The organism is Caballeronia sp. LZ008, from assembly GCF_031451435.1.
In the GTDB taxonomy this organism is placed as follows: Bacteria; Pseudomonadota; Gammaproteobacteria; order Burkholderiales; family Burkholderiaceae; genus Caballeronia; species Caballeronia zhejiangensis.
Genome location: NZ_JARUXK010000001.1, coordinates 2,919,081 through 2,975,863, shown reverse-complemented (window position 1 = coordinate 2,975,863; position 56,783 = coordinate 2,919,081). Strand labels below are relative to the sequence as shown.

54 protein-coding genes (2 of these 54 cut by a window edge) are annotated in these 56,783 nt (G+C 63.9%); 27 read left to right on the top strand and 27 right to left on the bottom strand.

Annotation, left to right across the window (positions count from 1 at the left end; genetic code table 11):
• The 8 genes from QCE49_RS13840 to mgrA form a co-directional block, all read right to left on the bottom strand.
• Positions 1-74, bottom strand: the 5' end (the start) of a protein-coding gene (locus QCE49_RS13840) for a xanthine dehydrogenase family protein subunit M (protein ID WP_008352333.1). 727 nt of this gene lie to the left of the window's left edge; 74 of the gene's 801 nt are visible here — the first part of the coding sequence; the start codon lies at positions 72-74; its stop codon lies off the left edge, out of view.
• Positions 75-86: 12 nt separating this feature from the next.
• Positions 87-2,468, bottom strand: coding sequence for a xanthine dehydrogenase family protein molybdopterin-binding subunit (locus QCE49_RS13835; RefSeq protein ID WP_250435380.1), 2,382 nt, complete (start codon positions 2,466-2,468; stop codon positions 87-89).
• A gap of 57 nt (positions 2,469-2,525) precedes the next feature.
• Complete coding sequence (locus QCE49_RS13830) at positions 2,526-3,002, bottom strand: (2Fe-2S)-binding protein (RefSeq protein WP_008352336.1); 477 nt, start codon at positions 3,000-3,002, stop codon at positions 2,526-2,528.
• Between the two features lie 226 nt (positions 3,003-3,228).
• On the bottom strand, positions 3,229-4,650 hold the full coding sequence (locus QCE49_RS13825; RefSeq protein ID WP_284508404.1) for an amino acid permease: 1,422 nt from the start codon (positions 4,648-4,650) through the stop codon (positions 3,229-3,231).
• 157 nt (positions 4,651-4,807) lie between these two features.
• Positions 4,808-5,461, bottom strand: a complete 654-nt coding sequence (gene rqpR, locus QCE49_RS13820) for a response regulator transcription factor RqpR (RefSeq protein WP_008352341.1) — start codon at positions 5,459-5,461, stop codon at positions 4,808-4,810.
• Positions 5,462-5,471: 10 nt separating this feature from the next.
• Positions 5,472-6,335, bottom strand: a complete 864-nt coding sequence (locus QCE49_RS13815; RefSeq protein ID WP_250457073.1) for a sensor histidine kinase — start codon at positions 6,333-6,335, stop codon at positions 5,472-5,474.
• 343 nt (positions 6,336-6,678) lie between these two features.
• Positions 6,679-7,449 carry a ferredoxin--NADP reductase gene (locus QCE49_RS13810; RefSeq protein WP_008352345.1) on the bottom strand — a complete coding sequence of 257 codons (771 nt, stop codon included), beginning with the start codon at positions 7,447-7,449 and terminating at the stop codon, positions 6,679-6,681.
• Between the two features lie 498 nt (positions 7,450-7,947).
• A complete protein-coding gene (mgrA, locus tag QCE49_RS13805) occupies positions 7,948-8,991 on the bottom strand; it encodes an L-glyceraldehyde 3-phosphate reductase (protein ID WP_008352347.1) in 1,044 nt (347 codons plus the stop codon).
• Between the two features lie 234 nt (positions 8,992-9,225).
• On the opposite strand from mgrA, the gene QCE49_RS13800 reads away from it, so the two are divergent.
• Together QCE49_RS13800 and QCE49_RS13795 are read left to right on the top strand one after the other, a co-directional pair.
• A complete protein-coding gene (locus QCE49_RS13800; protein WP_008352348.1) occupies positions 9,226-10,023 on the top strand; it encodes a mechanosensitive ion channel family protein in 798 nt (265 codons plus the stop codon).
• 60 nt (positions 10,024-10,083) lie between these two features.
• Complete coding sequence (locus QCE49_RS13795; protein WP_008352349.1) at positions 10,084-10,287, top strand: DUF3185 family protein; 204 nt, start codon at positions 10,084-10,086, stop codon at positions 10,285-10,287.
• Positions 10,288-10,307: 20 nt separating this feature from the next.
• Here the strand turns inward: QCE49_RS13795 and QCE49_RS13790 are convergent, their stop codons facing one another.
• Positions 10,308-11,084 (bottom strand): phytanoyl-CoA dioxygenase family protein, encoded by a 777-nt coding sequence (locus QCE49_RS13790; protein ID WP_008352350.1) that lies wholly within the window; start codon positions 11,082-11,084, stop codon positions 10,308-10,310.
• 386 nt (positions 11,085-11,470) lie between these two features.
• Between QCE49_RS13790 and QCE49_RS13785 the strand changes: the two genes are divergently transcribed.
• Positions 11,471-11,752, top strand: coding sequence for a hypothetical protein (locus QCE49_RS13785; RefSeq protein ID WP_008352351.1), 282 nt, complete (start codon positions 11,471-11,473; stop codon positions 11,750-11,752).
• Positions 11,753-11,773: 21 nt separating this feature from the next.
• Here QCE49_RS13785 and QCE49_RS13780 read toward each other — a convergent pair whose 3' ends face one another.
• Positions 11,774-12,889, bottom strand: a complete 1,116-nt coding sequence (locus QCE49_RS13780; RefSeq protein WP_250457074.1) for an alkene reductase — start codon at positions 12,887-12,889, stop codon at positions 11,774-11,776.
• Positions 12,890-13,013: 124 nt separating this feature from the next.
• The gene (gene metK / locus QCE49_RS13775) at positions 13,014-14,201 is read right to left on the bottom strand and encodes a methionine adenosyltransferase (protein WP_008352353.1); all 1,188 of its coding nucleotides are present in this window, start codon (positions 14,199-14,201) and stop codon (positions 13,014-13,016) included.
• A gap of 254 nt (positions 14,202-14,455) precedes the next feature.
• Here metK and QCE49_RS13770 point away from each other — a divergent pair, with 254 nt between their 5' ends.
• From QCE49_RS13770 to QCE49_RS13715, 12 genes are all read left to right on the top strand, one after another.
• A complete protein-coding gene (locus QCE49_RS13770) occupies positions 14,456-15,340 on the top strand; it encodes a lipid A biosynthesis lauroyl acyltransferase (RefSeq protein WP_309806025.1) in 885 nt (294 codons plus the stop codon).
• Positions 15,341-15,390: 50 nt separating this feature from the next.
• Entirely contained in the window at positions 15,391-16,272 is an 882-nt protein-coding gene (gene dapF / locus QCE49_RS13765; RefSeq protein WP_008352356.1) for a diaminopimelate epimerase, read from the top strand.
• A 15-nt stretch (positions 16,273-16,287) separates the two neighbouring features.
• On the top strand, positions 16,288-17,007 hold the full coding sequence (locus QCE49_RS13760; RefSeq protein ID WP_008352358.1) for a DUF484 family protein: 720 nt from the start codon (positions 16,288-16,290) through the stop codon (positions 17,005-17,007).
• A gap of 2 nt (positions 17,008-17,009) precedes the next feature.
• Positions 17,010-17,936 carry a tyrosine recombinase XerC gene (xerC, locus tag QCE49_RS13755; RefSeq protein ID WP_239294365.1) on the top strand — a complete coding sequence of 309 codons (927 nt, stop codon included), beginning with the start codon at positions 17,010-17,012 and terminating at the stop codon, positions 17,934-17,936.
• A 35-nt stretch (positions 17,937-17,971) separates the two neighbouring features.
• On the top strand, positions 17,972-19,171 hold the full coding sequence (locus QCE49_RS13750) for a class I SAM-dependent rRNA methyltransferase (protein WP_008352362.1): 1,200 nt from the start codon (positions 17,972-17,974) through the stop codon (positions 19,169-19,171).
• 110 nt (positions 19,172-19,281) lie between these two features.
• Positions 19,282-20,361, top strand: a complete 1,080-nt coding sequence (locus tag QCE49_RS13745; protein WP_250457075.1) for a GTP-binding protein — start codon at positions 19,282-19,284, stop codon at positions 20,359-20,361.
• A 568-nt stretch (positions 20,362-20,929) separates the two neighbouring features.
• The gene (gene dksA, locus QCE49_RS13740; RefSeq protein WP_008352366.1) at positions 20,930-21,346 is read left to right on the top strand and encodes an RNA polymerase-binding protein DksA; all 417 of its coding nucleotides are present in this window, start codon (positions 20,930-20,932) and stop codon (positions 21,344-21,346) included.
• Between the two features lie 357 nt (positions 21,347-21,703).
• Positions 21,704-22,240 carry an ATP-dependent protease subunit HslV gene (gene hslV, locus QCE49_RS13735; protein ID WP_250457076.1) on the top strand — a complete coding sequence of 179 codons (537 nt, stop codon included), beginning with the start codon at positions 21,704-21,706 and terminating at the stop codon, positions 22,238-22,240.
• Positions 22,241-22,252: 12 nt separating this feature from the next.
• Positions 22,253-23,605 carry an ATP-dependent protease ATPase subunit HslU gene (gene hslU / locus QCE49_RS13730; protein WP_008352370.1) on the top strand — a complete coding sequence of 451 codons (1,353 nt, stop codon included), beginning with the start codon at positions 22,253-22,255 and terminating at the stop codon, positions 23,603-23,605.
• Positions 23,606-23,940: 335 nt separating this feature from the next.
• Positions 23,941-25,023, top strand: coding sequence for a bifunctional DNA-binding transcriptional regulator/O6-methylguanine-DNA methyltransferase Ada (gene ada, locus QCE49_RS13725; RefSeq protein ID WP_250457077.1), 1,083 nt, complete (start codon positions 23,941-23,943; stop codon positions 25,021-25,023).
• Positions 25,024-25,274: 251 nt separating this feature from the next.
• Positions 25,275-26,894, top strand: a complete 1,620-nt coding sequence (gshA, locus tag QCE49_RS13720) for a glutamate--cysteine ligase (protein WP_175979677.1) — start codon at positions 25,275-25,277, stop codon at positions 26,892-26,894.
• A gap of 133 nt (positions 26,895-27,027) precedes the next feature.
• On the top strand, positions 27,028-27,579 hold the full coding sequence (locus QCE49_RS13715; RefSeq protein ID WP_008352375.1) for a hypothetical protein: 552 nt from the start codon (positions 27,028-27,030) through the stop codon (positions 27,577-27,579).
• Position 27,580: 1 nt separating this feature from the next.
• Here the strand turns inward: QCE49_RS13715 and QCE49_RS13710 are convergent, their stop codons facing one another.
• Positions 27,581-29,143, bottom strand: coding sequence for a DHA2 family efflux MFS transporter permease subunit (locus tag QCE49_RS13710; RefSeq protein ID WP_284508405.1), 1,563 nt, complete (start codon positions 29,141-29,143; stop codon positions 27,581-27,583).
• Positions 29,144-29,262: 119 nt separating this feature from the next.
• Positions 29,263-29,757, bottom strand: coding sequence for a MarR family winged helix-turn-helix transcriptional regulator (locus tag QCE49_RS13705; protein ID WP_008352379.1), 495 nt, complete (start codon positions 29,755-29,757; stop codon positions 29,263-29,265).
• Positions 29,758-29,963: 206 nt separating this feature from the next.
• Between QCE49_RS13705 and QCE49_RS13700 the strand changes: the two genes are divergently transcribed.
• Complete coding sequence (locus QCE49_RS13700) at positions 29,964-30,239, top strand: hypothetical protein (protein ID WP_008352380.1); 276 nt, start codon at positions 29,964-29,966, stop codon at positions 30,237-30,239.
• 186 nt (positions 30,240-30,425) lie between these two features.
• Positions 30,426-31,958, top strand: coding sequence for an efflux transporter outer membrane subunit (locus tag QCE49_RS13695; protein ID WP_034472334.1), 1,533 nt, complete (start codon positions 30,426-30,428; stop codon positions 31,956-31,958).
• Here QCE49_RS13695 and QCE49_RS13690 read toward each other — a convergent pair whose 3' ends face one another.
• The 12 genes from QCE49_RS13690 to gspD all read right to left on the bottom strand — a co-directional run bounded on the left by QCE49_RS13690 (position 31,959) and on the right by gspD (position 43,393).
• The gene (locus QCE49_RS13690; protein ID WP_008352383.1) at positions 31,959-32,738 is read right to left on the bottom strand and encodes a type II secretion system protein N; all 780 of its coding nucleotides are present in this window, start codon (positions 32,736-32,738) and stop codon (positions 31,959-31,961) included.
• Positions 32,735-33,238 (bottom strand): type II secretion system protein GspM, encoded by a 504-nt coding sequence (gspM, locus tag QCE49_RS13685; RefSeq protein WP_008352384.1) that lies wholly within the window; start codon positions 33,236-33,238, stop codon positions 32,735-32,737. Before gspM ends, QCE49_RS13690 begins: the two co-directional genes overlap by 4 nt.
• A complete protein-coding gene (gspL, locus tag QCE49_RS13680; protein ID WP_008352385.1) occupies positions 33,235-34,581 on the bottom strand; it encodes a type II secretion system protein GspL in 1,347 nt (448 codons plus the stop codon). Before gspL ends, gspM begins: the two co-directional genes overlap by 4 nt.
• A 36-nt stretch (positions 34,582-34,617) precedes the next feature.
• Positions 34,618-35,739: a type II secretion system minor pseudopilin GspK gene (gene gspK / locus QCE49_RS13675; protein ID WP_250457078.1), complete on the bottom strand. Its 1,122-nt coding sequence runs from the start codon at positions 35,737-35,739 to the stop codon at positions 34,618-34,620.
• On the bottom strand, positions 35,736-36,410 hold the full coding sequence (locus tag QCE49_RS13670) for a type II secretion system protein J (RefSeq protein ID WP_239294371.1): 675 nt from the start codon (positions 36,408-36,410) through the stop codon (positions 35,736-35,738). The genes gspK and QCE49_RS13670 overlap by 4 nt, the downstream gene beginning before the upstream one ends.
• On the bottom strand, positions 36,388-36,774 hold the full coding sequence (gene gspI, locus QCE49_RS13665) for a type II secretion system minor pseudopilin GspI (RefSeq protein ID WP_008352388.1): 387 nt from the start codon (positions 36,772-36,774) through the stop codon (positions 36,388-36,390). The genes QCE49_RS13670 and gspI overlap by 23 nt, the downstream gene beginning before the upstream one ends.
• Positions 36,774-37,247: a GspH/FimT family pseudopilin gene (locus QCE49_RS13660; RefSeq protein WP_309806018.1), complete on the bottom strand. Its 474-nt coding sequence runs from the start codon at positions 37,245-37,247 to the stop codon at positions 36,774-36,776. Before QCE49_RS13660 ends, gspI begins: the two co-directional genes overlap by 1 nt.
• 16 nt (positions 37,248-37,263) lie before the next feature.
• On the bottom strand, positions 37,264-37,734 hold the full coding sequence (gene gspG / locus QCE49_RS13655; RefSeq protein ID WP_008352390.1) for a type II secretion system major pseudopilin GspG: 471 nt from the start codon (positions 37,732-37,734) through the stop codon (positions 37,264-37,266).
• Positions 37,735-37,886: 152 nt separating this feature from the next.
• The gene (locus QCE49_RS13650) at positions 37,887-38,300 is read right to left on the bottom strand and encodes a general secretion pathway protein GspC (protein ID WP_175979674.1); all 414 of its coding nucleotides are present in this window, start codon (positions 38,298-38,300) and stop codon (positions 37,887-37,889) included.
• Complete coding sequence (gspF, locus tag QCE49_RS13645; protein WP_008352392.1) at positions 38,300-39,517, bottom strand: type II secretion system inner membrane protein GspF; 1,218 nt, start codon at positions 39,515-39,517, stop codon at positions 38,300-38,302. Before gspF ends, QCE49_RS13650 begins: the two co-directional genes overlap by 1 nt.
• 4 nt (positions 39,518-39,521) lie before the next feature.
• Positions 39,522-41,009, bottom strand: a complete 1,488-nt coding sequence (gene gspE, locus QCE49_RS13640; RefSeq protein ID WP_008352395.1) for a type II secretion system ATPase GspE — start codon at positions 41,007-41,009, stop codon at positions 39,522-39,524.
• Positions 41,006-43,393, bottom strand: a complete 2,388-nt coding sequence (gene gspD, locus QCE49_RS13635) for a type II secretion system secretin GspD (RefSeq protein WP_008352397.1) — start codon at positions 43,391-43,393, stop codon at positions 41,006-41,008. Before gspD ends, gspE begins: the two co-directional genes overlap by 4 nt.
• A 605-nt stretch (positions 43,394-43,998) precedes the next feature.
• Here gspD and QCE49_RS13630 point away from each other — a divergent pair.
• The gene (locus QCE49_RS13630) at positions 43,999-44,442 is read left to right on the top strand and encodes a lytic transglycosylase domain-containing protein (protein WP_033536472.1); all 444 of its coding nucleotides are present in this window, start codon (positions 43,999-44,001) and stop codon (positions 44,440-44,442) included.
• 140 nt (positions 44,443-44,582) lie between these two features.
• Positions 44,583-45,845 (top strand): GTP-binding protein, encoded by a 1,263-nt coding sequence (locus tag QCE49_RS13625; protein WP_250457080.1) that lies wholly within the window; start codon positions 44,583-44,585, stop codon positions 45,843-45,845.
• A gap of 80 nt (positions 45,846-45,925) precedes the next feature.
• On the opposite strand, the gene QCE49_RS13620 is transcribed toward QCE49_RS13625, so the two are convergent.
• Positions 45,926-46,204 carry an HU family DNA-binding protein gene (locus QCE49_RS13620; protein ID WP_008352404.1) on the bottom strand — a complete coding sequence of 93 codons (279 nt, stop codon included), beginning with the start codon at positions 46,202-46,204 and terminating at the stop codon, positions 45,926-45,928.
• A gap of 298 nt (positions 46,205-46,502) precedes the next feature.
• Between QCE49_RS13620 and QCE49_RS13615 the strand changes: the two genes are divergently transcribed.
• The 8 genes from QCE49_RS13615 (at position 46,503) to QCE49_RS13580 (ending at position 56,636) form a co-directional block, all read left to right on the top strand.
• Positions 46,503-47,537: a VTT domain-containing protein gene (locus tag QCE49_RS13615; RefSeq protein WP_250457081.1), complete on the top strand. Its 1,035-nt coding sequence runs from the start codon at positions 46,503-46,505 to the stop codon at positions 47,535-47,537.
• 18 nt (positions 47,538-47,555) lie between these two features.
• Complete coding sequence (mnmC, locus tag QCE49_RS13610; protein ID WP_250457082.1) at positions 47,556-49,367, top strand: bifunctional tRNA (5-methylaminomethyl-2-thiouridine)(34)-methyltransferase MnmD/FAD-dependent 5-carboxymethylaminomethyl-2-thiouridine(34) oxidoreductase MnmC; 1,812 nt, start codon at positions 47,556-47,558, stop codon at positions 49,365-49,367.
• 803 nt (positions 49,368-50,170) lie between these two features.
• Positions 50,171-51,373 carry a cation:proton antiporter gene (locus tag QCE49_RS13605; protein ID WP_008352411.1) on the top strand — a complete coding sequence of 401 codons (1,203 nt, stop codon included), beginning with the start codon at positions 50,171-50,173 and terminating at the stop codon, positions 51,371-51,373.
• A gap of 40 nt (positions 51,374-51,413) precedes the next feature.
• Positions 51,414-52,526 carry a YbdK family carboxylate-amine ligase gene (locus tag QCE49_RS13600; protein ID WP_008352412.1) on the top strand — a complete coding sequence of 371 codons (1,113 nt, stop codon included), beginning with the start codon at positions 51,414-51,416 and terminating at the stop codon, positions 52,524-52,526.
• A 735-nt stretch (positions 52,527-53,261) separates the two neighbouring features.
• Positions 53,262-53,906 carry a MarR family winged helix-turn-helix transcriptional regulator gene (locus tag QCE49_RS13595; RefSeq protein ID WP_008352413.1) on the top strand — a complete coding sequence of 215 codons (645 nt, stop codon included), beginning with the start codon at positions 53,262-53,264 and terminating at the stop codon, positions 53,904-53,906.
• A 153-nt stretch (positions 53,907-54,059) separates the two neighbouring features.
• Entirely contained in the window at positions 54,060-54,782 is a 723-nt protein-coding gene (locus tag QCE49_RS13590; protein WP_175979670.1) for a glutamine amidotransferase, read from the top strand.
• A 91-nt stretch (positions 54,783-54,873) separates the two neighbouring features.
• Positions 54,874-55,986: an NADH:flavin oxidoreductase/NADH oxidase gene (locus tag QCE49_RS13585; RefSeq protein ID WP_175979669.1), complete on the top strand. Its 1,113-nt coding sequence runs from the start codon at positions 54,874-54,876 to the stop codon at positions 55,984-55,986.
• A 128-nt stretch (positions 55,987-56,114) separates the two neighbouring features.
• Entirely contained in the window at positions 56,115-56,636 is a 522-nt protein-coding gene (locus tag QCE49_RS13580) for an SET domain-containing protein (RefSeq protein WP_075583516.1), read from the top strand.
• A gap of 50 nt (positions 56,637-56,686) precedes the next feature.
• Here the strand turns inward: QCE49_RS13580 and QCE49_RS13575 are convergent, their stop codons facing one another.
• A protein-coding gene (locus QCE49_RS13575; RefSeq protein WP_175979872.1) for a sensor histidine kinase crosses the window boundary here: on the bottom strand, positions 56,687-56,783 show its 3' portion. The gene runs 1,358 nt beyond the window's last position; only the last 97 of its 1,455 coding nucleotides appear in the window; its start codon lies off the right edge, out of view — the gene reads right to left on this strand; the stop codon is at positions 56,687-56,689.

Below are 56,783 nucleotides of genomic sequence, written 5' to 3'. Positions count from 1 at the left end.
GCGTCGCCGTTGGCGGAAAGCACCGCGACCGCCGCCTTCGCTTCGTCCGCTTTCTGATAGTCGAATGAGTACATTTGCCGGTCTCCTCAGGCGCGTTGAGCGTTATGCATCGCGGTCCACACGCGATGCGGCGTCGCGGGCATCTGCAAGTCCTTCACGCCGAGCGGCGCGAGCGCATCGAGAATCGCGTTGATGACCGCCGGCGGCGAACCGATTGCGCCCGCTTCGCCGCAGCCCTTCACGCCGAGCGGATTGTGCGTGCACGGCGTGCCCTTCGCGGTCTCGACGGTGAAGTTCGGCAGATCGCTAGCGTGCGGCATCGCGTAATCCATGAACGAGCCGGAGAGCAACTGGCCGGTGCTGTCATCGTAGACGCAGCGTTCGAGCATCGCCTGGCCGATGCCCTGCCCCAGCCCGCCATGCACTTGCCCTTCGACGATCATCGGATTGATGACGTTGCCGAAGTCATCGACGGCCGTGAACTTTTCGATGCGCGTTTCGCCGGTGTCCTGATCGACCTCGACTTCGCACACATACGCGCCCGACGGATACGTGAAGTTGGTCGGATCGTAGAACGCGTTTTCGTTGAGGCCCGGCTCCATGGTTTCGAGCGGGAAGTTGTGCGGCACGTACGCGGCGAGCGAGACGTCGACGAACGATTTCGTGCGATCGGTGCCCTTCACGCGGAACACGCCGTTGGTGAACTCGATATCTTCCGCCGACGCTTCCAGCAGATGCGCCGCGATCTTCTTCGCCTTCGCTTCGACTTTATCGAGCGCTTTCATGATCGCGGAGCCGCCCACCGAAATCGAACGCGAGCCGTACGTGCCCATGCCGAACGGGATGCGCCCCGTATCGCCGTGAATGATCTCGACGTTCTCGATCGCGATGCCGAGCCGGTCCGCGACCACTTGCGCGAACGTCGTTTCGTGGCCCTGTCCGTGACTGTGCGAACCGGTGAAGACGGTGACGGAGCCGGTCGGATGCACGCGCACTTCGCCCGCTTCGAAGAGACCCGCACGCGCACCGAGCGCGCCCGCCACGTTCGACGGCGCGAGCCCGCACGCTTCGATGTAGCACGAATAGCCGATGCCGCGCAGCTTGCCCTTCTGCTTCGATTCGTCGCGCCGTTTTGCGAAACCCGCGACATCCGCGAGTTCCAGCGCGCGATTCAGGCACGCGTCGTAATCGCCGATGTCGTACGTGAGACCGACCGGCGTCGCGTACGGAAACTCGCGGATGAAATTGCGCCGCCTCAATTCGACGGGATCGATGTTCAGCTCGCGCGCCGCCGTCTCGACGAGCCGCTCGACGACATACGTCGCTTCCGGCCGGCCCGCGCCGCGATAGGCATCGACGGGCACCGTGTTCGTGAAGACCGCTTTCACTTCGGCGTAGATCGCGGGCGTCGTGTACTGGCCCGCGAGCAGCGTCGCGTAGAGCACGGTCGGAATCGACGATGCGAACGTCGACAGATACGCGCCCATGTTCGCCGTCGTATGCACGCGCATGCCGATGAACTTGTTGTCCTTGTCGAGCGCGAGTTCGGCCTTGGTCACATGATCGCGGCCGTGCGCGTCGGAGAGGAAGGCTTCGGAGCGCTCGGCCACCCACTTGATCGGACGCCCGACTTTCTTCGATGCCCACGTCAGCGCGACATCTTCCGGATACAGGAAAATCTTCGAGCCGAAGCCGCCGCCGACATCCGGCGCGATCACGCGCAGCTTCGATTCCGGCAGCGACAGCACGAACGCCGCCATCAGCAAGCGCTCGACGTGCGGGTTCTGATTCGCGACGTAGACCGTGTAGCTGTCGTCGTGCTTCGAATAGCTCGCGTTGACCGCGCGCGGCTCGATCGCGTTCGGCACGAGCCGCTGATTCACGATATCGAGCGTCGTGACGTGCGCGGCTTTCGCGAACGCGGCGTCGGTCGCGGCCTTGTCGCCGTGGCCCCAGTTGTAGCAGACGTTGTTCGGCACGCTGTCGTGCACGAGCGGCTGGCCCGCGTCCGATGCGCTCGCCGTATCGACCGTCGCGGGCAGTTCGTCGTAATCGACCTCGATGAGTTCGAGCGCGTCCTTCGCCTCCTTCACCGATTCGGCGACGACGAGCGCGACCTGATCGCCGACGTGCAACACCTTGTCGTGCGCGATGACGGGATGCGGCGGCTCGTGCATCGGCGAGCCGTCGGTGCTGTGGATGAGCCAGCCGCACGGCAGTCCGCCGACGTTCTCGCCCGCCATGTCCTTGCCGGTGAAGATGCCGATCACGCCCGGCGACTTCAGCGCCGCTTCCATATCGATGCGCGCGATCTTCGCGTGCGCGTGCGGCGAACGCAGGAACACGCCGTAGCTTTGCTGCGGCATGACGACGTCGTCGGTGTACTGGCCCGCGCCCGTCAGGAATCGATAGTCTTCCTTGCGCTTCACGCCAGCGCCGATCAGTTTCTGTTGCTCAGGGGCATTCATCGCGATCTCCTTGGTCAAAGGCGCGATACATCGTGTGGAATGTGGATTGACGCGGAATCAGGCGCCCGCTTTCATGTTTTGCGCGCCCTGCAAGACCGCCTTGACGATGTTGTGATAGCCCGTGCAGCGACACAGATTGCCGTCGAGCTGCTCGCGCACTTCTTCTTCGGAGAGATTCGGCGATTGCGCAGCCAGCGCGCTCGCGCTCATCACCATGCCCGGCGTGCAGAAGCCGCACTGAAGGCCGTGACATTCCCTGAACGCCGCCTGCATCGGATGAAGCTGGCCGTCTTTCGCCATGCCTTCGATGGTCGTGACTTCCATGCCGTCCGCCTGCGCGGCGAGGATGTTGCACGACTTGATCGCGCGGCCATCGAGATGGACGGTGCACGCGCCGCACTGCGCCGTGTCGCAGCCGATATGCGTGCCGGTGAGCCTGAGTTGATCGCGGAGAAACTGGACGAGCAGAACGTGCGGTTCGACGGTGGCGGTCACCGGTTTCCCATTGACCGTCAGGCTGATGCTGAGCGCCATTTTCACTGTCTCCTAAGTGAGGACGATCCAGCTTCACGCCACGCACCTGCCATCTGCCGCCGTGAGCGTTCAGCCGGAATTGGTGTTATGTGTTTGTGACAATGAGTAAAACACAAATCGGCGGGCGTCGCTATCGGCGCGAACGTCCGTCCCAAACTCAAGGTTTTGCCGCTGCAAATGCAAAGCGCCGCCTCGAGGGCGGCGCTCTTGTGTCGAGCAAAGACGCTCAGTGCGTCACGGTCTCTCGCTGCTCGTGCGTTCGACGTCCGAGCACCGAATGGCGTCGCGAGTACACGAAATAGATCGCGAGGCCGATCACGAGCCACAGCACGAACGCGATCCACGTCATCGCCTGAAGATTGACCATCAGGAACAGACACGACGCCACCGCCAGAATCGGCACGACCGGCACGCCGGGGCAGCGGAACGCGCGCGGCAAGTCAGGATGCGTGCGGCGCAGGATCAGCACGGCGATGGAGACCATCGAGAACGCGGCGAGCGTGCCGATGTTGATGAGCTCGGCGAGCACGTTGAGCGGCACGAGCGCGCCGATCAGACCGAAGAAAATGCCGACGATCCACGTCGTGAGGAACGGCGTCGCGTAGCGCGGATGCACCTTCGAAAGCCGCGCGGGCAAGAGGCCGTCGCGCGACATCGCGTAGATGATGCGCGTCTGGCCGTAGCTCATCACGAGAATCACGGTGAGCATGCCGAGCACCGCGCCGAGATCGATGAAGCCCGCGACCCAGTTCTGACCCGCGACTTGCAGCGCGAACGACACCGGATGCGGATTGTTCGCGAACTGCGGCGCGGGCACGATGCCGGTCACGACGGCCGCGACCGCCACGTACAGCACGGCGCACACCGCGAGCGACGAGATGATGCCGATCGGCAGATCGCGCTTCGGATTCTTCACTTCCTCGGCCGCCGACGACACCGAATCGAAGCCGATGAACGCGAAGAACATGACGGCCGCCGCGCCGAACACGCCGGACCAGCCGTTCGGCATGAACGGCTGCCAGTTTGCCGGCTTCACATGGAACACGCCGACCGCGATCACGAGCAGCACGATGGTCACTTTGATCGCGACCATGATGTTGTTCAGGCGCGTCGATTCCTTCACGCCGACCGAAAGCAGCCAGGTGATCGCCATCATCACGAGGAACGCGGGCAGGTTGAAGAACGTGACCTCGCCGGGCAACGCGCCGGGCGCGGCGGTGAGGGCGGTCGGCAGCGAGATGCCGAAGCCGGCGAGCAGCGACTGCAAGTAGCCCGACCAGCCGACCGAAACGGCGGACGTCGCGAGCCCGTATTCGAGCATCAGATCCCAGCCGATGATCCACGCGGCGAGTTCGCCGAGCGTCGCATACGAATACGTGTAGATGGAACCGGCGACCGGAATCGTCGACGAAAATTCCGCGTAGGCGAGGGCGGCGAAGCAGCACGCGATCGCCGCGATGATGAACGAAATCATGAGCGCCGGGCCGGCCTGGACGGCGCCGGTGCCGGTCAGCACGAAAATGCCCGTGCCGATGATCGCGCCGATTCCGAGGAACGTCAGATCCAGGGCGCCGAGCGTCTTTTTGAGCGATGTGCTGTGCGCGCCGGCCAGCATGTGCTCGATGTTTTTCTTGCGGAACAACGACATTGCGATGAGTCTCCTTCTGGCGCGCGCGAGCGGCCGTTACCTCGGGAAAACCCGATATTTTATCGGAGACTCAGAGATTGCCTATCCATTGAGCATGCAACGCAGAATTGCGGCAATTTGTTACGATCCACCCGTTTTATCTAGCACGAGATAAAACCTACCCGGCGATGGCGGGATTCATGTCGACGAGACGGTTGCTCATCACATAGAACGTAAGCTCTGCGTTGTTGGCGAGCTTCATTTTCTCCAGCAACCGCGCGCGATAAACACTTACGGTCTTAACCGAAAGCGATAAGGCGTTCGCGATATCAGTGAGCCGTTTTCCCGAAGCAAGCATGCACAGCGTCTGATATTCGCGGTCCGATAGCTTCTCGTGCGGCAACCGGTCCGTATCGAGCGAAACGTAGGTTGCGAGGGCTTCGGCCATTTCAGGGCTTACGTATTTTCGGCCTGCGGCGACTTGCTGAATCGCGCCGATCATCAGCGCGGGGTCCGCCGTCTTCGACAGATAGCCCGCCGCGCCCGCCTTCAACGCGCGCACCGCATATTGATCTTCGCGATACATCGAAAACATCAGCACCGGCAGACGCGGGCTTTCGCGCTTGAGACGCTTCAACACGTCGATGCCGTTGATGTCCGGCAGCGAGATGTCGAGCATCGCGACATCGAGCGGGCGACGCGCGGCGAGCGCGAGCGCCTGCATGCCGGTCTCGGCCTCCAGCACTTCGGATGCGACGCCGCGCTCCAGCAGCAATTGCGCGACGCCGCGGCGCACGATGCCGTGATCGTCGGCGAGCAGGATTCTGAGCATCGCGGCGGCCTCAGGCGTTGACCACGCTGAGCGTGAACAGGCCCGGACCCGCCGCAGCCCACGGGAAACGCGCGCGCACGCACGTGCCGGCAGGCTTCGCCGCCGCGACGCGCAGATTGCCGCCGAGCGCCTCGCAGCGCGCGCGCATTCCCGAAAGGCCGAAGCGTCCGCTCTTGCGACGCGCCGCCGCGCTGATGCCGACGCCATCGTCTTCGACGAGCAGGATCACGCCTTGTCCGTCGAGCGCGACGGACACGCGCGCATGCCCGGCGTGCGCGTGACGCGCGACGTTGCCGAGCGCTTCCTGCATCACGCGAAAGAGCGCGAGCGACATGTCGTGCGACATGCGATCGAGGCGCGCATCGTCGGGGCACGAGAAATCGACGGCGATCGCCGTGCGCGCGCCGAAATCCGCGATCCAGCCGGCCAGCGTGGCGGCGAAGTCGGCATCGAAAGTCGGCGTCTGCAATCCCTCGACGATGCGATGACTCGTCTCGCAGACATCCGCGAGCGCTGCGCGCGCCTGATGCAGCGCGTCGTCGAGCGCGGCGGGCGCATCGGCGGGCAGCCAGTGCTCGGCGCGAGCGAGCGCGATATTCGCGACGGTGAGCGCGGCGCCGCTCGCGTCGTGCAGGTCTTGCGCGAGCGCCTGACGCGCGCGCTCTTCGGTGGCGGCGAGCAGCGCGGCGAGTTCCTGGACGCGGGCGGTGAGACGCTGAATCTGACGGTCGCCCTTGAGCTTGGCGTCGATCAGCGCGGAATAGGGTGAGGCAAACGACGCGCCGGAGCATTCCGGCGACGGTGACGGAACCGCGCGCAGCGGAGCGCGGCGAATCGGGTTCTCATCGAGCGTGATCGTGGCCGACGGGTTCATTCACTATCCTCGCTTCGAGCGCAACTGGAGCTACGTCCTCGGGTAACTCACGAGCGGCGTAACCGAATTTACACTCAGTAACATCGTTGACGGACTACGGGATGGCCTGCGCCGTCAAAAAGTAAACGCATCATATCTCAAAAAAATGATAAATCCATGTCGCGCAAGGCTTCGGCGGTCGAACTTCATGTCGTTTACCAAGTCCGCTGCGCATAATGCGTAGGAAAAAGACCTACCGACCGTGGTCAATTTGTAACAGCGACGCGCGTATGGTGATTTCGTCGAGGCGAAAAAAAACCGGAGCGCGAGGCTCCGGTTTGTGCAATCGCGACGTCGAGACAGCTTATCCGACGAACGCCTTTTCCACGACGTAGTGGCCAGGATGGTTGTTGCTGCCTTCCTGGAAGCCCATCGCGTCGAGCAGTTCGCGCGTGTCGCGCAGCATGTGCGGGCTGCCGCAGAGCATCACGCGGTCGTTTTCGACCGAGAACGGCTCGACCGAGAGATCGGCGAACAGCTTCTTGGTCTCGATCAGATCGGTGATGCGACCACGGTTCGCGAACTCCTCCCGCGTGACCGTCGGGTAATAGACGAGCTTTTCGGACACGATTTCGCCGATATGCTCATGCGCCGGCAAGTGCTCGGTGATGAAATCCTTGTACGCGAGTTCGTCGACGAAACGGCACGTGTGCGTCAGCACGATCTTCTCGTAGCGGTCGTAGACGTCCGGGTCCTTGATGATCGACATGAACGGCGCGAGGCCCGTGCCGGTCGACAGCAGCCACAGCGTCTTGCCGGGCAGCAGATTGTCGGCGACGAGCGTGCCCGTCGGCTTCTTGCCGATCAGCACGGAATCGCCCACTTTCAGATGTTGCAGGCGCGAGGTCAGGGGGCCGTCCGGAACCTTGATGCTCAGAAATTCGAGATGCTCTTCGTAGTTCGCGCTCGCGAGGCTGTACGCGCGCAGAAGCGGCTTGCCGTCGACTTCGAGACCCACCATCGTGAACTGGCCGTTCTCGAAGCGGAACGAGCTGTCGCGGGTGCAGGTGAAACTGAAAAGCGTGTCGGTCCAGTGATGGACGCTCAGAACGGTTTGAGAATTAAGGTTGCTCATGGCTTCTTGAACTGTGCTCTAACTGTGCGAAAGCGGTGACGCTCTGACGCTCGCGCCTGGCTGGCGGCGGATGCCACGCCGGGCCGATGTCGAAAACAAAGCGCGCTACGAGGGCGCAACGAGGGGCGCTGCGCTGTCCGAACGGGACGATCGAATGGTGAAGGTCGCCGATTGATCCGAAACCCGCGATGCGAGGACAGCGATTCACGCCGCGCCACGCGTGAACTTCGCGCAAAAAAACTGACAGCCCGGCGCAATCGGCTATTTTAACCCGATAGTCGTTTCGCGGTCCGAACGTCGATACGGCGGCGGTGGCGCGCACGCGCGCCTCGTGGGCGAACGTGCGTGCAGAAGAAATGCACTTTCGGCTGACTGCGCGGCCGGTGGCCGGCCTCGGCGGCAACTCTTATCGCTGCGGAAAAGCCGCCGAGTCCGCATGATAGCAACGGACGCCGCGCGTATCTCGAAATACCCTTCTGGCGAAAGGCCGCACGCGTGTCAGATGCGCTGATCCGTCGACGGTTTTTCCCACAGGTTGATGCCGCCTTCCTTCGCGTGCTGATCGATTTCCGCGAGTTCTTCCTTCGAGAAATCGAGATTCTTCAGTGCGCCGACGTTCTCGACGACTTGCTCCGCGCGGCTCGCGCCGATCAGCACCGAGGTCACGCGCCCGCCTCGCAGCGCCCACGCGAGCGCCATCTGCGCGAGGCTCTGGCCGCGCTTCTGCGCGAGATCGTTGAGCTTGCGGACGTGCGCGAGGTTCGCATCGCTCAGATGTTCCTGCTTGAGCGAGCCGCCGCCCGGTTTGTTGACGCGCGCGTCCTGCGGCACGCCATTCAGATACTTGCTGGTCAGCAGACCTTGCGCGAGCGGCGTAAACGCGATGCTTCCCGCGCCGATGTCGTCGAGCGTGTCGAGCAGGTCTTCTTCGATCCAGCGGTTCAGCATGTTGTACGACGGCTGATGGATCAGCAGCGGCACCTTGTGCTCGGCAAGCAGCTTGGCCATCTCGCGTGTTTTGGACGCCGAGTACGACGAGATGCCAACGTAAAGCGCCTTGCCCGAATGCACGGCCGTCGCCAGCGCGCCAGCGGTTTCTTCGAGCGGCGTATCGGCGTCGAAACGGTGCGAATAGAAGATGTCGACGTAATCGAGGCCCATGCGCTTCAGGCTCTGGTCGAGGCTCGCCAGCACGTATTTGCGCGAGCCGCCGCCTTGGCCGTACGGACCGGGCCACATGTCCCAGCCGGCTTTCGAGGAGATCAACAGTTCGTCACGATAGGGGCGGAAGTCGTCCTTGAAGATGCGCCCGAAGTTCGTTTCGGCGCTGCCGTACGGCGGGCCGTAATTGTTCGCGAGATCGAAATGCGTGACGCCGAGATCGAACGCCGTGCGCAGGATTTCACGTTGCGTGGAGATCGGCGTCGTATCGCCGAAGTTGTGCCACAAACCGAGCGACAGCGCAGGAAGTTTCAACCCGCTCCTGCCACAAGTGCGGTATTGCATCTGCGTGTAACGCTCGGAGGCTGCTTCGTAGGCCATGACGGATTTCCTCTGCGGATGGCGAATTGAACGGACTGGAACGGACAACGTGCATTTCACGCGGCACGCGCGGACACGCACGCTGTCGAGGGCGTCAATGGTAAGCCAATCGGGGCTGGGCGCGCACGGCACGCGATGCCGTCCCGCTATTCGGTATAGGCCGGATGGCCAGCAAGGGGAACGATCCAACGCGATCGCGGACAAAAGCAGATTCGTTTTGAAGGACCGCTACCCATGGATTCGATCGACAGACTTCGCCCCGCTTACGATTCGTTTAGTGCAATTGCCGTGACTTACGGCATCGATATTCTGCTGGCGCTGCTGATTCTCGCGGTCGGCTGGTGGATTTCGAACGCCGTCGCGAACACCCTGCGCCGCACGCTCGCTCGCACCAATGTCGATGCCACGCTCACCCCGGTGCTCGCCAGCCTCGCGTTGTGGGCGATCCGCGTCGTCGCGATCGTCGCCGCGCTCGGCAAGCTCGGCATTGCCGCCGCCAGCATCCTGACCGTGCTCGGCGCCGCCGGCCTCGCCATCGGCCTCGCGCTGCAGGGCACGCTGCAAAACATCGCGGCCGGCCTGATGCTCCTGCTGCTGCGTCCGTTTCGCGTCGGCGATTACATCGAAGGCGTCGGGACGACGGCGGGCACGGTCAACGAGATCGGACTTTTCACGACGCGCCTCACGAAAGCCGACGGCATCATCATGTTCGTGCCGAACAGCCTCATTTGGGCGAACGCCATCACGAACTACAGCGCGAACGATCGGCGTCGCGTCGTCATCAACTTTCAGGCACAGCATGGGCTGAAGGTCGAGCGTGTGCTCGAGGAACTGCGCAAGCTGATGAGCGACGATCCGCGCATCGTGCAGGACGGGCCGTCGGCGCCGTGGGTCGCCGTGACCGATTACACGGACACCGGCGTCAAATACAACCTCGGCGCGTGGACGAGCAGAAGCGATCATCAGTACGTGATGGCCGACCTCCTGCGCAAGATTCAGCCGTACACGCGCGAGCAGGCGCAGGCGGCGTGAGTGGACGCGCGAGCGCCGACCCGCTAACCTGACGCGCTTTTCCAGCCAAGAGACCACGCCATGACCCGAGCGATTTCCGTTGCGCTGCTAGTCGGCGGCGTCGTGCTGCTGTATTTCGGCGGCCAGTCGTTTCATTCGCTCTCCAGCGACGTCGCGCGCTTCTTCACCGGCTCGCCCACGAACAAGACCATCTGGCTGATCGCGGGCGGCATCGTCGCGTCGCTCGCCGGGCTGATCGGCCTCACGATTCCGTCGAAACGCTGAAACGCTCAAACGCTCAGACGTCAGACGAGCGGCACTTCCGGCTTCGACGCCGAGCGCGTGCCGGGCAGCGCCGCGTTGCTCGCGCCGCGATACGTGAACACGAGCGAGAACTTCACCTGATCGGTGAGGTTCTTGCCCGCCGAATGCAGCGTGTTGCAGTGGAAGAACACGACGTCGCCCGGTTCCAGCGCGGGCGACACCGCCGTGCGGATCAGCGCGGCATTCTCGGGCAAGTCGGAGCGGAAGAATTTCGCGTCGTCGAAGCGATCCGATGTGAACGGCAGCTTGTGCGACATCGGCACGAACCACAGCGCGCCGTTTTCCACCGTTTCGTTGCCGAGCGCGACCCACGCGGAAACGAGATCGTCGCGCTCGAACGCCCAGTAGCGCACGTCGCGATGCCAGCCGGTCAGGCTGCCGTACGCCGGGTGCTTCGTCATCATGCAGTTGTGATGCGCGCGCGACAAATACGGCGTCTCGCCGAAATACAACTCCATCCATCCGCGCACTTCCGGCGATGTCGCGAACTCCGCGTAAAGCGGATGCCGCGCGTAGGCGTCGAGCAGGCGGCGCACGGTGTGTCCGCCGGGCGCGTCCTTCGAATCCGGCGCGCCGGGATATTTCAGATCGGCCTCGAACTCGACCGGCGCGGCGGCCTCGGCGAGTTGCCGGCGCGCGACTTCGAGCATCGCGTCGCGGCGTTCCTGCGAAACCAGCCCTTTCACGATCACGTAGCCGTTTCGACGCAGCTCGTGCACCTGTTCCTTCTTCGATTTCAGCAGGTTTTGATCAGACATTTCAGTTCTTGGCTCCGGCGGCTTTCGAATTTCTTCATGCCGTCGACGCTATATCCGGAATTGGGGCGAATACGGGGATTGTAAATCCGGCAGCGCAGGAAGGCCCATGCGAGAACGCTTCCGCCGATTTTTATAAGCAGCCGCTTCATGAAACGGCAGGGAAAACGCGGACTTACCCGGGTAATACTGGTCCTGTACATTGATCCGCATCAATTCGGTGCAACTTCGCAAATGCTGTTGAATCGAAGCGTTGAACTTCATTTTTGAGACGACTATCGTCGAGTCTGCTTCCACGCAAACCGACCTTTCCCGCCGACATGAACCACCGAATCGCTATCGGACTTACTCGCGTCGCATCGCGAGCCGCGCGTCCTGCGCGCCGCGGCATGATCCGCGCGCTGCGCCATCACTCCACCCGCACGCAATTGCTCGCCGAGCAACTGAAGAACGTGCATCCGGTCGACGGCATCCGGTCGTGGTTCCGCGGTTTCTTCTTCAATTTGCGCGTGCGCGCGGCCTCGCGCCGGGTGTCGTTGCGCGCGCTGTTGCGCCGTCCGGTGCAGTTGCGCGCGCCCGCGCCGAAGCCGAAAGCGGCTGCGCTGACGAGCCGTCGTCCGCGTCGCGTGTCGGCGACGAGCGCCGGCTGGTACGCGTTCGCGGCGCGCTGAATCGCGCAATCGCGCAATCCCTCACTTGCGCTCGGCCTCGTCGAGCGTCGGATAGTCCGTGTAGCCTTTCTCTCCGCCGCCGTAGAACGTCGCCTCGTCGGGCGCGTTGAGCGGCGCGTTCATCCTGAAGCGCTCGACCAAATCCGGATTCGCGAGAAACGCGCGACCGAAAGCCACGGCGTCGGCTTCGCCTCGTTCGATGCGCGCATTGGCTTCTTCCGCGGTGTATTCGCCGCAGACGATGATCGCGCCGTCGTAAGCCTCGCGCAGCGCGTCTCGATAGCCGTCCGAAAGCGGCGCGCCGCCGGCCCAATCGCCTTCCGCCAGATGCAGATACGCGATGCCGATGCGCTTCAGCTCGCGCGCCAGATACAGCGATGACGCTTCGCCTTCATCGTCGTGCAGATCGAATCCCGTGAAGTTCGGCGATATCCGGATGCCGACGCGATTCGCGCCCATCACGCCCGCGACCGCCTCCAGCACATCGACGACCAGCCGCACGCGATTTTCGATGCCGCCGCCGTACTCGTCGGTGCGATGGTTGGTGCCCGTCGCCATGAACTGATGCAGCAGATAGCCGTTGGCCGCGTGGACTTCGATCATGTCGAAATCGGCGCGCTTGGCGCGATGCGCGGCATCGACGAACTGCAGCACGATGCCCGGCAACTCGCCGATCTCAAGCGCGCGCGGTTCGTCGGCGTCGGTCATGCCGTAGGTGCCGTCATCGTGTCTCACGAACACTTGCGTGTCGCGCGCGCGGATCGCGGACGGCGCGACGGGCGGCGCATCGCCCTCCTGCAGCGATCGATGCGACACGCGCCCCACATGCCACAGCTGCGACGCGATGCGCCCGTGCCGCGCGTGAACCGCGCCCACGACGGCTCTCCATCCGGCTTCCTGCGCGTCGGAATAGATGCCGGGCGTCGCGACATAACCCTGACCTTGCCGCGAAACCTGCGTCGCCTCGGTCACGATGAGTCCCGCGCCCGCGCGCTGCGCGTAATAGTGCGCGTTCATTTCGCTGGGTACATCGCCGGGCTGCGACGCGCGATTGCGCGTGAGCGGCGCCATCACCACGCGATTCGGCAGTTCGAGATTGCCGATTGTGACGGGAGAAAGAAGCGTTTCGAACGGCATGACGGCTCCGTGGATGATCGGTTTTGCCGTCCGGTTCGGTCGCAAGAAACGCGCCGCGCAGGCGAAAAAAAACCGGCAAGCGCGATGCTTGCCGGTTCTTGTCCCGCGCGTTCGGCGAATGGCGTTACGCCACGCTTGCGACCGGCTCCGTGCCCGCCGCTTCGGCCAGCATGAGCGCCTTGTCGGTGGCTTCCCACGAGAATTCAGGCTCTTCGCGGCCGAAGTGACCGTATGCCGCCGTCTTTTCGTAGATCGGGCGCAGCAGATCGAGCATCTGGATGATGCCCTTCGGACGCAGATCGAAATGCTCCAGAACGAGCTTCGTGATTTCGGCATCCGACACGCGGCCCGTGCCGAACGTGTTCACCATCACCGAAGTCGGACGTGCCACGCCGATTGCGTACGAAACCTGGATCAGCGCGCGCGATGCGAGACCGGCCGCGACGATGTTCTTCGCGACATAACGTCCCGCGTACGCCGCCGAGCGGTCGACCTTCGACGGATCCTTGCCCGAGAACGCGCCGCCGCCGTGCGGAGCCGCGCCGCCGTACGTGTCGACGATGATCTTGCGGCCCGTCAGACCGCAGTCGCCCTGCGGACCGCCGATGACGAAGCGGCCCGTCGGGTTCACCAGAAACTTGATGTCGCCCTTGATGAGTTCCTTCGGCAGCGTCGGCTTGATGACTTCCTCGATCACCGCTTCGCGCAGTTGCGGCAGGTCGATGTCCGGCGAATGTTGCGTCGACAGCACGACCGTATCGATGGAATGCGCGCGGCCATCGACATAACGCACGGTGACTTGCGACTTCGCGTCCGGACGCAGCCAGGGCAAACGGCCATCGCGACGAAGGTTTGCCTGACGCTCGACGAGGCGATGCGAAAGGTGGATCGGCAGCGGCATCAGTTCGGGCGTTTCGTCGCAGGCGTAGCCGAACATGAGGCCCTGGTCGCCCGCGCCCTGATCGAGATTGTCGTCGTGCGCCTTGTTCACGCCTTGCGCGATATCCGGCGATTGCTTGTCATACGCGACGAGAACCGCGCAGCCGCGATAGTCGATGCCGAAGTCGGTGTTGTCGTAACCGATGCGCTTGATGGTGTCGCGCGCGACCTGGATGTAATCGACGTTGGCGGTGGTCGTGATTTCGCCCGCGAGGACGACGAGACCGGTGTTGCACAGCGTTTCCGCGGCGACGCGCGAATATTTGTCCTGCGACAGAATGGCGTCGAGGATGGCGTCGGAGACTTGGTCGGCAACCTTGTCCGGGTGGCCTTCGGAAACGGATTCGGAAGTAAAGAGGTAGTCGTTCGACACGCTTCAGACTCCAATAAAAGTACGGTTGATATTCACGTAGCCGTCTTCTTTTGGAGTCTGAAGCGGCGACGCTTTAGCGGATGTGCTTCCAGGCCGGCGCTTCTCGAAAGTAAGAAGACTCCGACCCGCTTCGCCCCGCAAGTTGTCCATTAACTCGGCGAAGGTTTTATTATACCGGTTTCCTTAGTTTTCACAGAATTGACCCTTTTGACTTCCTCGGTCCCGCTCCACTCGTCCGCCCGCCGGAGCGAGTCATGCTAGGTCGTATCGGCGTGGCGCTCGCCATCGGTTTTCTCAAATTCCTCGCGGTGATTCCATACGGCATCACCGCGCGTTTCGGCGACGGCCTCGGCTGGCTGCTCTATCAGATTCCGAGCCGTCGCAAGCGCATCGTCCATACGAATCTGAAGCTGTGCTTCCCCGAGTGGTCCGACGAAAAACGCGAGGACATCGCGCAGAAGCACTTTCGGCACGCGATCCGCAGTTACGTCGAGCGCAGCGTGCAATGGTTCGGCTCCGCGAAGAAGCTCGAAAAGCTGATCGAAGTCGATAGCGCCATCGAGCGCACCGATCCCGATCGTCCGCCCACGCTCTTTCTCGGTCTGCATTTCGTCGGCATCGAGGCGGGCTCGATCTTTCTCAACTACTCGCTGCATCGGCGCTGCGGTTCGCTGTATCAGCCGTTTTCGAATCCGCAGATCGAGGAACTGGCGAAGAGACAGCGCGCCCGTTTCGGCGCCGACATGGCGAGCCGCGCCGACAGCGCGCGCATCGTGCTGCGCTGGCTGCGCGATCGCAAACCCGTGATGCTCGGCGCGGACATGGACTACGGCATGCGCAACTCCACGTTCGTGCCGTTCTTCGGCATCCCGACGTGCACGCTGACCGCCGTCGGCCGGCTCGCGAAGACGGGCAAGGCGCAGGTCGTGCCCTTCATCGGAGAAGTTTTGCCGAACTACAAGGGTTATCGGCTGAAAGTCTTCAAACCTTGGGAAAATTATCCGAGCGGCGACGACGAGGCCGACGCGCGCCGCATGAACGCGTTTCTGGAAGAGCAGATTCCGCGCATGCCCGAGCAATATTATTGGGTGCACAAGCGCTTCAAGACGCGCCCGCCGGGCGACCCGAGCTTTTATTGACGCCTGAATCGCGCGAAACGCGGCATCGCGGCTCACATACAATAGCGGCCATGAAACTGAAATTCACAAAAATGCAGGGCGCGGGCAATGACTTCGTCGTGCTCGACGGCTACACGCAGGCGCTCGATCTGTCCGCCGAACAGGTGCGCGCGCTCGCGAACCGTCATTTCGGCGTCGGCGCGGATCAGTTGCTGCTCGTGGAAAAGCCGACGATCGAAGGCGTCGACTTCAAGTACCGCATCTTCAATTGCGATGGCGGTGAAGTCGAGCATTGCGGCAACGGCGCGCGCTGCTTCGTGAAGTTCGTCCGCGACCGGCGTCTGACGGATGCATCGACGGTGCGCGTGCAGGTGCAAAACGGCGTCATCACGCTGACGATGCAGGAGAACGGCGAAGTCGTCGTCGATATGAGCACGCCGGTGTTCGATCCGCCGAAAGTGCCGTTCGACGCGCAAGGTCTCGAAGGCCGGAAGGAAGGCAACGACACGCTCTGGCCGCTCGACGTGAACGGCTCGATCAACGACCGGCGCTGGATTTCCGTCGTGTCGATGGGCAATCCGCACGCGGTCCAGATCGTCGATGACGTCGAGGCGTATCCCGTTCTGACCGAAGGTCCGCTCGTCGAACGTCACGCGCGCTTTCCAAAGCGCGTCAATGCGGGCTTCATGGAGATCGTCGATCGGCATTCGGTGAAACTGCGCGTCTACGAGCGCGGCGCGGGCGAAACGCTCGCGTGCGGCACGGGCGCATGTGCGGCGGTGGCGGCCGGCATTCGCCGCGGCCGGCTCGATTCGCCCGTTCGCGTCGAGACGCACGGCGGCACGCTCACGATCAGCTGGGACGGCGCGAAGAACGAAACCGCCGCGCTCTTCATGGCCGGGCCCGCCGCAACGGTCTTCGAAGGCGAGATCGAGCTCGATCGCATCGTTTAACGCATACACGTCACCATGAATCCACGCGAAGTCGCCGACTATCTGCTCGACAACCCTGATTTCTTCGTCGAGCACGCGGAACTGCTCGGCACCATCCGGCTTTCGAATCCGCACGGCAAAGCGGCCGTGTCGCTGCAGGAACGCCAGATGGAAATGCTGCGCGACAAGAACAAGCAGCTCGAACGGCGTCTCGCCGAATTGCTGCGCTACGGCCACGAAAACGACAGCATCTCGACCAAGTTCAATCGCTGGACCGTGCGCGTAATCTCGCAGCGCGATCCGTACGCGCTGCCCGCGACCATCAGCAAGGGGCTGTGCGAAATCTTCGACGTGCCGCACGCCGCGCTGCGCGTGTGGGATATCGACGAAGCTTATCGCCAAGCCGATTTCGCCCGTCAGGTCGGCGAGGAAGTACGCCTTTTCACGACCGGTCTCGCCGCGCCGTACTGCGGCGTGAATACCGGCTTCGCCGCCGCGCAGTGGCTGGGCGCGGCGAACTCGGCATCGGCGACGGTCGCGCCGAGCGACGGCCCGTCCGACATCGACCGCAAGATCGAATCCGTGTCGCTCATCGCGCTGCGCGATCCGCAAGCCGGCCCGGATGCGCCGAGCTTCGGCCTGCTCGTCATGGGCTCGCCTGATCCGCGCCGCTTCCACGACGGCATGGCGACGGATTTCCTCACGCAGATCGGCGCGCTCGCGAGCGCCGCGCTGTCCCGCCTGCTGCCGCATTGACGATGAACGCCGCCGCCGACGTGATCGCCGACTATCTCGCGATGCTCGAGCATCAGCGGCATCTTTCCGAGCACACGCTGCGCGGCTATACGCACGAGTTGAGCGAGCTGCGCGCGCTCGCCAAGGATCGTCCACTGGAATCGCTCACATCCGCCGATATTCGCGGCGCGGTCGTGCGCGCGCACGCGAGCGGATTATCGTCGCGTTCGATCGCGCATCGGCTGTCGGCATGGCGCGCGTTCTATCGATGGCTCGCCGAGCGCGTCGAGATGCCCGCGAATCCGGTCGCGACGGTGCGCGCGCCCAAGCGCGAAAAGACGCTGCCGAAGGCGCTTTCCGTCGATGACGCCGCGAGGCTGATGGACGCGCCGCAAGCCGATACGACCGAAGCGCTGCGCGATCACGCGATACTCGAACTGTTCTACTCGTCGGGTCTGCGGCTCGCGGAACTGGTCGGGCTGGACGTTCGCCACGTCGACACTGCCGAACACCGGTCCGAAGGCTGGATCGATCTGGAAGGCGCCGAAGTCACGGTGCTCGGCAAAGGTAAGCGGATGCGCAAAGTGCCGGTCGGCAGCAAGGCGGTCGAAGCGCTGCGCGCCTGGCTCGCCGTGCGCGACGAGTTCGTCAAGCTCGAACCGCACGCGCTCTTTCTCTCGGTGCGCGGCAACCGCATGTCGCCCGGCGTGGTGCGCGAACGCGTGAAGCGGCTCGCGCTGCTCGCGGGCATTCCGTCGAATGTGCATCCGCACGTGCTGCGGCATTCGTTCGCCACGCACGTCCTGCAATCGAGCGGCGACCTGCGCGCGGTGCAGGAACTGCTCGGCCATGCAAGCATCACGGCCACGCAGATTTATACATCGCTCGATTTTCAGCATCTCGCCCGCGTCTACGATGCGGCGCACCCGCGCGCGAAGAAGCGCGATTAACTCCGCGAGCGCCCTGCGCGCCGCCTCGGCTTGCAATGGACACCATCACGCTCAAACCGGCGAAGGACAAGTCGCTCGTCCGCCGCCATCCGTGGATTTATGCGAACGCCATCGCGCGCATCGACGGCAATCCCGCGCCGGGCGCGACGGTCGTCATTCGCGCGGCCGACGGACGCTTTCTCGCGCGCGCGTCGTACAGCCCGCAATCGCAGATTCGCGCGCGCGTCTGGACGTTCGATGAAAGCGAGCCCATCGATCACGCGTTCTTCAAGCGCCGCGTGCAGCGCGCGGTCGCGCATCGGCGCACGATGGTCAAGGACACCGGCGCGACGCGCCTCATATTCGGCGAAGCGGACGGCTTGCCGGGCCTGATCGTCGATTACTACGTCGCGGATACCGGCGATCACGCACAGCTCGTCTGCCAGTTCATGGCGACGGGCGTCGAGTCATGGAAAGCCGCGATCGTGCAGGCGCTCGTCGATGCGACCGGTTGCGCGAACGTCTACGAGCGCTCGGACGTGTCGATCCGCCAGAAGGAAGGTCTCGAACAGACGACCGGCGTGCTCGCCGGCGACGCGCCTCCGGCGACGCTCATCGCGAACGAATGCGGCGTGCGCTATCACGTCGACGTGCGCAATGGCCACAAGACGGGCTTTTACGTCGATCAGCGCGACAACCGCGTGCTCGTTGCGCAGAACGCGCAAGGCCGCGAAGTGCTCAACTGCTTCTGCTACACGGGCGGATTCTCGCTGGCCGCGCTGAAAGGCGGGGCGACGCGCGTGGTCTCCGTCGATTCATCGGGCGAAGCGCTCGCGCTCGCGCGGGAGAACGTGAAGGCCAACGGCTTCGACGCGGAGAAAGCCGAATGGCTAGACGCCGATGCGTTCAAGACGCTGCGCCGTCTCTACGACGAAGGCCGTCGCTTCGACCTGATCGTGCTCGATCCGCCGAAGTTCGCGCCGTCGAAGGAAACCGTCGATCGCGCCGCGCGCGCGTACAAGGACATCAATCTGAGCGGCTTCAAGTTGCTGCGTCCAGGCGGCCTGCTTTTCACGTACTCATGTTCCGGCGCGATCGATGCCGACTTGTTCCAGAAGATCGTCGCGAGCGCGGCGGCCGACGCGCGCGCCGATGCGCGCATCCTCAAGCGGCTCGGCGCGGGCGTGGATCATCCGTTGCTGACGGCGTTTCCGGAAGGCGAGTATCTGAAAGGGCTGCTGTTGCAAATCGCGTGATCGGCCTCAGTTAAGGGCGATTCGCGAGCGAAGGGCGCACGAAGCGTCGGCTCCGCAAATATGTTCCAATATTCGATTCCGCGCGTTTCCCGAACTTAAAAGGCGACACCATGATTCCCGTAACCATCCTGACCGGCTTTTTGGGCAGCGGCAAAACCACGCTGCTCAAGCGCATCCTGAACGAGAAGCACGGCATGAAGATCGCCGTGATCGAGAACGAGTTCGGCGAAGAGAACATCGACAACGAGATCCTCGTGCAGGAGACGAACGAGCAGATCATCCAGATGAGCAACGGCTGCATCTGCTGCACGATCCGCGGCGACCTCGCGCGCGCGCTCGAAGACCTCGCGAACCGCAAGAAGGCGGGCACGCTCGATTTCGACCGCGTCGTGATCGAAACCACCGGCCTCGCGAATCCGGGTCCGGTCGCGCAGACGTTCTTCATGGACAACACCGTCGCCGACGAATTCCTGCTCGACGCGATCATCACGCTCGTCGACGCGAAGCACGCGAATGCGCAGCTCGACCAGCACGAAGTGGTGCAGCGTCAGGTCGGCTTCGCGGATCGCCTGTTCATCACGAAATCCGATCTCGTTTCCGCCGACGAACTCGAAGCGCTGAAGCATCGCCTGCTGCACATGAACCCGCGCGCGGCGATCAAGGTCGTGAATTTCGGCGACGCAGACATCAAGGAAATTTTCGATCTGCGCGGTTTCAATCTGAACTCGAAGCTCGAGATCGATCCGGATTTCCTCGCGGAAGACGATCACGATCATGACCACGCGCATGACCATGATCACGATCACGATCACGATCATTCGACCTGCGGTCACGACCACAGCCACGATCACGAGCACGGGCATCACCATCATCATCACGCGCATCACGACGACAAGATCAAGTCGTTCGTGTATCGCAGCGACAAGCCGTTCGATCCGAACCGCCTCGAAGACTTCCTCGGCGGCATTCTGCAGATTTATGGCGAGCGCCTGTTGCGCTACAAGGGCGTGCTCTATATGAAGGGCGTCGATCGCAAGGTCGTGTTCCAGGGCGTGCATCAGATGATGGGCAGCGATCTCGCCGGCAAGTGGATGCCGATCGAGAAGAAGAACAGCAAGATGGTGTTCATCGGCATCGAACTGCCGAAGGATCTGATCACCGACGGCCTCGACGCCTGCCTGGTGAAGTAATCCGGCATGCATCTCGCTTGGATTGCCGCGAATCACGCGGGGCGACAAAACGGGCACTGACACAGAACGCCGCCGCGAAGGGCTCGCGCGCGGCGTTTTTCATGTCCGACTTTCGGTGCGCGTATGTAGTCGCGCCCACCAAGCGTCATCGCTTTTTGCGCGTTCAGGCGTTATATTTTTGAAATTCCGGCGCAAATCGACAGGGTTTTCCGTAGGTTTAGTTGGAATTTGCGGTTCAGTTACAATACAGCCCCACTGGAGAAGGGCAGTTCCGCTGAATGCGCGTCTTCGAGGCGCTCGGCCAGCGGATCTTGGGAGAAGGGATGTCCCGTCGGGACGATGCCTCGATTTGCCGGGGGAAGGCAAATCAAGTCAAAGCACCGGGGCCGGAAATCCGGGGCCATGCGAATGCGCCCGGTCTTCCGGAGCATCATCCAATATCGGTTTCCAGAGGAGTTCGGCCCCGCATCGACGTGTCGCGTAGCCCCTAGCGTACGGATGCGCTGAATGCGGGTAACGCAAGTGCGGGCGTTGCGAAGACATCGCCCTACATTGAAGAAGCAAGCTGATGACAACGAAACTCTTGACCGAAGCCGAAATCCTGAAGATGAGCGAGAAGGACTACATGAACGAGGATCAACTCGCCTTCTTCAAGAACCGGCTCGAACAGTTGCAAGCGGACATTCTGAAGAATGCCGGCCAGACGACCGAGAACCTGCGGGAAACGGTGATCGTGCCGGACCCGGCGGACCGCGCGACCATCGAGGAAGAACATGCACTGGAACTGCGCACGCGCGATCGCGAACGCAAGCTTCTGAAGAAGGTGCAGCAGTCGCTCGCGCGCATCGAGTCCGGCGATTACGGCTGGTGCGAAGAGACCGGCGAGCCGATCGGCATTCCGCGCCTGCTCGCGCGTCCGACCGCCACGCTGTCGCTCGAAGCGCAGGAACGCCGCGAACTGCGTCAGAAGCTGTTCGGCGACTGAAATCGCTGTCGGCAGGCGAGCGTCGCGGGACCGCCCGCAACGGGGAAGACGCCGCCGCAAAAAAGTTGTGCAGAAGCAGTCGCATCGGCAAAAAGGCATCCAACGAAGGGATGCCTTTTTTGCTTTGTGCCCGGTAAAAACGGCGAGCGCCGATACCGTACGCCTTGATAAATCCGGCGTCGCCCTAAAATGAATCCGACGCGCGCCGCAAAAGCTTCATCGCGGCAAGCGCGAGCGCGGCGCCGTCCGCCTCGGGCCTCACGCCCGACGGAACCCCGCGCCGTGCACTCCATCGAATTCTCGACTGCGCGGCGGACTTTCATCGCCACGCATCGTCTGTTTATCCAAGGAACGCACATGGAACAATTTCACGGCACGACCATCGTCTCCGTGCGCCGCGACGGCAAGGTCGCGCTGGGCGGCGATGGTCAGGTGACGCTCGGCAATATCGTCATGAAAGGGGGCGCGAAGAAGGTGCGCCGCATCTATGGCGGCAAGGTGCTGGTCGGCTTCGCCGGCGGCACGGCCGACGCGTTCTCGCTGCTCGACCGCTTCGAAGCCAAACTCGAGAAGCATCAGGGCAATCTGACGCGCGCCGCCGTCGAACTGGCGAAAGACTGGCGCACCGATCGCATGCTGCGACGCCTCGAAGCCATGCTCATCACCGCCGACAAGGACAACACGCTCGTCATCACCGGCAACGGCGACGTGCTCGATCCGGAGCACGGCATCGCGGCGATCGGCTCGGGCGGCGCCTATGCGCAGGCTGCGGGGCAGGCGCTCATTGAGAACACCGATCTCTCGCCGCGCGACATCGTCGAGAAGGCGCTGACCATCGCCGGCGACATGTGCATCTACACCAACCACAATCGCGTCATCGAGACGATCGAATAAAGGACTTTTGCGATGACCACCATGACTCCCTCCGAAATCGTCTCCGAACTCGACAAGCACATCATCGGCCAGGGGCGCGCGAAGAAGGCGGTTGCCGTCGCGCTGCGCAACCGCTGGCGCCGTCAGCAGGTCGCCGAGCCGCTGCGTCAGGAGATCACGCCGAAGAACATTCTGATGATCGGGCCGACGGGCGTCGGCAAAACCGAAATCGCGCGGCGTCTCGCCAAGCTCGCGGACGCGCCGTTCATCAAGATCGAAGCGACCAAGTTCACCGAAGTGGGCTACGTGGGCCGCGACGTGGACAGCATCGTGCGCGATCTGATCGAGATTTCCGTGAAGCAGACGCGCGAATCCGAGATGAAGAAAGTCCGCACGAAGGCCGAAGATCGCGCGGAAGACCGCATCCTCGACATTCTTCTGCCGACGGCGCGGCCGGTCGGATTCGGCGCCACGAACGCGATCGAGTCGTCGGGCAGCGAAGGCGGCGACAACGCCACGCGTCAGACCTTCCGCAAGCGCCTGCGCGAAGGCGCGCTCGACGACAAGGAAATCGAGCTCGATGTGGAAATGCCGCAAGTCGGCATGGACATCATGGGGCCGCCGGGCATGGAAGACATGACCGAACAGATTCGCTCGATGTTCGCGAACATCGGCGGCGGCAAGAAGACGCGCCGCAAGGTGAAGGTCAAGGAAGCGCTCAAGCTGCTGACCGACGAAGAAGCCAGCAAGATGCTCAACGACGAAGAGGTCAAGAGCAAGGCGGTGCAGAACGTCGAGCAGAACGGCATCGTGTTTCTCGATGAGATCGACAAGATCGCGTCGCGCAGCGAGACGGGCGGCGCCGAAGTCTCGCGCGCGGGCGTGCAGCGCGACCTGCTGCCGCTCGTCGAAGGCACGACCATCAACACGAAGTACGGGATGATCAAGACCGATCACATCCTGTTCATCGCGAGCGGCGCGTTTCATCTCGCCAAACCGAGCGATCTGATTCCCGAACTGCAGGGGCGCTTTCCGATTCGCGTCGAGCTGGATTCGCTGTCCGTCGGCGATTTCGAATCGATCCTGAATTCGACTGATGCGAGTCTCGTCAAGCAGTACAAGGCGCTGCTGGCGACCGAAGGCGTCGAGCTCGACTTTGCGGAAGACGGCATCCGGCGTCTCGCGGAAATCGCGTTTTCGGTGAATGAGAAGACCGAGAATATCGGCGCGCGGCGGCTTTATACGGTGATCGAGAAGCTGCTCGAAGAAGTGTCGTTCGCGGCGGGCAATCATGCCGGCAAGCCTGTGCGAATCGACGCGCCGTATGTGGAACGCGCGCTCGGCGATGTGGCGCAAGACGAGGATTTGTCGCGCTACGTGCTGTAACGGCGGCGGAATCGTCTACGAGAAACCGGGCCACGCGCCCGGTTTTTTTCGCGCTGACGTTTCGAACACGCAAAAACCACGGACGAAAAAAAGCCCGCCTTAGTGGGCGGGCTGAATCCATATCAGGAGGAGACATGGAGGAGACAGTTCCAATCATACACAGCCACTTGATGCGACGCAATAGAAATTTCGGTAAAAACCCCTATGGCGTCCCTTTGTGGTATCTGAACGTCACTTTTCGGATTTCGCGGACCGATGACAGAGCAAGAATCGGCGCGTAACCTCAGTTGGGCGGCTCTACAGTGGTCACGTACCCAAGAGCCATCGAGGTCGTCATGAAAACCGTCACGAACCCTGTTTTTTCCTCCGATGAAAGCCGCTGGCAAGCCGTCGTCGATCGCGACGAGCGCGCCGACGGTGCCTTCTTCTTCGCCGTTCGCACGACCGGCGTGTTTTGCCGACCGTCGTGCGCGTCGCGTGCGCCGCGTCGCGAGAACGTCGAATTCTTTCCGACGACCGACTCCGCCGAACAAGCCGGATACCGCGCGTGCAAGCGCTGCCAGCCGACGAGCCTGCCGCGCGAACTCGCGATCGTCGAGCGCGCATGCAAGGTGCTCGACGCCGATCCGCAGCAACGCATGACGCTCGCGCAATTAAGCGACGCCGTGCACGTCAGCCCGTTTCACCTGCAGCGCCTGTTTTCGCGAATCGTCGGCATTTCGCCGCGTCAGTATCAGGCGGCGCAGCGTGCCGGCGTGCTGCGCGATGCGTTGCAGCGCGGCCGCGACGTCACACGCGCGACGCACGACGCCGGTTTCGGCTCGCCGTCGCGCATGTACGAGGCCGTGCCCGCGGAACTCGGCATGACGCCGTCCGCGTATAAGCGTCAGGGCGCTGGGCTGACCGTGCGTTACGCGACCGCCGCGACGCCGCTGGGTGCCGTGCTCATCGCCGCGACCGACAAGGGCGTCTGCAAGATCGCGTTCGGCGACGACGCGCCCACGCTCCTCGATCAGCTCGCCGCCGATTTCGCGCAGGCCGAACGCGTCGAGGATGCCGCGAAACTGGAGCCGTTCATCGCGCAGATTCGCGCGTATCTGCAAGGCACGCGCGAGCGCTTCGACTTGCCGCTCGACATCGGCGCGACCGCATTTCAACGGCGCGTGTGGGACGCGTTGCGGCGCATCCCGTATGGGCAGACGCGCAGTTACACCGAGATCGCCGAATCGCTCGGCGCGCCGCGCGCGGTGCGGGCGGTGGCGAATGCGTGCGCGTCGAATCCGGTGGCGCTCGCGATTCCGTGTCATCGCGTCATCGGCAAGGATGGCGCGATCGCCGGCTATCGCTGGGGCACGCCGCGCAAGGAAACGCTGCTCGAAACCGAACGCGCGCGCAACGAAACCAACAAGGTTGCATGAAGCAGGCGCGCTCGCCGTCGACATGACGCGCGAGCGCTTCGATGTCCTCGCGAGCCGCTCCAAGCGGCTCCAAAGCGCACCGCCGCGTATTCCGCGGATCTCCCGCGCATCTCCCGCGAATCTCCCGAAAAACCCGCAATCCCTTGCCTGATATGGGCCCAAGCAGGCCTTACACCGAGATGTTAAAGTGCCCGCTACCCTAAAAATACGACCGCGCGCACACGCGCTCGCGCTCCTCGCAGAACGCTTCAATGGCAAACAAGAATCCCGCTCACACCAAGGCCGGCGCTTTCGAGCGCAGGCTTGCCGCGCTCGCGTCCGGTCCGCATGCCGACGCGTTGCGCCAAGGCTTGCGCGGCATCGAAAAAGAAAGCTTGCGCGTGACGCCGCAGGGCAAGCTGGCGATGACGCCGCATCCGCGCTCGTTCGGCTCCGCGCTGACGCATCCGCTCATCACGACCGATTACTCCGAGGCGCTCGTCGAGCTCATCACGCCCGCCGAATCGGATGTGGCGATCACGCTCGATCGCCTCGACGCGCTGCATCGCTTCGCGTACGCGCACATGGGCGACGAGTTGCTGTGGAACAATTCGATGCCCAACTCGCTGCCGCCCGAGGACGAGATTCCGTTCGGCTATTACGGCACGTCGAACATCGGCATGTTGAAGACGGTGTACCGGCGCGGCCTCGCGCTGCGCTACGGCCGCACGATGCAATGCATCGCGGGCATCCACTACAACTATTCGCTCGATGAAAACGTATGGCGCGCCTGGCAGGCGCTCGATGCGACGAGCACGCTGTCCGCGAAAGACTTTCAGTCCGAGCGCTACTTCGCGCTGATCCGCAATTTCCGCCGCACGAGTTGGCTCCTGATGTATCTGTTCGGCGCGTCGCCGGCGCTGAACAAGCGCTTCGTCGCCGGCAAGAAGCATCATCTGGAAACGTTCGATGCCGACACGTTCTATCTGCCGCACGCGACCAGCCTTCGCATGAGCGATCTCGGATACACCAACAATCCGGCGCAGGCCGATCTGCTTCCGAGCTACGACAATCTCGACGCGTATCTCGACGTGCTCGCCAAAGCCGTGAGCCAGCCGTATGCGCCGTATGAAGCCATCGGCACGCAGCGCGACGGCGAATGGGTGCAGATCAACACGAACGTGCTGCAGATCGAAAACGAGTTCTACTCGACGATCCGCCCGAAGCGCGTCACGCATTCGGGCGAACGTCCGCTGCATGCGCTGGCCGAGCGCGGCGTGCAGTACATCGAAGTGCGCTGCCTCGACATCGATCCGTTCGTGCCGACGGGCATCTCGCTCGAAACCGCGCGCTTTCTCGATGCGTATCTGCTCTATTGCGCACTGGAAGACAGCCCGCTGTTGCCGCCCGGCGCGAGCATCGAAGCCAACGCGAATTTCATGACGGTGTCGAAGGAAGGGCGCAAGCCGGGTCTCGCGCTGCAACGCGACGGCGCAAGCGTGCCGATGCAGCAATGGGCCGAAGAACTCTTCGATGCAATCGAACCGGTCGCGAAGACGCTCGACACGCTAAACGGCAACGGCGATCACACGCGCGCGCTGGAAGCGCTGCGGCCGCGCATCGCCGATGCGTCGCTCACGCCGTCCGCGCGCGTGCTGCAAACGATGCGCGACAAGCAGCAAACCTTCGACGAGTTCGCGCTCGATCTCAGCGCGCGTCACGCGGAAGATTTTCGTGCGCGTCCGCTTTCCGTCGCAGAAGAGCGCGCGATGGACGAGCTTGCGGCAAAATCGCTTGTGGAACAGGCGGTCGTCGAAAGCAGCGACACCGAAACGTTCGACGCCTTCGTTGCGGCGTATCAGGTCTACAAGCTGAACCCCGCGAACGCGTGAGGCGATTTTTCCGCTGCGGTGTCAGCGCGCGGCGGAAATTGTTTCCGGCTTATGCAACAGAGGGAAACGCGTCATCACATCATCCGATTTGAGGGGTCAAAATATGGCCGACTTTTCGACGATCGGGGGAGTAATGAAGAAGAAGTACTTCGCCGCCGCCGCGCTTGGGGCTGCATGGCTCGCCCTTTTTAGCGGCTGCGCCGTGCAGGACCAGGTCAGCAGCACGACGATGGAGCAGGCCACGCAACCGCTCACCTGCATGAGCAAGCCGGAATGCGACGCGTGGTGGGCGCGCGCCCAGGTCTGGGTGACGAACCATTCCGAATACAAGCTGCAGACCGTCACCGATTCGATCATCCAGACGGCGGGGCCGTCGAGCGGCAAGCGCGCGCTCGCGTATCAGATCACCAAGACGCCGACCAACGAAGGCACCGCGACGATCGGTTTCGCCGCGCATTGCGATAATCCGCTCGGCTGCCAGCCGAATCCGTGGCAGGCAGGCGCGGATTTCAAGCAGTTCATCAAGAACGGCCCCGGACTGCGCAAGACCGAAACGCCGCAAGCCACGCAGACGCCGCCTGCACCCGCGCCGAGCGGCGTGCAGGTCAGCCCGCTGGATCAGCCGGTCCCGCTCAATCTGGAAAACCAGCCGGGGCAGTCGGTCACGCCGCTCACGCCTCAGTAGTTCAGTGTCCCATCGAGGCTGACGCGCCCTTCTTCGGCCGCGTCAGCCAGACCATCGCGGCCAGCACGAGAAACGCATAGAACGAAATGCGGAAGAAGTCGTTGGTCGACATCATGTACGCCTGCGCCGACACCACGCGATCCAGTTGCGCGGTCAGCGCCTGTCCCGACAAGCCGAGTCCCGACAGCAGGTCCGAATACGCGTTCGTGCCCGCCGAATAAGGCGTGACCGATTCGGTCAGACGCGCGTGATGGCGGATCATGTCGTTTTCCCAGAACGTCGTGCTGACCGCCGTGCCGATCGCGCCCGACAGCGTCCGCAGGAAGTTCGACAGGCCCGCGGCGCCCGCGAGCCGTTCGTCGGAGACGCTGGAGAGCGTGATCGTCGTCATCGGCACGAAGAAGCACGCGACGCCGATGCCCTGAATCAAGCGCGGATAGATGATCTGGTCGAACGGCGTATCGAGCGTGAAGGTCGAGTTCCAGTGCGACACGAACGCGAACGTGAGGAACGCGAAGCTCGCGACCACGCGCAGATTCAGCCGATGCATGTTCTGCCCGATGATCGGCGACAGCACCAGCGCGAGAATCCCGACCGGCGCGGTGGCGAGACCCGCGAGCCACGGCGTGTAGCCGAGCACGGTCTGCAACCACAACGGCAACACGACGACCGAGCCGAAGAACGCGAGAAAGCCGAGCGACGTGATGAGCACGCCCATCGCAAAGTTGCGGTCGCGAAAGAGCGAAAGGTCGATCACCGGTTCCTTCTCGGTCAACTCCCACGCGAACATGAACGCGAGCGAGACCGCCGACACGATCGCCAGCGTCACGATGAAGTTCGAGTTGAACCAGTCGTGATCCTTGCCGAGGTCGAGCATCATCTGCAGGCTCGCGACGCCGATCACGAGCAGCGCCAATCCGACACCGTCGATGCGCTGCTGCGTCGTCTTCGTCTCGTGGCCGCGCAGCAGGAAGTACGCGATCGCCGCCGAGAACACGCCGATCGGCACGTTGATATAGAAGATCCACGGCCAGGTGTAGTTGTCGGTGATATAGCCGCCCATCACCGGGCCGAAGATCGGCGCGACGATCACGGTCATCGCCCAGAGACCGAGCGCGAGGCCGCGCTTTTCGGGCGGATAGCTGCGCATGAGGATGGTTTGCGACAGCGGGACCATCGGGCCGGAGACGAGGCCTTGCAGCAGCCGGAACGCGATCAGCGATTCGAAGTTGTGAGCCAGCCCGCACAGCGCCGACGCGATCGAAAACAGCAGCACGGAAATCGTGAAGAGCTTCACCTCGCCGACGCGCCGCGCGAGCCAGCCGGTCAACGGCACCGCAATCGCCGAAGCGACCGAGTACGACGAAATGACCCACGTGCCTTCGCTCGTCGCGACGCCGAGGCTGCCCGAAATGGTCGGCACGGCGACGTTCGCAATCGACGTGTCGAGCACTTCCATGAAGGTGCCGAGCGCGAGGCCCATCGTCAAAAGGGCGAGGATGCCGCCCGTGAGCGGCACGGGCGCGGGCGGCGTGGCGGGCGTGCCCGCAGTGGATGTGGACATCGAAGGTTTCTCCGGCGCGCGGCGCTCGAAACGCGCATCGCACGCAAACTATTTCTTGTCGCGGCATTCTCTGCTCAGACAGTGAAATCGGCGCAGAAATGCAGGTTAATTCCGATGAATCAGGGCAAGTCGTCGTCGAGCATGCATGGCGCGCAGTCGCCCATCGGCGTATTGCCGACGATGCGCGCGAGCATCGCGATCAGCAGATCCAGCTCGGCGCGGGTAAAGCCGTGCAACTGCTCGTTGAGCACGGCCGCGCCGATCACCGGCAAACGCGCCGCCGCGTCACGTCCGCGCTCCGTCAGACTGAGTTCGACGATTCGCCGGTCCACTTCGCTACGCGCGCGGCTGACGAAACCCTTCTTCTCGAGCCGGTCGAGCATGCGCGTCATCGAGCCGCTGTCGTACGACAGCTCGCGCGACAGTTCCAGCGGCGTGCGCGCCCGCCCCGACGCGAGCAGCAGAATCACGCCGATCTGCGGCGACGTGAGTTCGAGCGGCTTCAACGCCTGATCCGTTCGCATGACGAGCACGTTGCGCGCCTTCGCGAGGTAGTAGCCGAGGCTCGTTTCGAGCTGGATCGTCGCGGGATCGTAAAGCGGTTCGCCGTTCATGCGACATCGGTCAAACCGCGGATGCAAAAGTGTGACACTGCGCCGCGTCTCCTAAAGGCAACAATTGCGAAAAGCAATCAGCAGTATCTTGAAAAGTAGTTGCACAGTCAATATTATTCTATGCAACGAGTTACGCGCTTCATGCGCCGCCCGAGACCATGTTCTGACCGCCCGCCGTCGCTCGCCGACGCCCGAAGGACCTTTCGATGACCCGCTTTGTCCGTACCGCCCGCCGACGCTTCGGCCCCATCAGCAGCAAGATCGCCGACGCCTCCCGTCACTTCGTCCCGCCGAAGCTGAGTTCGTGGAAACTCGCGTTGTATCTGATCGTGTTCCTGCTGCCGGGCGGATCGTTCGTCGTCTTGGGCATGGGATGGTTCGAGAACCGTCAGCGTCGCAAGGCGGCGGCCGCGCCCGCGAAAGCGCCGGCGCGACCGTTGCTCTCGGCGCCCTGCTCGCCGTGTCCCGGTAGTGGACGATAATCGTCACCGTAACGCGTCGTAACCGATTCCACCCGCTGCGTAACACCCGCCTTACGGCGAACCCGTTACGCTAACGTCTGCCTGACGCGCGCGCCGCACGAGCGCCCGTCGCGTTCCGTTACCATTTCGGCTTGCCGCGTCCGTCATATCGAACGGCGCGGCGCCGACAGGAATTCCGACAAGCAGATGCCGTATCGCCCCGCCTTTCCCGCTTCCGCCGCCGCGCGCCTGACCACGACGGCGCTCGCCGCCATGCTCGCGATGTTCATCGCCGGCTGTGCTGTCGGGCCCGATTATCAGCGCCCGACGACGGCGGTCCCGGCCAGCTACAAGGAAGCGCCCGAAGGCTGGAAAGTCGCCCAGCCCGCCGACCAGGCCGATCGCGGCGCATGGTGGAGCATCTATCGCGACGAGCGCCTCGACGATCTCGAAGCGCGCCTGAATCAATCGAACCAGACCATCGCGCAATACGCGGCCGCGTATCGTCAGGCACGCGCGCTCGTCGGCGAGGCGCGCGCGGCGTATTTCCCGACGATCGGCGCATCGGCTTCGGCGGCGCGTTCGGGAACGGGCGCGGGCAACCGGTCGACCAGCAGCTCCAGCCTCGGGCAGACGGGTGCCGTCACCAACCAGTTCAGCCTTGCGCTCGACGCATCGTGGGAACCGGATCTTTGGGGCAGCGTGTCGCGCACGGTCTCCGCGCAAAAGGCCGGCCAGGAAGGCGCCGCCGCCGATCTCGCCAACGCGCGGCTGTCCGCGCAGGCCACGCTCGCGCAAACCTATTTCCAGTTGCGCTCGCTCGACGCGCAGCAAAGGCTCCTCGACGACACCGTCGCGGCCTACGAGCAATCGCTCAAGCTCACGCAGAATCAGTACGCGCAGGGCATCGTCGCGCGTTCGGACGTGATTCAGGCGCAGACGCAGTTGCAGTCGGCGCAGGCATCGGCCATCGATAACGGCGTCGCGCGCGCGCAGTACGAACATGCGATCGCGGTGCTCGTCGGCGAGGCCGCTTCCACGTTTTCGATTCCGCCGATTCCGCTCGACGCCACGCCGCCGACCGTTCCCGTGCAGATGCCATCCGCGATTCTCGAGCGCCGGCCCGACATCGCGTCGGCGGAACGCAAGGCCGCGGCGGCGAACGAGCAGATCGGCATCGAAATGGCCGCGTACTTCCCGACGCTCACGCTCTCCGCGCAAGGCGGCTTCGAAAGCTCGGTGCTGTCGCAATTGCTGCGCGCGCCGTCGCGCTTCTGGACGCTCGGGCCGGACATCGCCGCGACCATTTTCGACGGCGGCCTGCGCTCCGCACGCACCGAAGCCGCGCGCGCGACTTACGACCAGAACGTCGCGACGTATCGGCAGACGGTGCTGACCGCGTTCCAGGACGTCGAAGACAATCTCGCGTCGCTGCGCATTCTGGAGAAGGAAATCGTCGTGCAGCAGCAGGCCGTGGAATCGGCGCAGCAGGCGCTCGCGATCATCAACAATCAGTACAAGGCGGGAACGGTCGCGTTCATCAGCGTGCTGACCGCGCAGACGACCGCATTCACCGCGCAGCAGAAGCTCGCGAACATCGCGGGACAGCGGATGGTGTCGTCGGTCGGACTGGTGAAGGCGCTCGGCGGCGGCTGGGATGTCGGGCAGATGGATCGCGAAACGGGCGCGGTTCAAGCGCCCGCGCCCGCGTCGAGTCCGGCGCAAACCGCCAGCCGCTGATCAACGCATGAAGGTCAGGGCGACCGTGTCCGGATCGGTGTGACGGCCGAGCAGGTTGAGCAGACCCGCGAGGTTTTCCCGCTGATCCGGCGCGGCCGTCGCCGTGCCTTGGAACGACGTCGATTCCGGTGAGATCGCGCCGTTGCCGGTGAGCATCAGCGGACCTTTGCTCGTCGAAAGATCGATGGTCGCGGACGCGCCCTGCGCCTGCAACGCGACGCGATACGAACCGAGCGGCTTCACGCGCGAGACGCGCGAAGCCATGTCATCGAGCGTGACGACCACTTGCCCGTACGCATTGCGGTTCAGCAGGCGGAACTCCGTCCACGAGAGCCGCACGCTGCCGTCGAAATCGAGCGTATTGAACGGCGCGCCGAGGCCCGAGAGCAACGTCGCGGGCACGGCGATCTGGCCGGCGGTGATAACCGCGCCGCGCGTGGTGGCGTCGACGATCACGGCATCGGGCATCGCTTCGGTCTGACGCATGGTCATGTGAACGCGGCCGGTGAAGAGCGGCAGAAACGCCGTCGTCCATTCGATGCGCCCCGGCAAGAGCGTCGCGCCCGCGCCGTCGCTGCCCGCGGCGAGCATCAGCGTGGCCGAGCCGCTCCACAGCGAGCCCGCCGGATCGACCAGATTCACATGGCCGCCCGTTGCCTTCGAGAACTGCGGCACGATCCACGCGGCGGGCATCATCGCGAGCAGCGTGCCGGCGACCGAAATCACGATCACGAAAAGCGCCGGCAACGCGAGCCGGATTCGTCGCGTCCAGTAACTCATTTCGTGCCGGCCGGTTGCAGCGATGCCGTCAGATCGACCTGGCCATCCGGCTTCAGCGCCGTGACGTGCGCCTCCGAGACCTGCACCTTGAACTGCTTGCGGGCGTCGTCGAGCCACGCCGTCCAGTTCGGAAAGGACGCGTTCTTCAACTGAATCTGCACCGCCGCGCCGATCACCTGAACCTGCGTCGGCTGCATGCCGTTGTCGGCGAGCGACTTCGCGAGCGCATCGCGCAGCGCGGCGCCGGTCGGCATCACGCCTTCGGCGGCGGGCGCGAGCGAGCGCGCGTCGTTGGCCTGCGCGGTCATCGTCGCGAGCTGGCGCTGCATCGTCGGCAGCGATTCGCGCAGCCGCGCGCGGCCTTCATAGGCGGGCGCCCACAGCACGAGATAGACGAGCGCGAGCCCGACCGCGATGCCGCCCCACATGAGAATGGTCTTCTCGCGCGGCGTGCGCGCTTCCCAGAATTCCGACAGGGAACGTCCGATTTCCGCTTTCATTGGCCGCTCCTGATCGTCCATTTGCCTGTGTTCGTATCGATCGATCCGTTCAGGCCGTTCGCGGCGAGGCGCTTCGAAAGATCGGGATCGACCTTCGTCTCCGGCTTGAAGGTCACTTCCAGCCGACGCTCGCGATAATCGAGCCCCGCGACGCCGTTCACCGGCACCGGACCGAGCGAGCGCGCGAGGCCGTCGGCGAGCGACAGGAAATCCGACGGCGACAGCTCGCCCGATGCCACGCGCAGACGATCGAGATTGCGCGTCATCTGGTCGGGCGCATCGAGCACGGTCGTCGTCTTCGGGAAGGCGTTGAGCAGGAGCTCGGTTTCCTGCGCGCTGATCGCGTCGCGCTGACGCGCAAGCTGCAGCCATTGCACGTTGATGCCGATGATCGACACGACCACCGACGCCGCCACGAGCGCGATCGGCACGCGCAGACGCCGCATCGTCGCGCGGTCGAGCCGCCACGGTTGCGCGGCGAATTCGAACTGGCACAGGTCGAAGCGGCACGCGAGCGCGTTGCGCGCGAGCGCCTCGAACGTGATCGGATGCGCGCCGGCGATGGCCGCCGCAGCATTGCGCGAACCGGACAGGCGCGGTTCGTCGCCGGGCAGATCGGCGAGCGAATAAAGCGTCACGGGTTGATCGCCGGCGAGCGCGGCGAGCGTTGCCTCGATCGAATCGGCGGGCAGCGCGAGTCCTTCGCCGAGCGCCGCGCGTTCGCCGCGCGCAATCGCCACCTCGATGCGCGGCGCGCCGAGCGCGGCGGGCGAGGGCGCGGCCATTTCGCCGATCAGCGCGGGCGCGGTCGACACGACATGACCGAGCAGCCCCGCTATAAACGGCTGCGGCGGCGCTTCGATCTCTTCGGCTTCGCCGGTTTCATCGAATGGCACGGCGGCCGGAACCGGCAGGCAGCGCATCGCGGGCACGGCCTTCAGATTGCGATGCCCCGCGCCCGAAAACGCGCCGACCACGAAGCGGAACCAGCCGCGATCGATCACGCCGACGACGCGCTTGCCATCGGCGAGGGCGACCGGATCGACGGCGATGTGGCACGTCTGCGGATCCTGGATCAGCTGATCCTCGACGACGTTCGGCAGCGCCTGCCGCAAGCGCGGCCCCTTGAGTGGCGGCACGGCAGCGGCGAGCAGAAGCGTGTCGCGCGCAGCGACGATCAGCACGGTCGCACTCGCGCGCGGCAACAGCCCGATCGCCGCGCGGCCGATGCGTTGCGGCTCGCCGCGCTTGTCGAGCAGCAGAAACGGCAGATCCGGCAGATGCCACTCTTCCGAGCGCACCGCGGGATCGCGCGGCGGTAACAAAACGATCAGTGTGCTCAAAGGCCACTTCCTCTCATCAATAACAGCGCATCGGTTCTACAGCGAATCACGCGTGTAGACGATGCGCGTCGTATGCGTCGTCGGATCGCGATACACGAGCGTCGTGCGCTCCAGTTGCGCGCGCTCGTGTTCGACGCGCCCGTGGATCACGAAATACTTCGTCGTGACGTCCATCTCGTTCGAATCGATCGAGACCGTCTTGACGCCCGCGCCGGTCAGCGCGAGTTGCACGTTGCCGATGTCGTGAAAGAACACCGTCTCGCGGCGCGCGACGAACGCTTGTCCCTGCGACAGATTCATGCCCGGGATCAGCGCGGCGATCACTTCGGCGGGCGCGGTGTTCATGTTCACTGCGGTCGTCGTCGGCAGCACGGTGACGAACGGCCTCAGCTTCGCGACCGCTTCCGCGGAAAAACCCGGCACGTCGAGCAGCGAATCGACGGTGATCATCTGCAAGGGCGCGACCGGCGCGTTGCTGTCCGCGTCCTTCAGGCCGGGATCGTCGGTGAAATTGCCGCCGCCGGCCGCGCCGCCGCCCTGCGCGATCGCCGCGAGCGTCGTCGATTCGTTGTTCTGGCCGCTCGCCGTGGTCGCGCTGTTGCCCGTTTGCGTCTGGAAGCGCGTTGCGGAGCGCGCGAGGCCGGCGCGCATCTGCAGCGCGACCGTCTTCGCGAGCGAACCGTTGATGCCGAGCATCGTCAGCAGCCGCTGAAACGCCTGAATCTGCGCGACGTTGATCGTCAGCACGCCGGGCGTCGGCGTCGACACCAGATTGCGCAGGTTGAATTTCGCCTGCGCGTCCTCGATCGAGCCGGACAGATACGTCGACGCGCCTTGCTGCGCGCGCACTTCACCGATCTGCCCGAGAAAATCCGACAGCTTCGTCCGCGCGATCGGCACGCCCCACACGCCGCCGAGATACGTGACCGTCGGCGAAGTATCGGCTTCCGAGCGCAGGATGAGACGCGTCCAGTCGAGCGCGCTGCGCGAAATCCATTGCGCCTGCGCGAGCAGCCGCTGATTCTCGATGCGCCGAATCTGCACCTGCTGACGCCACAGCATGCCCGAGACGAGAATCGCCGTGAGCGATACGACGAGGAGCGCGCTGATGATCGCGACGCCGCGCTGCTTCTTCCGGTTCGGAGCGCCCATGTTCATTCTCCGACCAGAAAGACGCGCGTGATCGGCGTCGCCAGCGTGCGCGCGCCGACCGCGACCTGAACGCCCGACACGGCGCGCGCCAGCGGCGCGTTGCCCAGTTGCGGCACTTTCAGGTTGTTGTCGTTCTGGTTGATCTGCGCGAACACGTCGCCCATGCGCGTCGTCCAGCCTTTTTCCGGAATGTAGACGCGCGTCGCGAGCGACGCCACGCCGCCCATCAGCGGAATCGATGTCCAGCCGTCGCCCGAATCGCCCGACTGCAACGCGCGCCGCACTTCGCCGACATTCGACAGCGGCGGCGATGCATAGCGCACGATCCGCCCGTTCGACAGCCTGTAGCGCACCACTTGCAGACGCGGCGCCGTACCGGGCGCGAAGACGCCGCGCACGATCTGCAGCGAGCCATTGCCGATCTGCACGGCGGGCTGGCCGGCTTCGTCGTCGGTTGCGGCCTGGCGCGCGTCGATACGCATCTGGTCGAACAATTGCGCGACGATGCGCTCGTCCTGCATCGCGTTCTCGATGGTCGCACGGCCGCGAATCACCGAATCGAGCCCGCGCCACGACAGCACCGCGAGCACCGCGAGAATCGCGATGGCGATCAGCATTTCCAGCAGCGTGAAACCGCGCTGACTGGTGCGGCGGTCAGAGCGAGCGGTTCGTTTCATTCGCCACCACCGTGACCATTTGCGCCAGATAGCCGGAGCGGCCCGGCGTCGTGACCAGCATCTCGACGCGCCGGAAAATCGGATTGGGCGTCTGGCTCACGCGCTGCGTGCACGAGAGTTTCAGATTGCCCTGCGAGCAGTCGAACGTGCGCGAGCCGATCGCCGGAAACTGATGCGAGAGCCTGAGCTGCGCGAGTTCGTTGTCCGCGCTCCAGCCCGCGAGCAGCCGCCGATGAAGCTCCGCTTCGCCCGTCGCGAGCGAGCCGACCGCGCGCACCGAGGCGGCGAGCGCCACCGCGATGATCGCCAGCGCGACGAGCACTTCGATCATCGTGAAGCCGCGTTGATGACGACGCTGGCGCATCACTGCACCTGATAGCGGCCGTTGCCGCAGCCGACGATCGTCACGCGGCCTACCGCCGAGAACAAGGTGATTTCCATGGGCGAGTCGATGGCCTCCGTGCCGAACACGAGCCGGCCCGCCGTTTTGTCCGAATCGAGGAACTGGATGGATACGCCGGTCACGCCGCCTTCCCAGCGCCGCTGACGCAGGAGTTCGTCGCGCAACGGACGCCAGCCGTCCTCGGTGCGGATGTCGAAGCGATACCCGCCGTCGATGGGCTGCCACGCGATCGGCCGCGCGCGCACCTGCGCTTCGTCGCCCGCCGATTCGAACAGCAGCGCGAGACGCTGCGCTTCTTCCTTCAGATCGGTGCGCGGGTTGCGGGTGAGTTGCAGCGACGCGAGCGACACGAGCAGGCCCGCGATCACCAGCACGACGAGCATTTCGAGCAGCGTGAAGCCTGCCTGACGCCGCGCCGCCGAATGCCCGTTCACGATTCAAGCCGCCGATTTACTGCCAGGAGCCGACGTCGGCATCGTTGCCTTCGCCGCCGGCCTTGTTGTCCGCGCCGTAGCTGAACACGTCGACTTCGCCGTGCACGCCCGGATTCAGATATTGATACTGGCCGCCCCACGGATCGGCCGGCAGGCGCTCGAGATAGCCGCCGTCTTTCCAGTTGTTCGGCACCGGCTCGGTCGTCGGCTTTTCGATCAGCGCGCGCAGGCCTTGCTCTTGCGTCGGATAACGGCCGTTATCGAGGCGATACAGCTTCATCGCCTGCATGATGGTGCCGATGTCCTGCTTCGCGGCGACGCGGCGCGCCTCGTCCGGGCGGCTCATGATCTTCGGCACGATCAGCGCGGCGAGAATGCCGAGAATCGCGATCACGACCATGATTTCGATCAGCGTGAAGCCGCGCTGGCGGCGTCCTTGCGCCTGAGCTTGTTGAATTCGCATGCGGCGTTGGGTCCACAATTGCATGACTGCTACCTCTTGAATTGAAAATATTGTTTCCGGGTCTTGCCCGGTCATTACAAAAATCGCGCGGCTTTCCGCCTTGCCGAAGCCGCCGGTCATTCTATCGATCCGCTTTCGTCGCGTGATTCGGCCGCAAGCGAGGCATCGCGTCGCGTTCAGCGCACCCAGATCGTCGGGCCGGGCGGATTCTGCGGCAGGAAAATCTCCGACTTGACGCCGTTGCGCTCGATGATGATCGAGCGCGCGCGCACTTCCGAAAGCTTCACGCCTTGCGTGAGCGGACCGCCCAGCGACACGGCTTTCGCCGCCTCGCCGCCGTAACTCACGATGGCCGCCGCGCCGCCCTGCAGCGCGAGAATGCCGAACAGATGCACGTCCGAATTGGCCTGACGCTCCAGCCGTCCGCCGAAAATGGTCGCAGCCTGCTCGACCGACGGCTGGCGCGTCGCCGCCGCGGCGGGCAGCGGCGCGGTCTGCCGCGAAGTCAGCGTGACGACCCAATACGTCACCGTCACGCAAAAGAGCGCGAGCGCGGCGAGCGTCAGTAAGCGAGTTTGAAGGGCGTTCATCACTGCACCAGATTATTCAGTTCGATGATCGGCAGCATCACCGCGAGCACGATCACGAGCACGACGCCGCCCATCGCAAGGATAAGCAGCGGTTCGAGCAGGCTCGTGAGGAACATCGTGCGGCGTTCGAGTTCGCGCGCTTCGCCTTCGGAAGCGCGGTCGAGCATCGTGGTGACGTCGCCGGTCGCTTCGCCCGAGCGGATCAGGTGAACCAGCACCGGCGGAAACGTCTTCGTGTTGCCGAGCGCGCGCGACAGCGACGAGCCTTCGCGCACGCGCACGATGGCGTCGTCGACGTTCTCGCGCATCGCCGTGTTGCTGAGCGTTTCGCCCGCGGCCTGCAGCGCGCGCAGGATCGGCACGCCGGCGGCGGTGAGGATCGCGAGCGTGCTGGCGAAGCGCACGGTGTTGTAGCCGCGCACCAGCTTGCCGATGAGCGGCGCGCCCAGCAGCCAGCGGTCGAACGACATGCGCGGCCCGGGCCGCGCGAGAATCGTCTTCACGAGCCACGCGAAAATCACGACGCCGATCAGCACGGCCCACCAGTAACTTCGGACGAAGGCGGAGAGCGCCATCATCATGACGGTCAGGAAGGGCAGCGCCTGCTTCGTGCTCGCGAACACGTTCACGACCTGCGGCACGACGTAACTCAGCAGGAACGTGACGATGCCGAACGCAATGATCGTCACGATGCCCGGATACGTGAACGCCAGAATGATCTTCTGCTTCAGCGCATTACGCTGTTCGATGTAGTCCGCGAGACGCGACAGCACGAGGCCGAGCTTGCCGGTATGCTCGCCCGCCGCGACGAGCGCGCGGTAAATCTCCGGAAAGTCCTTCGGATGCTGCGCGAGCGCGTTGGCGAACGAATGGCCGCCGAGCACTTCGGCGCGGATCGCGGCCATCAGTTCGCGGATGTAATCGCGCTCGGATTGCTCGGTCAGCACCGCGAGCGTCTCGCCGAGCGGCAAGCCCGCGATCAGAAGGCTCGCGAGCTGACGCGTGAGAATCGCCTGTTCGCGCTGCGACAGCCGCCGCCCGAGCGACAGGCGCTGCTGGCGCTCGCCGCGCGTGCGCGAGCCCGCCGCCTCGACGACGAGCGGTGTCAGCCCTTGCGTGCGCAACTGGCTGCGCGCGGCGCGGGCGCTGTCGGCGTCGAGCACGCCTTTTTGCGTCTTGCCCGCGTGATCGATCGCCTCGAAACGGAATGCCGGCATCTGCTTATTCTCCGCCCGTCACGCGCAACACTTCTTCCAGCGACGTCACGCCGGCCGCGAGCCAGCGATCGCCGTCCTCGCGCAGCGTGCGCATGCCTTGCTTGCGGCCCGCCTCGAGAATCTCGGCATCGGCCGCATTGCGATGGATGAGCGGGCGGATCGCGTCGTCGATCAGCAGCAGCTCATAGACACCGCGACGGCCGACATAACCCGACTGGCCGCATCGGTCGCAGCCGACCGGATGGTAATGCTTCGTGCCGTCTTCCTCGACGCGCTCTTCCTTGCACACCGGACAGAGCTGGCGCACGAGCCGCTGCGCCAGAACGCCGAGCAGCGACGACGCGAGCAGATACGGCTCCACGCCCATGTCGGTGAGACGCGTGACGGCGGAAGCGGCATCGTTCGTGTGCAAAGTGGCGAGCACGAGGTGGCCGGTGAGCGAAGCCTGCACCGCGATCTGCGCGGTCTCGAGATCGCGGATTTCACCGATCATGATGATGTCCGGATCCTGACGCAGAATCGACCGCAACGCGCGCGCGAACGTCATGCCGATGCGTTCGTTCACCTGCGTCTGGCCGATGCCCGACAGGTCGTATTCGATCGGATCTTCCACCGTCATGATGTTGGTGGTCGTCGTCTCGAGGCGCGACATCGACGCGTACAGCGTGGTCGTCTTGCCGGAGCCGGTCGGGCCGGTCACGAGCACGATGCCGTGCGGGCGGCCGATCAGCTTGTCGAACTGGACGAGCGTGTCGCGCGCCATGCCGAGCGTTTCGAGATTCAGGCGTTGCGCGTCCTTTTCCAGGAGACGCAGCACCGCGCGCTCGCCGTGGCCGGTCGGCAGCGTGGACACGCGCACATCGACCGGACGGCCGCCGACACGCAACGTGATGCGCCCGTCCTGCGGCAAACGTTTTTCGGCGATATCGAGCTGCGCCATGATCTTGATACGCGAGATCAGCGCGCCGTGCAGCGCCTTCTTCGGCCGCACGACGTCGCGCAGCGTGCCGTCGACGCGAAAGCGCACGACCGACGCGTTCTCGAACGGCTCGATGTGAATATCCGATGCCTGTTCGCGCGCCGCCTGCGTGAGCAGCGCGTTGATCATGCGGATGATCGGCGCGTCGTCTTCCGATTCCAGCAAGTCTTCGACTTCCGGAATGTCCTGCATCAGGCGCGACAGATCGACTTCGCCTTCCACTTCGCCGACGACCTGCGCGGCGCTGCCGTCGTTGCGCGCGTAGGCCGAGTTGATTGCCGCGGCGAGCTCGTCGGCGGGCTTGCGGATGATCGACAGCGCGCCGAAATTACGCGCGACTTCCGCGAGCGCCGCGTCGGTCGTGCGCTCGCTTATCCAGACTTCGATGCTGTCCGCGTGCTGATGCGCGAGCAGAATCTGCCCGCTGCGCGCAAAGCCGTAAGGCACGAGCCGGGCCGCCAGCGGCGACGCCGCGGTGCTCGCGCTCTCGACTGCATCGTTGACCGTGCTCACGGATGGACTCCCGTTGCGGCATTGCCCGGCATGGCGTTGGTCGCGCCATTGGCCGGAATCGCGTTCGTCGCGCCGTTCGACGGCGCCGGATACGTGCTTTGCGGCGGCAGCGTCGATTGCGGCGCGGTCTGCGTCGGTTGCGGCGCGGGGCCGGCATCCGGATTCTGTGGCAGCGTCGTGCTCGGGCCGGGACCGCGCGTCGTATCGCTCCAGTCCAGCAGATTTTGGGCCGGCGGTCCACCGCCTTCGGAAGGACCGAGCGGTTTCGGCGGCATGACCGGCACGTTCTGATCCTTGATGATGCGGTTATCCGTCGTCGAGCCGTATTGCTGCTGACGCAGATAGTCGTAACGCGTGTTGGCGATCTGCGTGGCCGTCGCCTGGTCGCGCACGATCACCGGACGCAGGAACACCATCAGGTTGGTCTTCGTGCGCGTCTTGCCTTCGCTGCGGAACAGGCTGCCGATGAACGGAATGTCGCCGAGCAGCGGAATCTTGCTGTTGTTGTTGTTGTACTGATCCTGCATCAAACCGCCGAGCACGACGATTTCGCCGTCGTCCGCGAGAATCGTCGACTGCACCGAGCGCGTGTTGATCGTCACGCCGCCCGGATCGTTCTTCGTCGTGGAATCGACGCTCGAATCTTCCTGATAGATCTGCATCTTGAGCACGCCGCCGTCGGTGATCTGCGGCTTGACGTGCAGGGTCACGCCGACGTCGCGGCGGTCGAACGTGTTGAACGCCGTGACCGACGTGGCGGCGTTGGCGGTCGGCGTCGCGTACGAACCCGTCACGACCGGCACGTTCTGGCCGACGACGATCTTCGCTTCCTCGTTGTCGAGCGTGATGAGGTTAGGCGTCGAGAGGATGTTCGCATCCGCCGATGTCGACAGCGCCTGCAAGAGTCCGCCGAGACCGAAGAGATTGCCGAAGCGGTGCAAAAGGCCGATGTTCAAGCCTTGCGCGAGCAGGCCGGACGTCGACGTGAGGGACGACGGATTCTGCGCGATCGCGTTGCCCTGCAAGGTCAGATCGACGATGTTCGTATTGCCGGCGCCGAAGCTCGAGCTGCCGTAGAGCGCGTTGTTGCCGCTGTTGGAAAGCAGCGCGCCCTGCCACTGAATGCCGAGATTCGAACCGCTCGTCGCGGAAAGTTCGACAATCAGCGCTTCGATGTACACCTGCGCGCGGCGCGCGTCGAGCTGGTCGATCACGGTGCGCAGGTTCCGATAAACCGGATCCGCCGCGGTGATGATCAGCGAATTCGTCGCGGCATCGGCCTGGATCATGCCGCCGCCCTGGTCGTTGCCGGAATCGTTGTCCTTGTTCGACGAGAAACTCGAGTCCTTGTTGCCGGTGCCGCCCGACATCGGATTGCTGCCGCTGCCCGAACTGCCGCTGAGTCCGCCCGGCAGCGGCGGCGTGCCGGACGTTCCGGTGGACATCGACGAATTGCCGAGACCGCCGCCGCTCTGACCGAACGTGTTCGAGCTGGTGTTCGACGTGTTGTCCGAGCTGTTGTTGCCCTTGCCGAGCATGCCTCGCAGCGTCTTGGCGAGACGCGTCGCGTCGGCGTTGCGCAGCGCCACGACGTGCATGTTGCCGGGCTGGGTCGTGGGCGCGTCGAGCTTCTGCGCCAGTTGCTTCGCCGCGGCGAGGCGCGAGCTGCTCGATGCACGGAACATCAGCGAGTTGGTGCGGGCATCGGGCGTGACGGTGACTTTCAGCGTCGCGTCCGTGCTGCCGATCGCGCCGGGATCGAGCAGCTTGTTCATCTGCTCGGCGACGTCGATCGCATTCGCGTTCTTCAGCGTGACGATGTCGACGGAGCGGCCCGCCGCCGTATCGACGCCCGCGATGATGCCCGCGATGCGGCGCACGTTGTCCGCGTAATCGGTGACGACGAGCGTGTTGTTCGCCGGATACGCCGCGATCGTGTTGTTCGGCGAGATCAGCGGACGCAGCACCGGCAGAAGGTTGTTCGCCGATTCGTTGTGCAACTGAAAGACCTGCGTGATCACCTGATCGCCGCGCGCCGCCGGCGCATTGCCGACATACGTGGGCACGCCCTGCAGCTTGGCGTCGGCTTCGGGCACGACCTTCAGGACGCCGTGATCCTGCACGAGCGCGAAGCCCTGCATGCGCAGCGACGACTGGAGCGTCTTCAGCGCTTGGTCCTCGGGAACCGAATTCTCCGAAACCAGATTGAGTTGCCCCTTGACGCGGGGATCGACGATGATCGTTTTGCCGGTAGCGGCGCCGATCGCTTTCGCGACCTGGTCGATATCCGCGTTGACGAAATTCAACGTCACCTGCGCGTGCGCGGCTTGGGCGACGATAAGTCCCGCCGCCAGCATTGCCGTCGCCAGACGACGCAGTGCCATAGGTTGTCTTCTCATGGGTTTGATGTCAGAGCCGGGTCTTCGGAGCCGGCTGAGGCAGCCCCGCTCGTCAGCCGAGAGCGCCGCCAACCGCGGTGTGGAACGGGCGGGCCCGACCCCTCGCGGTTATTTTAAAAAATATGACGATAGCAGCTTTGTGTGTAACGGAATTGTGCCAATTCGTTCCGGATCACGTTGCCCTAGGCTGCCACGTGCGATACAAAATCCAGCGCTCTCAAGCTTTCGAATAACTTGCCGATAGACCGTATCTGAACGATTCCGAGACTCGGCCGATGTACGCGGGAGCCGAATTGTACAACGTCCAGAAGTCTTATTATTCAGACATTTAGAACAAGTCCGATCAATAGGCCGGTGCGCCTCGCGCGCATGCGGGTTTCGGAGCGCGAAACGGGCGTATGTCTGATAGCCAACTTTTGGGCGGATTCGTCAGCCGGTATGATACGGTCGGTTCCGCATTCCGGGCGGTTACAGAAAGGGTGGGTTTTCCCCATGCACGCCCGGCCGCGGACGTTGATTTGTTGGCGTTGGCGCCAAGGCGCCGCAACGGCGGCATGACGTTCCGCGTGCGCGGATGGAGCAGAAGGAAGATGAAGAGAATATTGCGATCACTGGCGATATGTGGGCCGCTCATGGCGGCCGCGGCCGCGCACGCAGACTGCTTCGACGAAGCGGCGAAGTATCAGAAGGTCAATCCGCTCATCCTGCGCGCGATCGCGTGGCAGGAATCGCACAACAAGCCCGACGCCATCAACAAGAACGCCAATGGTTCGACCGATTACGGGCTGATGCAGATCAACTCGATCCATCTCAACACGCTCGCCCAGTACGGCATCTCGAGCGGCACGCTGATGGAGCCGTGCAAGAGCGTCTATGTGGCCGCGTGGCATCTGCGTCAGAAGATGAACAAGTATGGCAATTCGTGGCAGGCGGTCGGTGCTTACCATTCCGAAACACCTGCGCTGCGCGACAAGTACTCGGCGCAGATCATCGAGATCCTGCGTCGCTGGAAGCTGCTTCAGGCTACGCGCTGACCTTCGCCCGCGCTTTTCCGCATGTGCGCCGCGCACGGCGTGCATTTGATGCAAAATCCCCTATTCGATCGCCCGCGCCGCCCCGACCGGCAGCGCGGGTTCGCGCTCGTGCGCTCCGTTCCCTGTCACGCTCCATTGCGATGAATCAGATGCCATTGCCCATTACCGTGCTATCGGGATTCACCGGCGCGGGTAAGACCACGCTCGTCGATGCCTTGCTCGCGAACGCCGCAGGCGTGCGCATCGGCGCCGTGACGTGCAGCAAAGCCGCTTCCGGCGCCGATCGCGAAACCACCGAACTGCCCAACGGCTGCCTGCTTCTGACACTCGGCAGCCGGTCGATGCAAGCGCTCGAAAGCGCGATCAGCTGGATCGCGGAGCAGCAGCGCTTCGATGCGATCGTCGTCGAAACGTCGGGCATCGCCGAGCCGATGACCATCGCCGAGCATCTCGCGTTCGGCGACGACGACGATGCCACGCTCGCGGGCCACGCGCATCTCGACACATTCGTCACCGTGATCAATGCCGCGAGTTTCCTGCGCGATTACGCGTCCGCGGATTCGCTCGCCGAGCGCGGTCTGTCGCCGGAAGGCCATGACGACGAAGACGATCGGACGGTCGTCGAGACGCTCATCGAACAGATCGAATTCTGCGATGTCATCGTCATCAACAAGATCGATCTCGCCAGCGCGGATGAAATCGAAAAGGTCGCGCGCATCCTGCATGGTCTCAATCCGCGCGCGCTCCAGGTCCGGGCGCAATCGGGCGACGTTCCCATCGGCGACGTGCTGAACACCGGCCGTTTCGATTTCGATGCGACCGCGAGCGCGCCCGGCTGGCTCGCGATCCTGAACGGCGAACATCCGTCGGCCGACGAACCCGATGCGTTCGGCGTGGGTCATTTCGTGTATCGCGCGCGCCGGCCGTTTCATCCCGAGCGTCTGTGGAATCTGTTGCATCAGGAATGGCCCGACGTGCTGCGCGCGAAGGGCTTCTTCTGGCTCGCGACGCGAAGCGATGTAGGCGGCTCGCTGTCGCAAGCGGGTGGAACGGTCCGGCATGGACCGGCGGGACTATGGTGGGCCGCGCAGGATCGCAGCGAATGGCCGACTGACGATCCCGAGCTCGAAGCCGAAATCGTCGCGGAATGGTATGGCGATCCGGATGACAACAGCATCGGCGATCGCCGGCAGGAGCTGGTACTGATCGGATTGAATCTCGATCCTGCCGTCTGGCAAGACCGCTTCGACGCATGTCTGCTCACCGACGACGAATGGGCGCGCGGTCCCGACGCCTGGCGAAGCTTCGCCGATCCGTTCCCCGCGTGGGAAGTCGAGGACCACGATCATGAGCACGACCACGACCACGGTCCCGACTGCGATTGCGACGATCATCGGCATTGATGCCGGACGAAAAAAAACCCGCCGAAGGGCGGGTCATGTACATCTGGCTACTTCGAGTAGCCGCACAATCGGCAAGATGCTTACCGCTTGTTCACTGCGTCCTTGAATGCCTTGCCAGCCGTAAACTTGACCGTCTTCGCGGCCGGAATCTTGATGGACTCGCCGGTCTTCGGATTGCGGCCGGTGCGCGCTGCGCGCTTTCCCGAGCCGAAGCTGCCGAAGCCGATCAACTGCACTGCGTCACCTTTCGAGACAGCCTTCTTGATCACTTCGAGCAACGTGTCCAGCGTTTCGCCGGTTTGAGCCTTGCTGGCGCCGGTCTGCGCGGCTACGGCGTCGATCAGTTCCTGTTTGTTCATTAAGGTTCCTTTATCAGTTTAGGTTGACACGAACAGCGCGAACGCGCCGATTATACGTGCGCAAACCGTGCAGTCGAGTAGGGACGGCCTTCTGGCGTGCCTCCCCGACGATTCGGCGTTCTTGCGCGGCATCTCACCGGCATTGCTTCACTTCGTCGCCTTCGCGCCGCCTCTATACGCGGCGCTTGGTATGATAGCGCAGCGCAAACCCAATCAGGATAAGGGTTTCAAAGATTTACCCTTATATTTTTGAGGCTCCCGGCCGCTTTTTTGGGCGTAGAACACCAGGGCGCGAACCATGCTACGCGAGCTGATCACCGAATACGGCCTGCCGTTGGTTTTTGCCAACGTTCTGCTCGAGTGCCTCGGCTTGCCGCTCCCAGCCTTGCCCACATTGGTTTTGACGGGAGCGATCGCGGTCTCCGCGAGCTTCGCTTCGGCGTCGGGTTCGGGGCTTGCAACGAGCTTTCCATCGGCGGTGTGGGAGGCGCTCGCGGCCATCGTGGCCACGGCCAGCATCGCGGCGCTCATCGGCGATGCGCTCTGGTTCTGGCTCGGGCGCCGCTACGGCAGCCGCGTGCTCGCCTTCATGTGCAAGCTTTCGATCTCGCGCGATACCTGCGTGAACCGCAGCCTCGACTTCTTCGGCCGCTTCGGCGTACGCATTCTCGCGGTCTCGAAGTTCATCCCCGGCTTGTCGACGTTGGCTATTCCCGTCGCGGGCGCGACCGGTATCGGCATCGGCAGCTTCCTTCTCTATGACGCGCTCGGCGCGCTCTTGTGGTCCGGCATCGGCGTCGCGTTCGGCGCGATGTTCGCCGATCTCGTCGATAGCGTGCTCGCCTGGCTCGACCTGTTCGGACGCGGCGTGATCGCGATCGCGGTCATCGCGCTCGCGCTTTATCTCGCCGTGCGCTGGTGGCAGCGCGTGTCGCTGTTGCGCAGGCTGCGCATGGCGCGCATCGATATAGCAATGCTCCGCACGCTGCTAGAAGGCGAGCCGCCGCCGCTCGTCATCGACGTGCGCCGACGCGAACGTCGCGCGATGGATCCGTTCGCGATTCCCGGCGCGCTGCTCTTGCACGACGACGCCGCATCGCAACTCGCCGGCATATCGCGCGATCGCAAGCTCGTGACCTACTGCGATTGCCCGAGCGAAGTATCGGCCGCGCTCGCCGCCAAAGAGCTGACGGCGCACGGCTTCACCGATGTCGCGCCGCTGCTCGGCGGCCTCGAAGCATGGCGCGCGGCGGGCTACGCGCTCGAACCGCTGATGATGGAAGACGCCGCGAACGGCATGGCGCCGGCCATCGCCAAGTCATCTTCGGCTTGATGTTTCCCAATCTTTCGCATGACCGAATCCCTGCTTTTCGCGCCGCACGATCTGCCCGTGCGCTGGCGGCATGAACGCATCTTCACTTTCGTCGATACGACGTTCAGCGCCTTCCTTCCGCTCTGGCAACGCTGGCGCGACGACGAAGCGCGTTGCGAGCGGCTGCATGTCGTCGCTATCGCGCAGCCGAATGCGCTGAACGAACCGCCTTCGGCCGACGATCCATCGCCGCTCGCCGCCGAACTCGCGCGCGCCTGGCCGATGCGCGTGCCGGGCGTGCATCGCCTCGAGTTCGATGATGGGCGCGTCGTGCTGACGCTCGCCATCGGCGATGACGTCCACGAGATGCTCGCGAAACTCTGGCTGCGCGCCGACGCGTTTCATCTCGATGCGCCGGACGATCCGCGCAAGCTGTGCAAGACGCTCGCGCGCTTTGCCGGCGACGGCGCGACGGTTTGCGCGAACGCCTCTCCGGCGCATCGTCCGACGTTGCGGCGCGCGCTGGCATCGTCGGGTTTCGACTGCTCGCCCGACGCAACGGATGCGCCGCTCGTTGCGTGTTTCGCACCGCGCTGGCGTGTGCGTCGTCATGAACCGCCGCTGCGTTGCGACGCGAGCGCGCGCGAAGCCATCGTCATCGGCGCGGGGCTCGCGGGCTGCGCGGTGAGTTCGCGGCTCGCCGCGCGCGGCTGGCACATCACGCTGATCGATCGTCATGCGGTCTCCGCGCGCGATGCATCGGGCAATCCGGCGGGCGTGTTTCATCCGATCGTCTGGCGCGACGACAGCGTCGCCGCACGCCTCACGCGCGCGGCATTTCTCTACGCGTTACGCCGATGGCGCGCGCTGGAAGACGCGAATCACGAGTTGCATCGCAGCGGCGCGGGTCTGCTTCAGATCGCCGATACGGCCGAAGACGCCGATGCGCTCGCCGCCGCCATCGCGCGATTCGCGTATCCATCCGACTACGTGCAGGCTATGACGCGCGCGGATGCATCGCGCATCGCGGGCGTCGATGTCGCGCGCGGCGGCTGGTTCTTTCCACGCGGCGGTGCGATCTCGCCCGCGGCCGTGTGCGCGGCGCAAATCGATGACGCTTCGGCGCGGATCACGGCGCGCATGAATACCGAAGTGACGCGCATCGAACACGATGGCCGCATCTGGCGCGCGTTCGACGCGAGCGGCGGTGAGATCGCGAGCGCGCCGGTCATCGTGCTTGCGAACGCGCACGATGCGGCGCGGCTCGCTGGCCTGTACGGCGAACCGACGCGCAGCGTGCGCGGCCAACTCACCGTGCTCGATAGCTGCGCGCTCGATCCTCTGCGCATGCCGGTGATCGGCGAAGGCTACGCGGTGCCGCTCGGCGCGGGCGGCACGCTCGTCGGCGCGACGTATGACATCGACGATCCCGATCGCGCGATCCGCGAGGCCGGACATCGGGAGAACATCGGGCGCGTGGCGGGCATGTTGCCGGACCTCGCGCTGATGCCGGGCACAGTACGCGCGGGTCGCGTCGCGTTTCGCTGCGTGACGAGCGACCGCATGCCGGTGATCGGCCAGCTCGCCGACGAACACGCCGCGCGCCGCGATGCGCGTGAACTGTCGGGCGCGTGGCCGCTCGATCTGCCGCGCATCCCGGGTCTCTATGGCGCGTTTGCGTTCGGCTCGCGCGGACTCGTCTGGGCGACGCTCGCGGCCGAGCTGATCGCTTCGCTCGTCGAAGGTGAACCCTGGCCCATCGAGCGCGAGCTGGCCGAAGCCATCGATCCAGCCCGCTTTTTGCTAAAGGCGTTGAGGCACGGCGAGATATCCCCGGCAAGTTGTGGATAAGCCGTCGAATTGCGTGTGAAAGTCGTGTGAACGCGTTGTGCACGTAAACGGGACAACTGAGGCGTCCGGTTTACGCGGCCAAAAGTTGTTCCGCGTTCACCGCGCGGCGCCAACATGTTTACGGCCCGCTTCTGCTTTCTCCAAATGATTGAATGAAAAGACAAAACCCATGTTATCCACAGAAAAGGCGTTGCTTTGTTAACCACTACTACGTTTATATACAGTAAACCTGTAAACACCTGACGGCGAGTTCATCGGCCTGCCGTAAACGTGGAAGTCCGGTCGCCGGGCAAGCCGGTAGCCGGTCAGGTTTGCCATTCGCGTTCGAGCCTGGCAGTCGCTTTTACTTCATAAGAATCATGAGCTTGGACTTTCTGCCGGGCGACGCGAGGTATGGCACAATCGCGCTTCTTCCTGCGTTGCGCCCTCTCCAAGATGGCGTCCGCTTCAATGGAACGATGGTTGCGAGCCAAGAATCTGATCAACGAAGCCGCAACCGTCGTTTGCTGCGTTCGGCCCGGCATCCGAGCGGGCGCCGCATGCGCCACTCATGTCACACGGATCGGAGATGTCCGGTGCGACATTGAGGGCATGCAAGGCGTCTCGTGGTCAGCCGGACGCGTCGTCTAATTCGTGCACGGTTCCGCCGTGACGCCGTGTTCGTTCGCATTTCGATTCGCCTGAATGAACCAACGCTCGCGTAGCCGGGCGGATGCGCCTCGTCCGCGAGCGCGCGCCGCCGATGCGAGTCACGCAACGGAACGTGCACGCTCTGCTGCAGCACCGAAGGAGAATCCCATACGATGAATTCGGCATTTTCATTTTTGCCCGCCTGGCCGCTCGAACCCGACGCGATTCTCTGGGCCGGCCTCGCGCTCGTCACGGCGGGCCTCGCCGGCGAGTTGCTGTGGCGCGCGTGGCGCTTGCCGCGCATCACCGGTTTCGCGGTGATCGGGCTGATTGCTGGCAACGCGGGCCTCGGCGTCATCGACGCGAGCGCGGGCGGACTGTCGCGGCCGCTGCTCGATGTCGCGCTCGGGCTCTTGCTCTTCGAACTGGGCGGACGGCTCGACTTGCGCTGGATTCGCCGCAATCCGTATCTGATTCTGTCGAGCATCGCCGAATCGACGCTCACGTTCGGCCTCGTGCTGATCGCGCTGACGCTCCTCAACGTGCCGACGATGCCTTCGGTCGTGATCGCATCCATCGCGATGGCCACGTCGCCCGCGATGGTCATCCAGTTGAAGACCGAATTGCGCGCGGAAGGCCAGGTCACGCAGCGCCTCCTGACGCTGACGGCGCTGAACAGCATGTACGCGGTGGTCGTCGAGAAGCTCGCGGCCGGCGTGCTGCATCAGGAAATCTACGGCAATGCGTTTGCGACGATCCTGCAGCCGCTTTATCTGCTGATCGGTTCGCTCGTGCTCGCGTTCCTGCTCGCGCGCGCGTGCAACATGCTCGTGCGGCGCCTGCCCGCGAACGACGAGCATTCGTTCGTCGCGCTCTTCGGGCTCGTGCTGCTGGCGATCGCGATCGCGCACATCTTCAAGCTGTCGACGATTCTCGCGCTGCTCGCCGCGGGCATCATCGTGAAAAACGCCGATGAACGCCCGCAACTGTGGCCGTCGCATTTCGGTTCCGCCGGATGGCTGCTCACCGTGATCCTGTTCGCGCTGACGCTGACATCGTTTCACTGGCGCGACATCGCGCTCGGCGGCGTTGCGGCGGTCGGGCTGATCGTTGCGCGTTTCGTCGGCAAGCTGGTCGGCGTGCTGATTTTCGCGAAACCGAGCGGCCTCAACTGGAAGCAGGGCGCGGCGCTCGGCGTCGCGCTCACGCCGATGTCCGCGCTCGCGTATCTGCTCGTCGACGACATGTACGTGCTCTATCCGGACTACGACCCGACGTTGCGCGCGATCGTCATGTGCTCGATCGTCGTGTTGCAGATCGTCTCGCCTTTCGTCGTGTACCGTAGCCTGTCGGCGGTGGGCGAGCGGCGCGAGTAAGCGCCCGTACTCTTCAAGCATTGTTCATTCAAGAGGCGCCATGGCACTCGAACCTTTCATCAACTCCGAACCGTTCACGTTCGGCGTCGAGCTGGAGATCCAGGTCGTCAACACGCATGACTACGATCTGACGCGCGCCGCGTCGGACCTCATGCGTCTCATCAAGGACGAAAAGATTCCGGGCAACATCACGCCCGAAATCACCGAAAGCATGATCGAGCTGTCGACCGGCATCTGCACGACGCACGAGCAGGCCGTGACCGATCTGCGCAAGATCCGCGACGTGCTCGTCGCCGCGGCGGACCAGCTGAACGTCGGGCTTGCGGGCGGCGGCACGCATGCGTTCCAGCAATGGAGCGATCGCCAGATCTATGACGCGCCGCGCTTTCAGTACATTTCCGAGCTGTACGGATACCTTGCCAAACAGTTCACGGTGTTCGGGCAGCACGTACATATCGGCTGTCCCGATCCGAACAGCGCGCTCTTCCTGCTGCATGCGATGTCGCGCTACATCCCGCATTTCATCGCGCTTTCGGCGTCGTCGCCTTACATTCAGGGCGTCGATACGGGCTTTCACTCGGCTCGTCTGAACTCGGTATTCGCTTTTCCGCTGTCGGGACGCGCGCCCTTCGTGCTGACCTGGGACGGCTTCGAGGAATATTTCTCGAAGATGGTCAACACGGGCGTCGTCAATAGCATGAAGGACTTCTATTGGGACATCCGGCCGAAGCCCGGCTTCGGCACGATCGAAGTGCGCGTGATGGACACGCCGTTGTCCGTCGACCGTGCCGCGGCGATCGCCTGCTACATCCAGACGCTCTCGCGCTATCTGCTGTTGGACAAGCCGCTGACGCCGCGGGAGGACGACTATCTGGTCTACACGTTCAACCGTTTCGAGGCGTGCCGCTTCGGGCTGGAAGGCACCTGCATCCATCCGCAGACGGGCGAGCGGCAGACCATCGGCGAGGACATTCTGGCAACGCTCGACGTGCTCGCGCCGCACGCCGAAGCGCTCGGCTCGCAGGCCGCGCTCGCGGAAGTCGCGGACATCGCGCGCGGCGTGAACGACGCGACGTGGCTGCGCGGCGTGGTCGACAAGGAGAAGTCGCTGCACGAGGCAGTCAGACAGCAATGTCTGCAATGGCGTCGATAACGCAGCGCTTACGCTTACGCTGATGCAATTCAGCGAATCATGACGAAAGGCCGCTTCGAACTATTCCGAAGCGGCCTTTGTTTTTGAGCCGAATGAAACATGTGCTTGACGAGCAACGGGAATAACGCGCTCACGGCAACGTTTGAAAAAGAACCGATCCGACGTCGCTAAGGTTTACTTCGAAGAATCCGTATACATCCGTAATAGTAGTTAACAAGCCCCGCGCGTCGCTGTGGAAAACGTCAAAAAGAGGTTCAGAGTCAACGTGCTAGCGCGATGATAACCATGTGGATCATGCGCTCGTCGCGATACGAAATTCTGGACAACCGAAGGGCGTGCGACGCGCCGGCAGTGTTATCAAGAATACGTCCACAAACAAAGAAGACGTTTTTCCACGGGTTATCCACAGTTCTGCGTGGATAATTAAGGTGTACGTTTGTTCTAGGTCGCTTAGAATGGCGACTTTGCTGGCGTAGCGTTATAGTCGGCAGGAAAACAGCGCCACGAGCAGGACCATAAGAAGGCGCAAAACGAAGAGGGTTGCAATGTCCCCAATCAGGCACCGCTAATTGGCTTGGCACGCCTGAATTTTGAGACGGCGGGGACCGAGAACGAAGTGCAGTTCGCAAGGGGTTCGGAGTACTCTTCTGCGGACGGCGTTTCGGACGAGGTGTTCGCGGCGGTCGGCGCGAACGTGCCGTCAAAACACATAAGCGGAACAACAAGCGAAAGACTATGAGTGAAGGCGTTTACGGAGAGCAGGCGACGGGGCGGGTGACCCACGGCCTGCTGAGGCTGAGCACCGCGATGCGCAGCCAGGCATGGGAATGGGCGGAAGGCGCGGGGCTGACGCCGACCCAGGGTGAAATTCTCGTTCTGCTGATGCAGCGCAAGGGGCCGATGCGCCTCGGCGAGATCGCGCGTGAAACGGCGTTGACCGCCGCCACGACGAGCGATGCGGTGAGCACGCTCGAAGGCAAGGGTCTCGTCGAAAAGCGCCGCGCGCTCGACGATGGCCGCGCGCTCGCGGTTCGTCTGACCGCGCGTGGCCGCACGGCCGCGAAGAAGGCGCTGCAATGGCCGGACTTCCTCGCGAAGGCGGTCGGCACGCTGCGCGAGGACGAGCAAGTTGCGTTCTACCGCACGCTGCTCAAGACCATCCGTCAGCTCGAATCGCAACAGCAGATTCCGGCGCACCGCATGTGTCTGTCCTGCTCGCACTTCGAAGCAAGCAAGAACCCGAAGAAGACGCCGCATCACTGCTCGCTTCTTCAGATCGACATGGCGGACACCGATCTGCGTCTCGACTGTTCGGTATACGAAGAAGCCGACGTCGCCACGCAGAAGAAAAGCTGGAAGGTCTTCGCCCAGGTCGCCTGATCCGGGCGGACGGCGTACAAGCCATTCGGCGTCATCCGGCGCTGTGGGGCCGCGGCGAGTCGGTTAGACTGTGCCCGTCGCGCCTCACCGCGAGGCGCGGCTCGTCACAACTTCGTTCCGGGCCACACGCGCTCGACCTACGGAAAGCCGCCGATGAAACATGAAGTCCTGGCGATTCGCCACGTCTATTTCGAAGATCTGGGCAGCCTCGAACTCGTGCTCGGCGATCGCGGCCTGCCGGTGCGGTATCTGGACGTCGGGCGCGGGCGCATCGATGCGCCCAATCCGCTCGATCCTTCCTTGCTCGTCGTCCTCGGCGGTCCGATCGGGGCTTTTGAAGACGCGCACTATCCGCATCTCGCGCCGCTGCTTTCGATGCTCGAAAAGCGCATCGCGGCGGGCTTGCCGACCATCGGCATCTGTCTCGGCTCGCAACTGATCGCGCGTGCGCTCGGCGCGCAGGTGTATCCGTCGGGCAAGCTGGAGCTCGGCTGGTCGCCGCTCACGCTGACCGACGCGGGACGCGCGTCCGCGCTGCGGCATCTCGAAGCCGAAGGCGCGTCCGTGCCCGTCTTTCACTGGCACGGCGATACCTTCGATCTCCCCAAAGACGCGACGCTGCTCGCATCGACAGATATGTGCGCGCATCAGGCGTTCACCTGGGGCGAGCACGTGCTCGCGCTGCAGTGTCATCCGGAAGTGCTCGTCGAGCGCTTCGAGAGCTGGCTCGTCGCCTATCCGGGCGATGTCGCGAAAAGCGGCACGACGGTCGCCGCGTTGCGCGAGGAAACCGCGCGTCACGGCGCGAAGCTCGAACGCGCCGCCCGCGCGATGTTCGGCGAGTGGCTCGATCGCTTCACCGTGGATGCGCGCTGAACGTGTGATGGTATGAGCCATCGGCGTTTCTGCGTGTCGTGAAGGGCGGTGCTATTCTCGATCGCTTCATTTCCATCGACGAGTCACCGCCATGAGCGCGTTGTTCACACCCACGACCCTACGCGGTCTCGAACTTCCGAACCGCATCTTCGTATCGCCGATGTGCCAGTACTCCGCCGAGCGCGGCGAGGCCACGGCATGGCACATGATCCATCTCGGCCAGCTCGCGTTGTCGGGCGCGGGGATGCTGTTCATCGAGGCGACGGCCGTCGAGCCGGACGGACGCATCACGGCGGGCGATCTCGGTCTCTGGGACGATGTCACCGAAGCCGCACTGCGTCCCGTGCTCGCCGCCATCCGCCAGTATTCGAAGATCGCGGTGACGATGCAGTTGTCTCACGCGGGCCGCAAGGCATCGAGCCGCAAGCCGTGGGAAGGGGGAGCGCTGGTTTCCGTCGCCGATGGCGGGTGGATGACTTACGCGCCGTCGTCCGTTCCGCATAAGCCCGAAGAAACGCCGCCGCTCGCGCTCGACGCCGCCGGTCTCGTCCGCGTGAAGGAAGCGTTCGTCGCGTCGGCGAAGCGGGCTGCGCGGCTCGGCATCGACGGCATCGAAGTGCATTGCGCGCATGGTTATCTGCTGCATCAGTTTCTGTCGCCGATCGCCAATCAGCGCACCGACGAATACGGCGGCTCGCTCGAAAACCGCATGCGCTATCCGCTCGAAATCTTCGATGCCGTGCGCGCCGCGTTCCCGGCCGACAAACCCGTCGGCGTGCGCGTTTCGGCGACCGACTGGGTCGAAGGCGGTTGGAGCATCGAAGACACGATCGCGTTCGCAGCGGAGTTGAAGAAGCGCGGCGTCGACTGGGTCGATGTATCGTCGGGCGGCGTTTCGCCGTTGCAGAAGATTCCGTTGTCGTCGGGCTATCAGGTGCCGTTCGCGCAGGCCGTGAAGGAAGCGACGGGCGTGAATACTGTCGCCGTCGGACTGATTACGGAGGCGAAGGAAGCAGAAGAAATCGTGGCGAGCGGCAAGGCGGACTACGTCGCGATGGCGCGCGCGATGCTCTACGATCCGCGCTGGCCGTGGCACGCCGCCGCCGAGCTCGGCGCGACCGTCACGGCGCCGCCGCAGTACTGGCGCTCGCAGCCGCGCGACCAGAAGAACCTCTTTGGCGAGATCACAATCGGCCAGCGCTGAAACGTTGCGCGCATCGCCCGGACGGTTGAGCAGACGCGCGCCGGGAGTGTAGGATACCGGTGTGTTGGACGCGAGCGTTCAACGAGCGAACGCGGCGGCATCGAAGCCACCGCGTTTTTTTTGTCCCGATGTTCATCCCCGATCGCGCGGGAGCGAAGCGTTATTTAAGGATTCGTTCGATGAGTTCACGCAGGGTCACCGTTCGCCGCTCCGGCGTGCACGGTAAAGGCGTGTTTGCCGTGAAGCCGATCGCCGCCGGCGAGAAGGTGATGGAGTACAAGGGCGAGCGCATTTCGTGGAAGGAAGCGCTGCGCCGCCATCCGCACAATCCCGACGAGCCGAATCACACGTTCTACTTCGCACTCGACGATGGCCGTGTGATCGACGGCAAGATCGAAGGCAACAGCGCGAAGTACATCAATCATTCGTGCGCGCCGAATTGCGAGGCCGAGGAAGTCGAAGGGCGCGTGTTCATCCACGCGCTGCGCGACATCGAGGCGGATGAAGAGCTGAATTACGACTACGGTCTCGTCATCGACGGCCGCATCACCAAGAAGCTCAAGAAAGAATACGAATGCCGATGCGGCGCGAAGAAATGCCGCGGCACGATGCTCGCGCTGAAAGAAGAGAAGGCGAAAAAGAAGAAGTAAGCCGCGCTTAAGACCGGACAGAGCCACGGACCGAAACCCGTGGCTCTTTTTTATTCCGCCGCCGGTTTGTCTTCCTTCAGCGGCATGCGCACGATGAAGCGCGCGCCGCCTTCGGGCGCATCTTCGTAATGCACGGTGCCGCCATGC

Coding starts and splice junctions, on each gene's coding strand:
- QCE49_RS13835 (WP_250435380.1), bottom strand. CDS start 2,468: ATGAATGCCCCTGAGCAACAGAAACTGATCGGCGCTGGCGTGAAGCGC.
- QCE49_RS13830 (WP_008352336.1), bottom strand. CDS start 3,002: ATGGCGCTCAGCATCAGCCTGACGGTCAATGGGAAACCGGTGACCGCC.
- QCE49_RS13825 (WP_284508404.1), bottom strand. CDS start 4,650: ATGTCGTTGTTCCGCAAGAAAAACATCGAGCACATGCTGGCCGGCGCG.
- rqpR (WP_008352341.1), bottom strand. CDS start 5,461: ATGCTCAGAATCCTGCTCGCCGACGATCACGGCATCGTGCGCCGCGGC.
- QCE49_RS13815 (WP_250457073.1), bottom strand. CDS start 6,335: ATGAACCCGTCGGCCACGATCACGCTCGATGAGAACCCGATTCGCCGC.
- QCE49_RS13810 (WP_008352345.1), bottom strand. CDS start 7,449: ATGAGCAACCTTAATTCTCAAACCGTTCTGAGCGTCCATCACTGGACC.
- mgrA (WP_008352347.1), bottom strand. CDS start 8,991: ATGGCCTACGAAGCAGCCTCCGAGCGTTACACGCAGATGCAATACCGC.
- QCE49_RS13800 (WP_008352348.1), top strand. CDS start 9,226: ATGGATTCGATCGACAGACTTCGCCCCGCTTACGATTCGTTTAGTGCA.
- QCE49_RS13795 (WP_008352349.1), top strand. CDS start 10,084: ATGACCCGAGCGATTTCCGTTGCGCTGCTAGTCGGCGGCGTCGTGCTG.
- QCE49_RS13790 (WP_008352350.1), bottom strand. CDS start 11,084: ATGTCTGATCAAAACCTGCTGAAATCGAAGAAGGAACAGGTGCACGAG.
- QCE49_RS13785 (WP_008352351.1), top strand. CDS start 11,471: ATGATCCGCGCGCTGCGCCATCACTCCACCCGCACGCAATTGCTCGCC.
- QCE49_RS13780 (WP_250457074.1), bottom strand. CDS start 12,889: ATGCCGTTCGAAACGCTTCTTTCTCCCGTCACAATCGGCAATCTCGAA.
- QCE49_RS13770 (WP_309806025.1), top strand. CDS start 14,456: ATGCTAGGTCGTATCGGCGTGGCGCTCGCCATCGGTTTTCTCAAATTC.
- dapF (WP_008352356.1), top strand. CDS start 15,391: ATGAAACTGAAATTCACAAAAATGCAGGGCGCGGGCAATGACTTCGTC.
- QCE49_RS13760 (WP_008352358.1), top strand. CDS start 16,288: ATGAATCCACGCGAAGTCGCCGACTATCTGCTCGACAACCCTGATTTC.
- xerC (WP_239294365.1), top strand. CDS start 17,010: ATGAACGCCGCCGCCGACGTGATCGCCGACTATCTCGCGATGCTCGAG.
- QCE49_RS13750 (WP_008352362.1), top strand. CDS start 17,972: ATGGACACCATCACGCTCAAACCGGCGAAGGACAAGTCGCTCGTCCGC.
- QCE49_RS13745 (WP_250457075.1), top strand. CDS start 19,282: ATGATTCCCGTAACCATCCTGACCGGCTTTTTGGGCAGCGGCAAAACC.
- dksA (WP_008352366.1), top strand. CDS start 20,930: ATGACAACGAAACTCTTGACCGAAGCCGAAATCCTGAAGATGAGCGAG.
- hslV (WP_250457076.1), top strand. CDS start 21,704: ATGGAACAATTTCACGGCACGACCATCGTCTCCGTGCGCCGCGACGGC.
- hslU (WP_008352370.1), top strand. CDS start 22,253: ATGACCACCATGACTCCCTCCGAAATCGTCTCCGAACTCGACAAGCAC.
- ada (WP_250457077.1), top strand. CDS start 23,941: ATGAAAACCGTCACGAACCCTGTTTTTTCCTCCGATGAAAGCCGCTGG.
- gshA (WP_175979677.1), top strand. CDS start 25,275: ATGGCAAACAAGAATCCCGCTCACACCAAGGCCGGCGCTTTCGAGCGC.
- QCE49_RS13715 (WP_008352375.1), top strand. CDS start 27,028: ATGAAGAAGAAGTACTTCGCCGCCGCCGCGCTTGGGGCTGCATGGCTC.
- QCE49_RS13710 (WP_284508405.1), bottom strand. CDS start 29,143: ATGTCCACATCCACTGCGGGCACGCCCGCCACGCCGCCCGCGCCCGTG.
- QCE49_RS13705 (WP_008352379.1), bottom strand. CDS start 29,757: ATGAACGGCGAACCGCTTTACGATCCCGCGACGATCCAGCTCGAAACG.
- QCE49_RS13700 (WP_008352380.1), top strand. CDS start 29,964: ATGACCCGCTTTGTCCGTACCGCCCGCCGACGCTTCGGCCCCATCAGC.
- QCE49_RS13695 (WP_034472334.1), top strand. CDS start 30,426: ATGCCGTATCGCCCCGCCTTTCCCGCTTCCGCCGCCGCGCGCCTGACC.
- QCE49_RS13690 (WP_008352383.1), bottom strand. CDS start 32,738: ATGAGTTACTGGACGCGACGAATCCGGCTCGCGTTGCCGGCGCTTTTC.
- gspM (WP_008352384.1), bottom strand. CDS start 33,238: ATGAAAGCGGAAATCGGACGTTCCCTGTCGGAATTCTGGGAAGCGCGC.
- gspK (WP_250457078.1), bottom strand. CDS start 35,739: ATGAACATGGGCGCTCCGAACCGGAAGAAGCAGCGCGGCGTCGCGATC.
- QCE49_RS13670 (WP_239294371.1), bottom strand. CDS start 36,410: ATGAAACGAACCGCTCGCTCTGACCGCCGCACCAGTCAGCGCGGTTTC.
- gspI (WP_008352388.1), bottom strand. CDS start 36,774: ATGCGCCAGCGTCGTCATCAACGCGGCTTCACGATGATCGAAGTGCTC.
- gspG (WP_008352390.1), bottom strand. CDS start 37,734: ATGCAATTGTGGACCCAACGCCGCATGCGAATTCAACAAGCTCAGGCG.
- QCE49_RS13650 (WP_175979674.1), bottom strand. CDS start 38,300: ATGAACGCCCTTCAAACTCGCTTACTGACGCTCGCCGCGCTCGCGCTC.
- gspF (WP_008352392.1), bottom strand. CDS start 39,517: ATGCCGGCATTCCGTTTCGAGGCGATCGATCACGCGGGCAAGACGCAA.
- gspD (WP_008352397.1), bottom strand. CDS start 43,393: ATGGCACTGCGTCGTCTGGCGACGGCAATGCTGGCGGCGGGACTTATC.
- QCE49_RS13630 (WP_033536472.1), top strand. CDS start 43,999: ATGAAGAGAATATTGCGATCACTGGCGATATGTGGGCCGCTCATGGCG.
- QCE49_RS13625 (WP_250457080.1), top strand. CDS start 44,583: ATGAATCAGATGCCATTGCCCATTACCGTGCTATCGGGATTCACCGGC.
- QCE49_RS13620 (WP_008352404.1), bottom strand. CDS start 46,204: ATGAACAAACAGGAACTGATCGACGCCGTAGCCGCGCAGACCGGCGCC.
- QCE49_RS13615 (WP_250457081.1), top strand. CDS start 46,503: ATGCTACGCGAGCTGATCACCGAATACGGCCTGCCGTTGGTTTTTGCC.
- mnmC (WP_250457082.1), top strand. CDS start 47,556: ATGACCGAATCCCTGCTTTTCGCGCCGCACGATCTGCCCGTGCGCTGG.
- QCE49_RS13605 (WP_008352411.1), top strand. CDS start 50,171: ATGAATTCGGCATTTTCATTTTTGCCCGCCTGGCCGCTCGAACCCGAC.
- QCE49_RS13600 (WP_008352412.1), top strand. CDS start 51,414: ATGGCACTCGAACCTTTCATCAACTCCGAACCGTTCACGTTCGGCGTC.
- QCE49_RS13595 (WP_008352413.1), top strand. CDS start 53,262: ATGAGTGAAGGCGTTTACGGAGAGCAGGCGACGGGGCGGGTGACCCAC.
- QCE49_RS13590 (WP_175979670.1), top strand. CDS start 54,060: ATGAAACATGAAGTCCTGGCGATTCGCCACGTCTATTTCGAAGATCTG.
- QCE49_RS13585 (WP_175979669.1), top strand. CDS start 54,874: ATGAGCGCGTTGTTCACACCCACGACCCTACGCGGTCTCGAACTTCCG.
- QCE49_RS13580 (WP_075583516.1), top strand. CDS start 56,115: ATGTTCATCCCCGATCGCGCGGGAGCGAAGCGTTATTTAAGGATTCGT.